This is a genomic window from Streptomyces sp. GbtcB6, from assembly GCF_019091475.1.
GTDB lineage: Bacteria > Actinomycetota > Actinomycetes > Streptomycetales > Streptomycetaceae > Streptomyces > Streptomyces hyaluromycini.
Genome location: NZ_JAGXJL010000015.1, coordinates 111,435 through 169,105, shown reverse-complemented (window position 1 = coordinate 169,105; position 57,671 = coordinate 111,435). Strand labels below are relative to the sequence as shown.

Sequence of the window (57,671 nt, the reverse complement as noted above, 5' to 3'; positions counted from 1 at the left end):
GCCGCCGCCGCCACGACGGCACGGCCGAACCGCCCGGCGTCCACGGCCGGGAGCCCACGCCCGGCGGCCCAGGCGCGGACCGCCTCCGGGGCGGGCAGCCGGGCCGCCGACTGCGGCGGCGGGGCCAGCGGCAGGGCGTCCAGCTCGCGCACCAGGACCGGCGGCTGCTCGTACACCCCGGTACCCGGGTGGGCGCGGCGGGCCGCGTCGACGACGGCCGGGCCCGCCGTCCGGGTGTCGTACGCGCACAGGGCGGTGGTGGCGAAGGGCGCGAACAGGAGGTTGGCGAGGGACTCGTAGCGGATCCACTCGGTGCTCTCCCGCGCCGAACGCCCCGCGCGCCCGGCCCAGTCGGGCTCCATGAGGAGGTGGACACAGCCGCCGGGCCCCGCGTTCGCCGCGAGGTAACCGGCGCCCTGGGCCACGGCGTTGGCGGCCGTGCCGGTGTACCAGTCGGCGTGGTCGATGAAGCCGACGTCCCGGGCGTCGGCGCCGAGCGCGTCGCGCAGGGCGGCCAGCAGGCCGGGGGCGGCGATGGCGACGGGCGGGGGCTCGTCCGGGGCGGCGAGGCCCTCGGCGAGGAAGGCCAGGGCGGCCGCGACGAACGCGTCGTCCGAGCCGAACACGGCCATCCGGTGGTCGAACTGCCCCTGGGCGGCGGCGGGGCGCGCGCCCGTACTGGTACTCATCGGGTCTCCTGTGCGTCAGCGCCGGGCGGTCACCCGGGCGGCGATCTGGCTGCGGTTGCTGAAGCCGGGCTCGCCGAGGATGCGTTCCACATGGCCCTCGGCGGTGCGGCGGGCGAGTTCGACCAGGTCCAGGCCGTGCAGGCTGCGGTGCCTGCCGGGTACGGGGCCACGGGCGACGGCGGTCTCGTGGTGGGCGCGGGCCTCGCGGGCGCGGCGCAGGCCCCGGGTGAGGTCGTCGGGGCTGCCGGCGAGCAGGGCGGAGCCCCGGAGGGCGCGGGCGCGGCCGGCGGCCGGCCCGGGGCCGGCTTCGAGGGCGCGGTCGAGCCAGAAGCGGCCCTCGCGCGGGTCCGCCTCGCCGGGGGTGGTGCACGTGACGAGGCGGGCCTTGGCCAACAGCTCGCGGCCCGCGGCCTGTTCGTCTCTCCGGTCGACGAAGTCGGTCGTCTCGACCGGCAGATGGCAGCCCCCGCGCGGCGCCGGTCCGCCCATGATCAGCCAGCCCTCCTCTTGGCCGTCCGACCACGGTCTCCCGGCGGACCGGGAGAACGCACACGGACGTCACGCGGGTGGGTGCACTTCGGCGGGGGCCGCTTGCGGCGGCGGGTACGCGCGTACACTGCGCGGCCGGTTCGCACGGCCGGCGAACTCGGGTGATGGGCACGGGTGATGTGCACGGGTGATGGGCGCGGGTGAACCTGTCCGGCCGACGTACGCGGCTGGTTTTACAGTCTTGACCTGTTCATGCCATTCCTTGGACGATGGGCGGCACCGCACAGCCCGCACAGTCCGCACACAGCACCCGCACAGGTACGTCGCACTGAACCACCCCCACCTCTCCCCCAGGAGACTTCATGCGACTTCGCACCCGCGGCACCCGCGGCACCGGTGCCCGCACCGGCAGACGGACCGCCGCGCTCGGCGCCCTGCTGGCCCTCGCCCTCACGGCCCCCGTGTCGGCGACGGCGACCCATGCGACCGCCGACAGCGCCCGCCCGGCCGCTCCGTCGGCCGACGACGTCCGGCAGTACGAGATCCACCAGAGCACCACCCCGGTGACCCGCGCGGCGATCCAGCAGGCCGGCGTCTCCGTGGACGAGGCCGACGAGGAGACGGTGGTCGTCTCCGGGCGGCCCGCGCAGATCGCCGCGCTGAAGCGCCTCGGCTACGACGTCACGCCTCTGGGCGCGGCCCCGGACCGGTCGTCCGCCGCCGACCAGCTGCGCCTGTTCGACTTCCCGACGGCCGACTCGAAGTACCACAACTACGCCGAGGCGAACGCCGAGATCGACCAGCGGCTCGCCGCCTACCCCTCGATCATGAGCAAGCAGGTGATCGGCAAGTCGTACCAGGGCCGGGACATCGTCGCGATCAAGGTCAGCGACAACGTGGCGACGGACGAGAACGAGCCCGAGGTCCTCCTCACCTTCCACCAGCACGCGCGCGAGCACCTCACGGTGGAGATGGCGCTGTACCTGCTGCGGGAACTGGGCGCGGGATACGGATCGGACTCCCGGGTCACGAACATCGTCAACAGCCGGGAGATCTGGATCGTCCCCGATCTCAACCCCGACGGCGGGGAGTACGACATCGCCACCGGCTCGTACCGCTCGTGGCGCAAGAACCGGCAGCCCAACTCCGGTTCGTCGTACGTCGGTACGGACCTGAACCGGAACTGGAACTACAAGTTCGGCTGCTGCGGCGGATCCTCGGGCTCCACGTCCTCGGAGACCTACCGGGGCGCGGCCGCCGAGTCGGCGCCGGAGGTGAAGGTGGTCGCCGACTTCGTGCGCAGCCGGGTCGTCGGCGGCAAGCAGCAGATCAAGGCGGGGATCGACTTCCACACGTACAGCGAGCTGGTGCTGTGGCCGTTCGGCTACACGACCGCCGACACGGCCACCGGGATGACCGCGGACGACGCCGCCGCGTTCAAGGCGGTCGGGCAGAAGATGGCGGCGAGCAACGGCTACACGCCGGAGCAGTCGAGCGACCTGTACATCACCGACGGCTCGATCGACGACTATCTGTGGGGCACCCAGAAGATCTTCGACTACACCTTTGAGATGTACCCGACGTCCAGTTCCGGGGGCGGCTTCTACCCGCCCGACGAGGTGATCGAGCGGGAGACCTCCCGGAACCGGGACGCGGTGTTCCAACTGCTGGAGAACGCGGACTGCATGTACCGGTCGATCGGGAAGGAAGCGCAGTACTGCGGCTAGCCGACCGGGACGCCGACGAGTGAGCCCCTCCGGCCGTGGGGCAGCCGCCAGGGCCGGAGCGGCAGGTCGTGGACGGGACGGGGCTACTCCTTGCGGAGGGCCTTGTCCTTGTCCTCGGCCTTGTCCTCGTCCTTCTCCTCGGCCTCGTCGACGGCCTTGTCCGCGGCTTCGGTTTCGGCTTCGTCCGCGGCCTTGTTCTCCGCCTCCGTCTCCGTCTCCGCCTCCAGGACGTCTTCCTCGTCCTCTTCCGCGCCTTCGTCGAAGTACGCGTCGAGGACCTCGTCCAGCTGCTCCTCCCACTCCTTGAAGCGGGAGCGGGACGTCGCCTCGATCTCGATCGGGTACCAGCGGCGGTCCGGGGTGTGGACGGTGATCGTGAATCGCTTGCCGAAGCGCGGGGCCTCGGTCTCGATCGCGCCGATCTCGTCCCAGCGGAACTCGCACTTCTCCTCGTCGAGGCTGAGGCGCACGCCCTGGTGGTCGGCCACTATCCGGGCGCGGCGGTCGGCGGCCTCGAAGGCGGGACCCTCGGGGGTCTCCTCGTCGTCCGCGTCGTCGTCGGCGTCCGTCGTGGCCTCGGCCACCGGTTCGGCCGCCGCCTTCACGTCCTCGGCCTTCACGTCCTCGGCCGCCGTGGCCTCCTCGACCTCCTCCGGCCGGGCGTCCTCCGGCTTCGCGTCGGCCGGCTCGGCGGGCGCGGGTGAGGTGAGCCCGGGGATGAAGGCCGGGTCGAATCCGGCGCCTTCCAGGGGCTGGCTGTTGGCTCCTATGCGCTGCTCCACAGCGGGCAGTATGGTCCAAGAACCTGTGCCGGACACAGCCAGCCCCGGACTTCGTTATCAGACGCCTACACGAAGACGCCGAGACCCCCTACACGAACACACTCAGCACACCCGCCACCCCGAACCCCACCACCGACAGCACCGTCTCCAGCACGGTCCAGGTCTTCAGGGTGTCGCGCTCGCTGATGCCGAAGTACTTGGCCACCATCCAGAATCCGCCGTCGTTGACGTGCGAGGCGAAGATCGAGCCTGCCGAGATGGCCATGATGACGAGGGCCACGAAGGCCTGGGAGTGGTGTCCCTCGGTGAGGAGGGGGGCGACGATGCCGGCCGTCGTCACGATCGCCACCGTCGCCGAGCCCTGGGCGACCCGCAGGACCACCGAGATGAGATACGACAGGACGATCACCGGGAGGCCGACGCTGTTGAAGGTGTCGGAGAGGGCCTGGGCGACCCCGCTGGCCTTCAGTACGGCGCCGAAGATCCCGCCCGCGCCGACCACCAGCAGGATGTTGCCGACCGGCTTGAGGGACGCCGTCGACACGGTCTCCAGGGACTTGCGGGACCAGCCGCGCCGGATGCCGAGCAGGTAGTAGGCGAGGACCAGGGCGATGGTGAGGGCGACCATCGGCGTGCCGAAGAACCCGAGCACCGAGCGGCCGGTGGAGGGGTCCAGGGCGATCGAGGAGAAGGTCGCGGCGAGGATGAGGACGAGGGGCGTGCCGATGATGGCCAGGACCGTCGCGAGGGGGACCGGCTTCTCCTGGGGTGCCACCCCGGCCGCCCGCTGCTCCGCCACCACCGCCTGCTTGGCCTCCTCGGCCGCCTCGACCATGTCCTGCGGTACGGCGACGAAGATCCGCTTCCCGATCCACGCCGAGAACGCCCACGCGGCCAGCACCGCCGGGATGCCGCAGACGACGCCCATGAGGATGACCCAGCCGAGCTGGACGTGCAGCAGCGCGGCGGCGGCCACCGGACCGGGGTGCGGCGGCAGGAAGGCGTGCGTCATGGAGAGACCGGCGAGGAGCGGGAGGCAGTACAGGAGGATCGACTTGCCGCCGCGCTTGGCCGCCGCGTAGACGAGGGGCGCCAGGACGAAGATGCCGACGTCGAAGAAGACGGGGATGCCGAAGATCAGGCCGGTGAGGCCCATCGCGAGCGGCGCCCGCTTCTCCCCGAAGAGGTTGAGGAGACGCGTCGCCAGCACCTCCGCGCCGCCGCTGACTTCGAGGATCGCGCCGAGCATGGTGCCGAGGCCGATGATGATCGCGACATGGCCGAGGATGCCGCCCATGCCGGACTCGACGGTGGAGACGGCGTCCGAGCGCTGGACGGTGCCGAAGAGTTCGGTGACCGAGAGCCCGGCCAGCAGGCCGACGGCTATGGAGACGGCGAGGAGGGCCACGAAGGGCTGGAGCCTCGCCTTGATGATGAGGAAGAGCAGCAGGGCGATGCCGATGGCGGCGACGGTGAGGAGTCCGGCGGTGCCGTCGAGGAGGAGGAGCAGGCCTCCGGTGTGGGGTGGGGTTGCGGGGGCGGGGGCGGACGCGGCGAGCGGTAGGGACATGTGGGGGTCCTCTGCGTAAGTACATGGTGCTTTCGGGCAGGGGGGATCGCGGCACGGCACCCGGGCGGGCGCCGCGCCGTGACAGACGTACGGTGTGCGGGAGTTGACGGGGTGGCGGCCTCAGCCGAGGACGGCGAGGGCGTCGATCTCGATGAGGAGGCCGGCGGGCAGACCGACGTACACGGTCGTGCGGGCGGCGGGCGGGGCGGTGAGGCCCTGCTCCTCGAAGTAGGTGTTGTAGATGCCGTTCATCTCGGCGAAGTGGTCCACGTCCGTCAGATAGACGCGGATCATCATGACGTCGTCCCAGGAGGCGCCGCCCTCTTCGAGGATGGCCTTGACGTTGGCGAGGGTCTGGAGGGTCTGTTCGCGCAGGGTGGGGCCGGCCGGGGTCGGGGGCCTGCCCTCCTCGGCGGGCAGGAAACCGACCTGGCCGGCGACCTGGAGGATGTTGCCCTTCCGGACGCCGTGCGAGAACTTGGCGGGCGGGGTGGTGTGGGTCGTGGGGGTGAGGGCGATCTTCTCGGTCATCGGTTGCCGGCTTCCTTGATCGGGGTTCTGCCTGAGTACTCGCCGCTGATCGCGTCCGCCGTGCGGCGCACCTGCGGGAGCAGGGTGAGGAGTTCGTCGGCGGTGACCACGACGTTGGGCGCGGAGACCGACATGGCGGCGACGACCCGCCCGTCGGCACCGCGGATCGGTGCGGCCACGCAGTTGATGGACTCCTCGTGGCCGCCGAGGTCGGTGGCCCAGCCCTGTTCGCGCACCTTGGCCAGTTCCCTGCGGAACGCCTCCGCGTTCGGCGTCGAACGGGCCGTGTACATGGGGTAGTCGAGCTTGTCGGCGAGGGCCCGCCGTTCGGGCTCGGGCAGGTCGGCGAGGAGCAGCTTGGCGACGGCGGCGACGGTGATGGCGACGGGCTTGCCGATCCGCGAGTACATGCGCACCGGGTAGCGGCTCTCGACCTTGTCGATGTAGAGGACCTCGCCCTCCTCGAACACGGCGAGGTGCACGGTGTGTCCGCAGGCCGCGTTGAGGCGGGCCAGGTGGGGGTGGGCGATCTCGCGGACGTCGAGGTTCTCCATCGCCTCCTGGGCGAGGGCGAAGAGGCGGGCGCCGAGGCGGTAGCGCTGGTCGGACTGGCGGTAGACGAGCCCGTGTTCGTGGAGAGTGCGCAGCAGCCGCAGCGCGGTCGACTTGTGCACGCCGAGGCGGTCGGCGACCTGGCCGAGGTCGGCGGGGCCCTCGGCGAGCAGGGGCAGGATGCTGAGCGCTCGGTCGACGGTCTGGCTCATGGGGTGCGTTCCTCCTCTTCGGCCGCGTCGGCTTGCGTCCAGCCGGGGCCGAGTCGAAGTCTCTCCCACCCGCTGTCGTCGAGGGCGGTCAGGCGGTCGGTGGTGTCGCGGTCGGGGGGCGGGGCGAGGTCGGCGGGGGTGGTGAGGGCGGCGGCGGCGAAGAGGTGGCCGAGCCTGAGCGTCTGCCTGACCGGCAGTCCGCGCAGGGCGCCGGAGAGAAAACCGGCGGCGAAGGCGTCACCGGCACCGACGGGGGCCACGACGTCGACGGCGGGGGCGGGTTCGAAGGCGGGCGGGGTGGGGGCCGGGGGCGGGGTTTCGCTCGCCCGCGCTTGCGGGGTGCCGCCCGCGCCCACCCTCCCCCACTCTCGGCTTCGCTCGAGCGGGGGGACCCCCATCGCCCCAGCGGCACGACTGCCCGCGGCTTGGGAGAAACGGTGACTGTGGCGCCCCTTCAGGGGCGCGGGGCTGTATTTGATTTGCGGCTGCCGCCGCGTGGGCGCGAGCAACCCCCACCCACCCGCACCCGACACGAATGCAGTCGCCCCCACCCCACCCTGCTTCACCACCAGCACCTCAGGCTCCGGCAGAAACTCGCGGACCGCCGACGGCCCTCCCGTCACCCCCCACGCCTCCTCCGCCTCGTCCTCCCCCACGAAGACGATGTCGGCCCGCCGTGCCAGCTCCAGCAGGACGTGCGAGCCGTCACCCGAACCCCACAGCCCCGCCCGGTAGTTGACGTCGAAGGACACCACCGGGCGCCCCTCGGCGGGAGCCGTCAGCTCGCGCAGCAGCCCCAGGCACCCCTCCGACAACGCCGCGGTGATCCCCGACAGATGCAGGACCCGGCCCGCGCGCACCGCGCCGACGTCCACGTTCGCCGCCGACATGGCGGAGGCCGCCGACCCCGCCCGGTAGTACGCCACCTCGTGTGCGTCCGTCGCCCGGTCCCCCGCCGTACGGAAGTACACCCCCGTCGGCCGCACCGCATCGCGGCCCACGCACGAGACGTCCACGCCGTACGACGCGACGGTCTCCACCAGGTGATCGCCGAACCCGTCCGCGCCGACCCGGCTGACCCACCGCACGGCGTGCCCGGCGGCGGCCAGCGCACAGGCCACGTTGGACTCCGCGCCGCCGATCGCGCGGTCGAAGGACGGTACGTCCGCAAGGCGCCCCGGCCGGGTGGGCAGGAACGTGACCATGGACTCGCCGAGCGCGACGACGTCCGGGGCGTCAACGACGTCAACGGCGTCCGTGGCCTTCACGATGGTGGTGGCTCCTCGTCGTCCGGGTTGCTGCGGGCTCCATTGACCCGGCGTTGGCGTGGATGTTAGACAGCGGTAAGCGATATACGCAATGGACGTTGCACATCATGCAACCGAACCGATCAGGGAGGCTCCGTGTCCCTCGACACCGGCTCCGAAGCGCTCGCCCGGCTCGCGGAGGAACGCGTCGACCACCGTTTCAAGGGCCTCCCGCCGGACGCCGAAGGCCTCACCGTCGGCGAGTTGGCCGCCCAGCGCCGCAACCTGTTCTCCGACGGCTTCGCGACCCCGGTACTGGCCCTCTCCGCCGAGCGCCTGGAGCACAACCTCGCGCTGATGGAGGCGTACACCGAACGGCACGGCCTCGCCTTCGCCCCGCACGGCAAGACCTCCATGGCCCCGCAGCTCTTCCGGCGGCAGACCGAGCGCGGGGCGTGGGGCATCACCCTCGCCGTGCCGCACCAGGTGCGGGTGGCGCGGGCGTTCGGCACCCGGCGGGTCTTCCTCGCGAACGAGCTCGTGGACGCGGCGGCGCTCCGCTGGACCGCCGCGGAGCTGGAGCGCGACCCGGACTTCCGTTTCATCTGTTACGTCGACTCCGTGCGCGGGGTCGAGCTGATGGACGCGGCGCTGAAGCCGACGGGGGCCTCGCGCCCCGTGGACGTCGTCGTCGAGCTCGCCGCCGGAGAGGGCGCCCGTACCGGCGTCCGAACGGAGGCGGAGTGCGCGGCGGTCGCGGACGCGGTGGCCGGGACGGAGACCCTGCGGCTGGTGGGGGTGGCCGGGTACGAGGGCGAGGTTCCGCAGGCGGACCCGGGCCGGGTGCACGCCTATCTGCGCCGGCTGGTCGCCCTCGCCGTCGAGTTCGACAAGGCGGGCCGGTTCGCGGACCTGACGGAGATCGTCGTGAGCGCGGGCGGCAGCGCCTGGTTCGACGCGGTCGCGGACGTCTTCGCCGGGATCCCCGAACTCTCGCTCCCCGTCCTGAAGTTGCTCCGCTCGGGCGCGTACGTCTCGCACGACGACGGCCGCTACCGCGAGGTCACCCCGTTCAACCGCGTCCCCGAGGAGGGCACCCTGGAGCCGGCCTTCCGGCTCTGGGCGCAGATCGTCTCCCGCCCCTCCCCCGAGCAGGCCTTCGCCAACGCGGGCAAGCGGGACGCGGCCTACGACCTCGACCTCCCCTTCGCCCAGGTGATCCGCCGGGCGGGCACCGAGCGCCCGGCGACCGGAGTCTCGGTCACCGGCCTGTCCGACCAGCACGCCTGGCTGCGCACGGATCCCGGGGCGGACCTGGAGGTCGGGGACTGGATCGGCCTCGGCCTGTCGCATCCGTGCACGTCGTTCGACAAGTGGCAGCTGATCCCGGTCGCCGAGGCGGACGGAACGGTCGTCGACTACATCCGCACCTACTTCTAGGGAGCGTGTCGTGGAGGATCTGGTCATCCGGGACGCCGACGTCGTGGACGGCAGCGGCGCGCCCTCCTACCGCGCGGACGTGGTCGTCGACGGCGGCCGGATCGTGTCGATCGTCAAGGAGGCCGCGGCGGCGGGCTGCCAGCGCCCGCGCGCGGTGCGCGAGCTGGACGCGGAGGGACTGGTCCTCTCCCCCGGCTTCATCGACATGCACGCCCACAGCGACCTGGCCCTGCTGCGCGACCCCGACCACAGCGCCAAGGCCGCGCAGGGGGTGACCCTGGAGGTGCTGGGCCAGGACGGGCTGTCGTACGCCCCGGTCGACGACCGCACGCTGACGGAGGTCCGCCGGGCGATCACCGGGTGGAACGGCTCCGGCGACGACGTCGACTTCGACTGGCGGTCGGTGGGCGAGTACCTGGACCGCCTCGACCGGGGCATCGCCGTCAACGCGGCCTATCTCATCCCCCAGGGCACGGTCCGCGCGCTCGCGGTCGGCTGGGAGGACCGCGAGGCGACCCCGGCCGAGCTGGACCACATGCGCCGGCTGGTGGCGGAGGGCCTGGAACAGGGCGCGGTCGGCCTGTCCTCCGGGCTCACCTACACCCCCGGCATGTACGCGCCGGACGCCGAACTGACCGAGCTGTGCCGGGTGGTGGCGGAGTACGGCGGCTACTACTGCCCGCACCACCGCTCCTACGGCGCGGGCGCCCTGGAGGCGTACGCGGAGATGGTGGCCCTGGCCCGGGAGGCGGGCTGCCCGCTGCACCTGGCCCACGCCACCATGAACTTCGGGGTGAACAAGGGCCGGGCGCCCGAGCTGCTGTCGTTGCTGGACGAGGCCCTCGCCGCCGGCGCGGACATCACCCTCGACACCTACCCCTACACCCCCGGCAGCACGACCCTCGCGGCGATGCTGCCGAGCTGGGCGAACGAGGGCGGCCCGGCGGCGGCCCTGGCCCGGCTGGCGGACGACGGGACGGCCGAACGCGTCCGCCACCACCTGGAGTCCGTCGGCTCCGACGGCTGCCACGGCGTCCCCGTCGAGTGGGACACGATCGAGATCTCGGGCGTGACCGACCCGGCCCTCACGGACCTCGTCGGCCGTACGGTCCAGGAGTCGGCGGACGCCCGCGGGGAGTCCCCCTGGACGACGGCCCGCCGCCTCCTGGTCGCCGACCGCCTGGGCACCACGATCCTCCAGCACGTGGGCCACGAGGAGAACGTGCGGACGATCATGCGGCACGCCGTCCACACCGGCGGCTCGGACGGCATCCTCCAGGGCACGAAACCCCACCCTCGCGCCTACGGCACGTTCCCGCACTACCTCGGCCACTACGTACGGGAGTTGGGGGTCCTCACCCTGGAGGAGTGTGTCGCCCACCTCACGTCCCGCCCCGCGGCCCGGCTGCGCCTGCCGGACCGCGGCCTCGTGCGCGAGGGCCACCGGGCCGACCTCGTCCTCTTCGACCCGCTAACGGTGGCGGCGGGCTCGACGTTCGAGCACCCGCGCACCCTCCCCACAGGCATCCCGCACGTCCTGGTCAACGGCCGCTTCGTGATCGAGAACGGCCGCAGAACGGATGAACTGGCGGGACGTTCGGTCCGACGCGAGCCGTAACGCGCCCCGAAGGGGCGCGGGGAACTGCGCGACCAGCCCCCACGCACCCGCAGACGAGAACGGCGCGCCCCTACGGCTTCGGCAGGGTGCAACCACTCGCACTCAGGCTCAGCACGTTCCCCGTCGTGAAGCACGCCGGAATGATGTACGTCTCCTCGGCGTAGTTGATCCCCTGCCGAACCGTCACGGTCCCGTTCTCGTCCACCTCGCACGGGTTGTCGACGGTGCACCGCTCCCCGTCCTCGTTGCCCGTGTTGTTGACGGCGACGACCTGGCCCGTGGTGGTGTCGATCACCGGCGACCCCGACGTCCCGCCGATCGTGTTGCACGCGGAGGTGTAGCGGACCGAGTCCTTCCAGGTCCAGTCGCCCTCATTCAGCCGGTACACGAACCCGTCGATGTTGCAGCTGTAGATCGTCTTCCAGTAGCCGGAGACGACCTTGATGGCGGTGCCGGCGACGGGGTGGCCGGCGCTGACGGTCAGCGGGCTGATGCCGTAGGAGCTCTTGATCGCCGCGTACGTCGTGGTGGTGCGGTAGATCGTGATGTCGGTGTCGGTCATCGTCGAGTAGACGACCTGGTTGGCGCGGAGCGTGGCGACCTTGGTGCCGGCGGAGTTCAGCAGGCCGAAGGTACGGCTGGAGGACTGGCCGGTGATGACCTCGCCGGGGTCCGGGAAGCCGGTCTCCAGGCAGTGGCCGTTGGTGAGGACCAGTGCGGGGTCGCTGTCCGCGGAGTTCGGGAAGCGGATGACGGAGCCGGAGCAGTTGCTGAGCGAGACGGTGCCCGCGAAGTTGACGGTCACCGCCGCGGCCTTTGCCGTCTGCGGCGCGGCGACCGCCGGAGCCGTGCCGATCCCGGTGATGGCCAGGGAGGCGAGCGCGGCGACGAGAGGCTTGTTCATGTGGGGGTCCCCTCTGTACGACGAGGTGACCGAAGATCTTCCGGCCACCCGCTTTTTTGTCATGCACATTCTCATCACAAGGGCCCACCCGGGCAAGGAGTTGTTTCAGGACCGGTGTTGGCGGATTTCCGCGCACGCTGCTCAGGCCGCGAGATCGGTGAACCCGGCCTCTCCGTCCGGGCGCCCGACAGGCCCTGAGCGGGTCCGGCGAAGTCCGCTGCGGTTCGGCAGCGCCCCCGAAGGGGCGCCGGGGGTACCCCCGGCCGAAGGCCGGGGGAGGAACTGCGCGACCAGCCACGACGGCGCCGCAGTCGGCAGACGGCACATCGCGGCACTTCCAGCGGAGCGCCTAGTGGGACCTGCCGCCGCCACCTCTTCCGTGCCCCCAGCCGTGCCCCCCGTCCGAGTAGGACGCCGTCGGCGTCGTACCGGCGGTGACGGTGGCGGTCGGCGACGGGGTCGCGCTCGTCCCACCGGTCGCGGTGGCGCTCGGGGAGGCGCTGGGTGCGGCGCTCGCCGACGCGTCGGACCGGGCGGACGGCGACGTCGTGGCCGGTACGGCCGGTGCGGCGGAGTTCGACGAGGAGGCGACGGACTCGGTGCGCGGACTCCGCTCGGGCGCCGCCGCGGCCGACGACTCGCCGGCCGCGTGCTTCGTACCGCCCTGCCCGCCCGGTGTGCCGTCGGTGGACGAGGACGAGGAGAAGGGAAGGCCCACGATCAGCGCGAGCGCGGACGCGGCGCCCACCGCTCCCACCGCGGCCACCACGTACGTGCCGCGCCGGCCGCGCACGCCACGCGCACCGCGGGCCGCCCGCCGCCGGTCGGCCCGGCCCGGTTCCGCCGCGGCGGGGGCGATCCGGGGCAGTTCACGCGTCTCGTCGTATGCGTTGAGCCAGCCGTGCGCGGTCGCCGGGTCCCGGTACTCCTCGTACACGGGGGTCGGTCCGCCCTCGGGTCGGTAGACGTTGGGCGCCCCGGTCTCGTCCTCGGCAGGTCTCGGCATGGACGCGGATTGTAGGGAGAGGAGGGGCCTTTGAGACAGCTACCGGCGATAACAGGCCAAAACGCCGAGCCCCGCCCCGGTCCCGGCTGTCCCCCACACGTGTCTCACGTGGTGGAAAACACGACCCGGTGGGCGTTACCGCCCCGTAAGCTCACCGACATGCAGGTGATCCAGTCGACCAAGCTCGCCAATGTCTGTTACGAGATCCGGGGTCCGGTTCTCGAGGAGGCGATGCGGCTCGAGGCGGCGGGGCACCGCATCCTCAAGCTCAACACCGGCAACCCGGCCGCCTTCGGCTTCGAGTGCCCGCCGGAGATCCTGGAGGACATCCTCCGCAACGTCTCCACGGCACACGGCTACGGCGACGCGAAGGGGCTGCTGGCCGCCCGCCGCGCGGTCGTCATGCACAACCAGACCATCGGCATCGAGACCGACGTCGAGCACGTCTTCATCGGCAACGGCGTCTCCGAGCTGATCGTGATGGCGATGCAGGGCCTGCTGGACGACGGCGACGAGGTCCTCGTCCCGGCCCCGGACTACCCGCTGTGGACCGCGGCCGTCTCCCTCTCCGGCGGCACGGCCGTGCACTACCGCTGCGACGAGCAGTCGGACTGGATGCCCGACCTCGCCGACATCGAGCGCAAGGTCTCCGACCGCACCAAGGCGATCGTCATCATCAACCCGAACAACCCGACGGGCGCGGTGTACGACGAGGCGATGCTGCGCGGGCTGACCGACATCGCCCGCCGCCACAACCTGCTCGTCTGCTCGGACGAGATCTACGACAAGATCCTCTACGACGGCGCCACGCACACGCCGACCGCCGCCATCGCCCCGGATCTGCTCACGCTCACCTTCAACGGGATGTCCAAGGCGTACCGGGTGGCCGGCTACCGGGTGGGCTGGATGGCCATCTCCGGGCCCCGGGCGCACGCCGACTCCTACATCGAGGGTCTGACGATCCTCGCGAACATGCGGCTGTGCGCGAACATGCCCGGTCAGCACGGGGTGGTGGCCGCGCTCAGCGGACGCCAGACGATCAACGACCTCGTCCTGCCGGGCGGGCGGCTCAAGGAGCAGGTGGATCTCGCCTACGACCTGCTCACCCAGATCCCGGGCGTGAGCTGCGTGCGCCCCAAGGGCGCGCTGTACCTCTTCCCGCGCCTCGACCCCCAGGTCTTCAAGATCAAGGACGACCGGCAGATGGTCCTGGACCTGCTGCGGCAGGAGAAGATCATGGTCGTCCAGGGCAGCGGCTTCAACTGGCCGGAGCCGGACCACTTCCGGGTGGTGACCCTGCCGACGGTGGGGGATCTGCGGGACGCGATCACGCGGATCGGGCGGTTCCTGGACGGGTACGGCCAGCCGTAGGTAGCCGTCGCACCACCGTCCGTGAACCAGGTCAACTTTAGACGGAATCTAAGCTAGGATGGCTTCCTGTCAGAGCACAGGAGGCCATCGCCATGTACGAACCGATCCGCACCAAGTCGGTCCACAGCACGATGGCCGGCACGCCCTCCGACTTCCCGCACCGGACGCGCGAGGAGGAGCTGGACATCCAGCTCGCGGGACACCTCGCGGCGCTGCTGGCCGTCACCGACGAGCTGCGCGCGCTCACGCCGTCCACCGACCTCGACGCCGCCGCGACCCGGCTGGCCGAGCAGGTGGCCCGGCTGCGGGACGGCCGTACGCCGGTCCGCGCGTCGCTGACGGCGGTCCAGGAGCCGGCCGCGCTGCACGAGCGCGCGCACGCACTCGCCGGCCGCGCGCTGGTGGTCGCGGCGTCCCGGGCGGACACCGCGGCGGCGATCCTCGCGGCGGAACGCATGGACGCACACGCGGCGGCCACCGCCCTCACGACGGCCGGCTGACCCCACCCCCAAACGGCCCCGGTCCGCGCGCTCCCGCAGCGACGCGCGGACCGGGTTGCCCTGTGTCCGCACACCGGGGTCGCCTGACGGCGCCCAGCGGAGCCCGGTGCTCCGGTTTCGTTCCGGGGCGCCCCCTTCACCCCTCGTTCACCCGTTCCACCCAGGAGTGAGGGATTCCGGGAGCACTCTCCCCTTCGTGAGACGTATCGCGGGAATCGTCCTCGCGGTACTGCTGATCGGTGGCGTGGTGGCTGCCGTCGTCGCAGGCCGGCAAGGGGACGACAAGGGCACGGCAACGAAGACCGTGCGTGGTGTGATCGGTTCGGAGAAGTCGGACTTCTTCGCCGATCCCGATGTGGTGAAGGCCCTCGCCGCCAAGGGCTACACCGTGAAGACGGAGGCGTCGGGTTCCTGGGCCATGGACGGCCTGGACCTGAAGGGCTATGACTTCGCCTTCCCGTCCAGCTCGGCGCCCGCCGACGCGCTGGCCGAGAAGTACCACGCCCGCCAGCCCATCCCCCGCCCCTTCTACTCGCCCCTCGTGGTGGTGGCCCACCGCAGCGCGGCCCAGGTGCTGGCCGCCAACGGGCTCGCCGTGCTCGACGGGAAGGGCAAGGGCACCCTGAAGATGGCTTCCTATCTGGACGCCGCCCGGCACGACCGGACCTGGCAGCAGCTCAAGGGGGCCAAGGCGTACGGGGAGTTGACCGGGACGTTGTACATCACCAGCACCGACCCGGAGACCTCCAACTCCGGCGCCCTCTACCTCGCCGCCGCCTCCTATGTCGCCAACGGGGGACGGGTGGTGGCGAGTGACGCCGCCGTCACGAGGACGGCGCCGCTGCTGCGCAAGCTCGTCAGCGTGCAGGGGGCTCAACAGCCCAGCAGCGACTCGGTGTTCCGGGACTTCATCAGCGGCGCCGGCAACCCGCTGGTGTGCCTGTACGAGTCACAGGTCGTGTCGCTGCTCGCGGAACAGCACGGCTCCGACGACCTCGTCGTCCTCTACCCGGACACCACCGTCAACAGCGACCACACCGTCGTGCCGCTCGACGACGCCGGCCGGGCACTCGGCGAACTCCTCAGCACCGACCCGACCCTGCGCAAGCTCGCCGTCAGGCACGGCTTCCGGCCCCAGGGCGACTCCGCCGAGTTCGTCAAGGCCACTGCCGACCGCGCCGCCTACCTCAACCAGACACTGACCGGCGTCCGGCAGGCGCCCGTGCCCACCTCCGCGGTGCTGCACGAGATGGCCCGCCGGGCGCGCGGCTGACGGGGGGACCCTGTGAGCAACTTCGACAAGATGGTGCCGAGCGGCGGTGAGCCCACGCCCACGCTCAGCGGTGACGACGTCTTCACGCTGACCCCGCCGGAGGCGGTCGCGCCCGTGCCCCGGGAGAAGGCCGGCGGACTCGTGCCCGTCGACGACGGTGTCCGTACGGACATGGCGAGGAAGGCCTCCGACTACGTCCGGGACCTCGCCGCCCTGGACGCCCGGTCACCGGAGTTCGCGAGCAAGGTCGGCGAGATCACCGGCCTCGGCGCCGGCGAGATGCGCACCGCCGCCTCGCAGTCCAACCGCATGCTGGAGCGGGCCGTCCGCAGCCTGCCCGACAAGAGCGGCGACGCCCAGGCCAAGGTGGCCGGCTCGCTGGTCGAACTGCGCCGGGTCGTCGAGGACCTGGACCCGCGCGACCTGCCCGCGGGCAAGGGCCGCAGGTTCCTCTCCCGGCTGCCCGGCGGCAACAAGCTCCGCGACCACGTCGCCAAGTACGCCTCCGCGCAGGGGACTCTCAACAAGATCGTGGGGGCGCTGCGCGGCGGGCAGGACGAACTGCGGCGGGACAACGCGGCGTTGCAGACCGAGCGGGTGCGGCTCTGGGAGACCATGGGCAAGCTCCAGGAGTACGTCGTGCTCACCCAGGCCCTGGACACCGCCGTCGAGCAGCACGTCGCCCGGCTCACGGACCCCCAGGAGGCCGACGCCGTACGGGCGGACGTGCTGTTCCCGGTCCGGCAGAAGCACCAGGACCTGCTCACCCAGCTCGCGGTGTCCGCGCAGGGCTACCTCGCGATGGACGTCGTACGGCGCAACAACGACGAGCTGGTCAAAGGTGTCGAACGCGCCGCCACCACCACGGTCTCGGCGCTGCGCATCTCGGTGATGCTGGCCTCGGCGCTGGACACCCAGAAGAAGGTGATCGAGCAGGTCAACGCGTTGCGCGGGACGACCGAGGACCTGATCCGGGGCAACGCCGAGATGCTCGCGAGCCAGAGCGGGGAGATCCAGCGGATCGCCGCCGACCCGGCCGTGGGCGCCGAGACGCTGCGGGCCGCGTTCCAGCAGATCTACCGGACCCTCGACGCCATCGACACCTACAAGGTGCAGGCGACCGAGGCGATGGCGGACACCGTGCAGTCCCTCACCGACGAACTCCAGCAGGCGAGCGCCTACCTGGAGCGCAGCCGTGCCAAGGGTGCGCTGGAGGGCGGCCTCGCATGAACAGACGCGCTCTCCCGGCCCTTCTCGCGGCGGCGGCCGTGGTCCTGGCCGGCTGCACCTCCGAGGACCACGGCGACGACTCCACGGCGCCGAAGCCCGGCACCCTCCGGGTCCTCGCCTCCTCCGAACTCAGCGACATGACGGCCGTCTTCGACCGTGTCCGCAAGGACACCGGGGTCACGATCCGTCCGACCTACATGGGCACCCTGGACGCCATCGACCTGCTGGCCAAGGGGAAGGCGGACGGGAGGTACGACGCGCTCTGGCTGTCCTCCGACGACTACCTGCGGCTGCGTCCGGAGGCGGCGAAGAAGGTCGTCTCCGAGACCTCGATCATGTCCAGCCCGGTCGCGATCGGCGTCAGGCCGGCCACCGTCAAGGCGCTCGGCTGGAAGCCGGCCGACGTCACCTGGTCCCAGATCGAGCAGGCCGTCGAATCCGGGAAGCTGACGTACGGCATGACCGACCCGGCCCGTTCCAACTCCGGCTTCTCCACCCTGGTCTCGGTGGCCTCCGCGCTCTCCGGCGCCCAGTCTGCGCTCACGGACGACGACGTGCTGAAGGCGACCCCGCGGCTGCGGAAGTTCTTCAAGGGCCAGAAGCTGACCTCGGGCTCCTCCGGCTGGCTGGCCTCCGCCTACCAGCGGCGCACCGACGTCGACGCCCTGCTCAACTACGAGTCCGTCCTCAAGGGCATCCCGGACCTCACCGTGATCCGCCCGAGCGACGGCGTGCTCACCGCCGACTACCCGTTCTCCTCCCTGGCCTCGGCCTCCTCCGCCACCCGTGAGGACGTCCGCAGGGTGACGGAGGACCTGCGCACCACGGCCGTGCAGAAGCTCATCACGGACACCACGCACCGCCGCCCGGTCGTGGCCTCCGTCGCCCCGGCCGCCGGCCTGGACACCAGCCGCCGCCGCGAACTCCCCTTCCCCGGCACCAGGTCGGTGGCCGACGGTCTCATCTCGGCCTACGAGAACGACCTGCGCCGGCCCTCCCGCACGGTCTACGTCCTGGACACCTCGGGCTCGATGAAGGGCGACCGGCTCTCCCGTCTGAAGGCCGCCCTCACCGACCTCACCAGCGATTTCCGCAACCGTGAGGAGATCACCCTGATGCCGTTCGGCTCGAACGTGAAGAGCGTCAGCACCCATGTGGTCGACGACAAGGCCGACCTCGCCGCTATCCGCAAGGACACCGACGCCCTGCACGCCGACGGCAACACGGCGATCTACACCTCCCTGGAGAAGGCGTACGCCCAGCTGAACCCCTCCCAGGACACCTTCACGTCGATCGTGCTGATGACCGACGGCGAGAACACCACGGGCGCCAAGGTCGGTGATTTCAACGACTTCTACAACAAGCTCTCCACCGACCGGCAGCAGATCCCGGTCTTCCCCATCCTCTTCGGCGACTCCTCGCGTACCGAACTCCAGCACATCGCCGACCTGACCGGCGGCCGTCTCTTCGACGCCCAGCGGGGCTCGCTGGACGGCGCCTTCGAGGAGATCCGTGGCTACCAGTAAGGCTCTCGCCTACCTCGAATCCCGTAAGAACCTCACCGGTTCGGCGGGCGGCCTGCTCGGCCTGGTCCTGACGTTCACGGGCGTGGCCGGCCCGTACTGGCCGGTGGTGGTGGCGGGTCTGTACGGCGCGGGCGCGCTGATCGCGCCGCCGGAACGCCCGCCGCTGCCGGACTTCCCGACGCCGTCGGCGCAACTGGAGGAGGTGCGGGCCGACTTCCGCAAACTGGAGACCTACCTGGCGGAGGTCGGACTGCCGGCCTCGACCGAAGCGCGGCTCGGCGAACTGACGGACCTGCTGACGGCGTTGCTGGATCCGGGCTGGGCGGCCGAGCTGCTGGCCCAGGACCCGGAGGGCGTCCACGTCCTGTCGCGGACGGTACGGCAGGACGTCCCGGAGGCGGTCGACAGCTTCGTACGCACCCGGTGGTGGACGCGTCTGGCACCCGGGCAGGAGCCTCCGGAGCGCCATCTGGAGCGCCAGCTGGCCCTCCTGAAGGAGGAGGCGGAGCGCCTGGCGGCCGACCTCAGGGACGCCGAGGCCCGGCGCCAGGAGACGCACACCCGGTATCTGGAGGACCGCAACAACTGAGGCCGGCCTCCCGCGTGTGGGAGGCCGGCGCGGGGGGTCAGGGACAGCTGATGCGGGTGTCGCCCGGGTCGGTGGTGCAGGTGTCGGTGCCGGGGCCGCCGTTGGCCGTGTCGTTGCCGGAGACACCGTCGGTGGTGATCAGCCGGTCGTCGCCCGCGGAACCGTTCACGGTGTCGTTGCCGGGGCCGCCGTACAGGGTGTCGTTGGCGTTGCCCCCGTCGAGGTTGTCGTTGCCGTAGTCGCCGTAGACGGTGTCGGTGCCGTCGTTGCCGCGGAGGGTGTCGTTGCCGCCCAGGCCGCAGATCACGTCGTTGCGGAAGGTGCCGTTGAGGGTGTCGGCCCCGCTGGTGCCGATGATCGTGCAGCCCCGGGAGTTGCTGACGGCACCGGTCGCCGTGGCGGTGTTGTTGCCGGTCGCCGGGTCGGCCGGGGTGGCCGTGACCGTGGCGGTGTTGCCGAGGGTGCCGGTGGCGCGGGGTTCGGCGACGACCGTGACCGTGGTGCTCGCGCCCGGGGCCAGCGTGCCGAGGGCGCAGGTGGCGCCGGTCGCGGTGGTGGTGCAGCCGCCCTGGGCGGGGGTGGCGGAGACCAGGGTCGCGCCCGCTCCGGAGAGCGTGTCGGTGAGGGTGACTCCGGTGGCGGCCGCGGTGGAGCCGGTCGCGTTGGTCACGCGGACGGTGTAGGTGGCCCGGTCGCCGAGGGTGACGGAGGACGGGCCGGTCTTGGTGACGGAGAGGTCCGCACTGGGCGGGGATGTGCTGCCGCCTCCGCCCAGGTAGCGGGCGAGCGCGAAGTCGTTGTTCGGTCCGCCCTGCCCTGCGACGACGATCCGGCCGTCGGACAGGAGCGCCACACCGTGGGCCGCGTCGGTGCCGCCGAAGCCCGTGGTCACCCGGCCGCCGGTGCCGAAGCCGCCGTCCAGGCTGCCGTCGGTGTTGTACCGCAGGATCGCGAAGCCACCGGCCCCGCTGCCGGCGACGACGATCCGCCCGTCGCTCTGCAGTTTCATGTCCTGGGCGCTTCCACCGGGGGTGACGGCCAGGCCGTTGCCGTCGAAGCTCGTGTCCAGAGCGCCGTTGGTGTTGTAGCGGGCCAGCGCGAACCCGCCGCCGCCCGCGCCGGCCGCGACGATCCTGCCGTCGGGCTGGACCGCGAGCGCCTCCGCGGTGTCGTAGTCACCGAAGTCCGTACGCTGGATGCCGCCGCTGCCGAACCCGGTATCGAGGCTGCCGTCCGCGTTGTAGCGGATGAGCGAGAAGTCGAAGCGGGTCGTCCCGACCTGGCCCGCGACCACGATCTTGCCGTCGGGCTGGAGGGCCAGGGCGCGCACGTCGCCGCCCTCCTCGGGAGACGGCGACGGATCGGTGGTCACCATGCCGTCACCGCCGAAGCTGGTGTCCAGGGTGCCGTCGGACTGGTAACGGGCCACCGCGGCCCGGCCACCGACGTAGCCCGCGGCGACGATCCTGCCGTCCGGCTGCACCGCGACGTCCATGGCCTCCTCGGGGGTGCCGAAGTCGGTGAACACCCGACCGTCACCATCGCCGAAACTCGTGTCCAGCGAGCCGTCCGTGTTGTACCGGGCCACCGTGAACCAGCAGCAGTTCTCGTACCCTCGCCAACTGCCGCCCGCCACGACGATCTTGCCGTCGGGCTGGAGCGCCACGGCGTGGGCCTCGCTCCACTGGAGTTCCTCGGGCGGGATCATGTTGTTGACGGGGGTCGTGACCCTGCCGTCGCCGTCGAAGCTCGTGTCGAGGCTGCCGTCGGCGTTGTGACGGGTCAGCGCGAAGTCGCTCTCCGGTACCGAGCCGTCGACGAAGGCGCCGACGGAGACGAGCTTGCCGTCCGGCTGCACGGCCACGTCGGCGGCTTGGTCGTCGCCGCCGAAGTCGGTGAGGATCGTGCCGTCGCCGGCGAAGGTGGTGTCCAGGTCGCCGGGGGCGGCGACCGCGGTGCCGGGCAGGGCCAGGAGCAGCGCCAGGAGGGTGGCTGCCACGGTTCCGGCCCGGATCGCGAGAGATCGAACACCAGGTGCGAACGATCGAACATGGGGTGTGAACATGGGCGACAGCGTTACGACGCCGGTCGACAAGTCAGCTCGCCACGAGCCGTCCTGCGCTCACCGGCCGCAGGAATCCACCCGCGTGGGTGAGGCCCCGCACACAGGCGAAGGCCTGCCGTCGCCCGTACCCGTCGGGGCGGACGGGAACAGGCGGCGGCAGGCCCAGGAGCCGCACACGCCGTTGTGCGCGGCCTCGCCGGTTCACACCGCGGCCGGTCGTGACGATCGCTGGTCAGGGCACACCCGTACCGGCCGCGGAGTCTTCAATCGGGAGCTCAGCCCAGCCGCTCCACCAGCGCCCGGTACTCGGCCCACAGCTCCTTCGGCGTGTGCTCGCCGAAGGTGTTCAGGTGGTCGGGAACGAGTGCCGCCTCCTCCCGCCAGACCTCCTTGTCGACGGTCAGCAGGAAGTCGAGGTCGCTGTCGGCGAGGTCGAGCCCGTTGGTGTCGAGGGCGTCCCGGGTCGGCAGCACACCGATCGGCGTCTCCACGCCCTCGGCCTTGCCGTCCAGCCGCTCCACGATCCACTTCAGGACGCGGGAGTTCTCGCCGAAGCCGGGCCAGACGAACTTGCCCTGGTCGTTCTTGCGGAACCAGTTGACGTAGTAGATCTTCGGCAGCTTGGACTGGTCCTTGTCCTTGGCCACGTCGATCCAGTGGGCCATGTAGTCGCCCATGTTGTAGCCGCAGAACGGCAGCATCGCGAACGGGTCGCGGCGCAGCTCGCCGACCTTGCCCTCGGCGGCGGCGGTCTTCTCGGAGGCCACGTTGGCACCCAGGAAGACGCCGTGGTTCCAGTCGAAGGACTCGGTGACCAGCGGTACGGCGCTGGCGCGGCGGCCGCCGAAGAGGATCGCCGAGATCGGCACGCCCTTCGGGTCCTCCCACTCCGGCGCGATGATCGGGCACTGGGCGGCGGGCACGGTGAAGCGGGCGTTGGGGTGGGCGGCCGGGGTGTCGGACGCCGGCGTCCAGTCGTTGCCCTTCCAGTCGGTGAGGTGGGCCGGAGTCTCCTCCGTCATGCCCTCCCACCAGATGTCGTCGTCGTCCGTGAGCGCCACGTTGGTGAAGACGGCGTTGCCCCACAGCGTCTTCATCGCGTTGGCGTTGGTGTGCTCACCGGTGCCGGGCGCGACGCCGAAGAAGCCGGCCTCGGGGTTGATGGCGTAGAGGCGGCCGTCCTCGCCGAACCGCATCCAGGCGATGTCGTCGCCGATCGTCTCGACGGTCCACCCGGAGACGGTGGGCTCCAGCATGGCGAGGTTCGTCTTGCCGCAGGCGCTCGGGAAGGCCGCGGCGACGTACTTGGACTCGCCCTGCGGAGGCGTGAGCTTGAGGATCAGCATGTGCTCGGCGAGCCAGCCCTCGTCGCGCGCCATGACGGACGCGATGCGCAGGGCGTAGCACTTCTTGCCGAGCAGGGCGTTGCCGCCGTAGCCGGAGCCGTAGGACCAGATCTCGCGCGACTCGGGGAAGTGCGAGATGTACTTGGTCCGGTTGCACGGCCAGGGGACGTCGGCCTCCCCTTCCGCGAGCGGGGCGCCGAGGGTGTGGACGGCCTTGACGAAGAAGCCGTCGGAGCCGAGTTCGTCGAGGACGGCCTGGCCCATGCGCGTCATCGTGCGCATCGAGACGGCGACGTACGCGGAGTCCGTGATCTCCACGCCGAGCGCGGACAGCGGCGAGCCGAGGGGGCCCATGCAGAACGGGACGACGTACATCGTCCGGCCCTTCATCGAGCCGCGGAACAGGCCCTTCTCGCCCGCGAAGATCTCCCGCATCTCGGCGGGGGCCTTCCAGTGGTTGGTCGGGCCGGCGTCCTGCTCCCGCTCGGAGCAGATGAAGGTGCGGTCCTCGACACGGGCGACGTCGGTCGGGTCGGAGGCCGCGTAGTAGGAGTGGGGGCGCTTGATCGGGTCGAGCTTCTTGAAGGTGCCCTTCGCCACGAGCTCTTCGCACAGTCGCTCGTACTCGGCCTCGGATCCGTCACACCAGACCACGCTGTCCGGTTGCGTCAGTTCGGCGATCTCGTTGACCCACGAGATCAGTTCCTGATGGTGGGTGGGGATGACGGTGGGAGCCGCGTTGTCGCGCGCCACGATTGCTCCTAAATGAGGGATTTTTGATCTTGTGGCCGTGTTTCAGGCCTTGTTGCCCCGTGGGGGCTGCGACCCGGATGCTTCGTAGCCGCTCATCCGGTGCCGACCGCACTCATTTGATCCTCCGACTCGATCACCCATCTGTCCAGAGGGAGTCACAGATGAGCGACGTGAGGAAGGCCACGGTTTCTGCGTCCACCTGCGTTTCTTTGCGTCCACATTGAGTTCGCCTCAAGGTCTTTTTGCAGGCCGATGTGAGCGCAATCGGGGCTCCGTGAGACGATGGCCACTCTCCGGCGGTCATCGAGCGAGACTGATCCGTAACTTACGGTTCCGTAGGTACGATGCCCCTCATGACTGCGCCCGTCCCCGACGCGCCCACGGACTCGCCGGCCGCCGGCCGTGGCCCCGCCGCGCTCTCCTCCCTGTCGCAACAGGTCAAGCCCAAGCTGCGCGGCTGGCTGCACCTGGGCATGTTCCCGGCCGTACTCGTCGCGGGCCTCGTTCTCACCGCACTCGCCGACTCGCCGCGCGGCCGCATCGCCTGCGGGATCTTCGCCCTGACGGCGTGTCTGCTGTTCGGCGTCAGCGCCCTGTACCACCGGGGCAACTGGAGCCCGCGCATGGACGGCATCCTGCGCAGACTCGACCACGCCAACATCTTCCTGATCATCGCGGGCACCTACACACCCCTGACCATGCTGCTGCTGCCCGGAGCCAAGGGGCAGTGGCTGCTGTGGGGCATCTGGGGCGCGGCGGCCGCGGGCATCGCCTTCCGGGTCTTCTGGGTCGGCGCACCACGCTGGCTGTACACGCCCTGCTACATAGCGATGGGCTGGGCGGCGGTCTTCTTCCTGCCCGACTTCATGCGCACCGGCGGAATCGCGGTCCTGGTCCTGGTGGTCGTCGGCGGTCTCCTCTACAGCGCGGGCGGCGTGATCTACGGCATCAAGCGCCCCAACCCGTCACCGCGCTACTTCGGGTTCCACGAGGTGTTCCACTCCCTCACGCTGGCCGCCTTCGTCGTCCACTACGTCGGCATCTCCCTGGTGGCGTACCAGCACGCATAGCTCCCGGCACCGCTCGTCCGAGTGGCCACGGCTTCCGAGCCGTGGCCACTTTTTTCATGCCCTCCTCCATGTTACGACACCGACTCGCCATTGACAGCTACTGGATTTTGAGAGCTACTCTCATTTCATGGCTACTGTCACTCGACTTGAAGAGACACATCAGAACCCCCGCCGCTGGTGGGCCCTCGGTGCCCTGGTCGCGAGCATGCTGGTGCTCGGCTTCGACACGACGATCCTCAACGTGGCGCTCCCGACGATGGCCGGGGAGCTCGGCGCCACCACCAGCCAGCAGCAGTGGATGGCGGACGCCTACGTCATCGTCTTCGCGTCGCTGATGCTCCCCGCCGGACTGCTCGGCGACCGCTTCGGCCGCCGCCGGATGCTCGTCGTCGGCCTCGTGGTCTTCCTGGCCGGCTCGGTGCTGGGCTCGCTGGCCGGCGACGTGAACTGGGTGATCGCCGCCCGCGCGGCCATGGGCGTCGGCGCGGCGCTGGTGATGCCGCTCGCGATGTCCGTGCTGCCCTCGCTGTTCGGACCGGGCGAGCGCACCAGGGCCGTCGGCATCGTCTCGGCCGCCTCGGCGCTCGGCCTGCCGCTCGGCCCGATCATCGGCGGCTTCCTGCTCAACCACTTCTGGTGGGGCTCGGTCTTCCTGATCAACGTGCCGATGGCCGCCATCGGCATCGCCGCCTGCGTCTTCCTACTCCCCGAGACCAGCGACCCCGCCTCCCCCAAGGTCGACATCCTCTCCACCGCGTTCACCGTGATCGGCCTCGGCGCCCTGGTCTACGCGATCATCGAGGCCCCTGACCGCGGCTGGGGCGACCCGCTGGTGCTGGCCCTGTTCGCGGTCGCCGTCGTCCTCGTCACGGCCCTGGTGCTGCGCGAACGCCGAGCCCACCGCCCCATGCTCGACATGGGGCTCCTCACCCACCGCGGCTTCCTGCTGAACACCCTCGCGGCGACGCTCGTGATGTTCGTGCTGTCCGGCCTGCTGTTCGTGCTGCCGCAGTACCTCCAGGCGGTCCTCGGCAACGACGCCTTCGGCACCGGCCTGCGGCTGCTGCCCATGATGGGCGGCCTGATCATCGCCGCGCGGGCCGCCCAGCCGGTCGTCGCCCGCTTCGGCGCCCGCGCCGTGGTCGCCGCCGGCCTGGTCGTGCTCGCCTTCGCCGCCCTGCTCGGCAGCCGCACCTCGGTGAGCGACGGCTACGGCTTCACCGCACTGTGGCTGTCCATCGCGGGCCTCGGCTTCGGCTTCTCGGTGGTCCCCTCCATGGACGGCGCCCTCGGCGCCCTGCCCGCGGACCGGGCCGGCAGCGGCTCCGGGCTGCTGATGACCACGCGCCAGGTCGGCGGCGCGATCGGCATCGCCCTGCTCGGCAGCCTGCTGGCCGGCGCCTTCCGCGACCGCCTGGACGTCACCGGCCTGCCCGCCCCGCTCGGCCACACCGCCGGTGAGTCGGTCGTCGCCGCCCACCTGGTCGCCGGGAAGACCGGCTCCACCCACCTCGTCGCCTCCGCGAACGCCTCGTACGTCCACGGCATGGGCCTGGTCCTGATGGTGTGCGGCATCGCCGCGCTCGCCACCGCCCTGCTGGCCGCCGCGCTCCTGCCCAACACACCGACCGGGCACCGCACCGAAGGGAACGAATCCCCGACCGTGGCCCCCGCCACCGCCGATGCCGGACAATGACCGGCATGACGGCACCGCACACCTCCTTCTCCCCCGCCGACAACCCCCGGCTCGGCCTGCGCGAACGCAAGAAGATCAAGACCCGCGAGGCGATCCGCACCGCGATGTACGCGCTGGTCGCGGAGCAGGGGTACGACGCGACGACGATCGAGCAGATCGCCGAGCGGGCCGAGGTGTCGCCGTCGACGGTCTACCGGTACTTCCCGACCAAGGAGGACATCGTCCTCACGGACGAGTACGACCCGCTCATCATGGCGGAGCTCCGGGCGCGGCCCGCCGACGAGCCGTGGCCGGTCTCCCTCCGCCATGTGATGCACCGGGCGATCAGGATGGGCATGAAGGAGGACCCCGTGGTCTCCCGGCTTCGCACCCGGCTGATGGTCGAGGTACCGGCGGTGCGCTCGCGGATGATGGAGAGCATGTCGAGCACCGGCCGCATGCTCCGCCAGGCCATCGGCGAGCGCACCGGCCTCGACCCGGACAGCCTGGAGGTACGGGTCTACGCGATGTCCATCGTCGGCGGCCTGCTGGAGACCTCGATGTACTGGGCGGAGCAGGAGCACGAGCCCGACTACGACGCCCTCATCGACCGTGCGCTGAACGTCATCGAGCACGGCCTGCCCCCGGAAAACCACTGAGGTCACGGCCGTCACCCGTGCCATCCTGAGCAGGTGAACACTGCCGAGATCCACGTCGAAGTCGCGCCCGGGCTGGCCCTGTTCGTCCCGCACGCCCGCCGCGTCGGCACCCACCCGCTCGCCGTCGACGGCGTCTCGACACTCGGCCACGTGATCGAGTCCCTCGGCGTCCCCCTGACCGAGGTGGGCGCCCTCGTGGTGGACGGCCGGGAGGTCCCCGTGACCCACATCCCGGCGCACGGCGAGCGGGTGACCGTACGCCCGGTGCAGCGCCCGCAGCAGGTCCCCGGCGCGCCGCTCCGCTTCCTCCTCGACGTCCACCTCGGCACCCTGGCCCGCCGCCTCCGCCTCCTCGGCGTGGACACGGCGTACGAGTCGACGGACATCGGCGACCCGGCCCTCGCGGCCCGCTCGGCGGCCGAGAAGCGCGTGATGCTCAGCCGCGACCGGGGCCTGCTGCGCCGCCGCGAACTCTGGGCGGGCGCCTACGTCTACAGCACCAGCCCCGACGACCAGCTCCACGACGTCCTCGACCGGTTCGCCCCCGGCCTGCGCCCCTGGACCCGCTGCACGGCCTGCAACGGCCTGCTGAAGGAGGCGACGAAGGACGAGGTGGCGGACCAGCTGAAGGGCGGGACGCAGAAGTCGTACGACGTCTTCGCGCAGTGCGCGGAGTGCGGCCGCGCGTACTGGAAGGGCGCGCACCACCAGCAGCTGGAGGCCATCGTGGCGCGCGCCCTCGCCGAGTTCGCCTGAACCTGAACCGGTGCCGGTCCGGGGTCAGTTGCGGCCCAGCGCCCGGTACTCCCAGCCGGCCGCGCGCCACTGGGCCGGGTCGAGGGCGTGCCGGCCGTCCACGACCCGGCGCCGGCTCACCACGGAACCCATGGCCTCCGGGTCGATCTCCCGGAACTGCGTCCACTCGGTGAGCAGGACCACGACATCGGCGCCCGCGGCGGTCTGCAGCGCGTCGGTCCCGTAGTCCAGTTCGGGGTGGACGCGGCGGGCGTTGTCCATCGCCACCGGGTCGTAGACCGTCACCCGGGCGCCGGCCCGGTGCAGCGTGGCGGCGACGTCCAGCGCCGGGGCGTCCCGGATGTCGTCGGAGTCGGGCTTGAAGGCCGCCCCCAGCGCGGCCACCTTCTTCCCGGCGAGATCACCGCCGACCAGCTCGCGGACCAGGTCCACGGTGCGGGCCCGGCGCCGCTGGTTGATCGCGTCCACCTCGCGCAGGAAGGCGACCGCCTGGGCGACGTCCAGTTCCTCGGCGCGGTGGATGAACGCCCTGATGTCCTTGGGCAGGCAGCCGCCGCCGAAGCCCAGCCCCGGCTTCAGGAACCGGCCCCCGATCCGGTCGTCGTAGGCCAGCGCCTCCGCCAGCCGGTGCACGTCGGCGCCGGTGGCCTCGCAGACCTCCGCCATGGCGTTGATGTACGAGATCTTCGTGGCGAGGAAGGAGTTGGCGGCGACCTTGACCAGTTCGGCGGTCGGCAGGTCGGCGACCACCACCGGGGTGCCCTGGGCGATGACGGGCGCGAACGCCGCGCGCAGCTGCTGCTCCGCCCACGCGGACTCGGTGCCGAACACCAGCCGGTCGGGGTGGAGGGTGTCGTCCACCGCGAAGCCCTCCCGCAGGAACTCCGGGTTCCAGGCCAGCTCCACGGCGTCCCCGGCCGGGGCGGTGCTCCGGACCAGCTCCGCGAGGCGGGCCGCGGTGCCCACCGGCACCGTCGACTTCCCGACCACCAGGGCCCGGCGGTGCAGATGCCGGGCCAGCTCGGTCACCGCGCCCTCCACGTAGCGCAGGTCCGCGGCGTAGGAACCGGGCTGCTGCGGGGTGCCCACGCAGATGAAGTGGATGTCGCCGAACTCCGCGGCCTCCGCGAGGCTGGTCGTGAAGTGCAGCCGGCCTGACTCCTGCGCCTTGACCAGGAGTTCGGGCAGCCCTGGCTCGAAGAACGGTACCTGCCCGGCTCTCAGCAGCTCGATCTTGCCGGGATCCACGTCGACGCCGAGCACCTCGTAGCCGAGCTCCGCCATGCACACGGCGTGCGTGGCGCCCAGATAGCCGGTGCCGATGACGGTCAGGCGGGGAGCGTCGGTGCCGACGGTGGCGGCAGTGCCGTCAGTGGCGGCGGGAAGAGTGTCCATGATGCCTCCGAGGGGATGTCCGAGCGGAAAGCGCGCATGCCGAAGACGCGCGTGGGTGAAGTGGGTGAAGGAGAGGGAAGAGGGAACTGCGGCCACGTGGGGCCCGGGTGCGGACCGGGCCCCTCGCCGTCAGGAGGAACAGGCGACGTTGGCGAGGCCCTTCGCCGCGTCGCTGACCTTGTTGTCGCAGGTGACCTTGTTGTTCTCGACGGGCGCGAAGTGGAAGCCGTAGCCGGGGCCGTCCACCTGCGCGGTGTTGGCCTGGAACACGTTTCCGGTGCCCCAGCCGTCGAGGATCCGGTGGGTCTGGAAGCCGTCCTCACGGGAGTGGCTGCCGACGTTGCCCTTGATCAGCCAGTTGTTGCCCTTGACGTCGACCCAGGAGTCGTTGTGACCTCCGCTGAGGTCGGCGCCGTCGAAGGTGTTGCCGAGAAGAGAGCCCCCTGTGGTGCCCTCCTTGATGTCGACGGACTCCGCGGTGGTGTCGCTGACGTGGTTGCCGCGGATCACGTTGTCGTCGCTCTTGTCGGGCTTGCAGCCGGTGACGGTGCACCAGTTGGACTCCGCGGACCCGACGTAGATGCCCTCGCCGAACGTCTCCTTGCGCTTGCCCGTGGCGCGGACGGTGTTGTCCTCGACCACGTTGCCGGAGCTGAAGTCGCGCAGGTGGATGCCCTCGTCGCCGATGTTCTCGACGGTCAGGCCCTGGATGACGGTGCCCTGGACCCCGTCGGCCATGACCCCCTTCTGGCCGTTGCGCACGGTGAAGCCGATCAGCCGCCAGTGGCTGGCGCCGTCCAGGTGGAAGGCGTAGCCGCCGTCGACGCCCCCCGCGTCGATCACCGCGCCGGGGCCGCCGCACAGGAAGATCGGACGGTCCGCCGTACCGGGGGTGGCGGCGGTGAAGCGGTCCGCGTAGACCCCGTCCTGCATCTTGATGACATCGCCGGGCCGGGCCTGGTCCAGCGCGTCCTTGAGGGACTTGGCATCGCTGACGGTGACGGTGGCGGCCGGGCACTTCACCGGTCCGGAGGCCACGGCCGCGGCCGAGCCGGTCGCGGTGGGCGTGGCCGGCTCGTCGGTGGCCGCCGTACCGCTCGGTGCCGGGTCGGAGGCCGTGGCACCTGAGCCGTCCGCGCCGTCGGTGTCGTCGGTCGGCTCGGCGACCGGGATGGTGGGACCGGTGGTGGGACCGGCGCCGTACACGACGGGCCGGTCGTCACCGGCGGAGACCCCCGCCACGATCAGCGCCACCACCGAGATCACCAGGGCGGCCGAGGCCACCCACAGCGGCGGTCCGCCGGAGAGCCAGATCCGGCGCAGCCGCTCCGCGACGGGCTCGCCCGCCGGACCACCACCGCCGTCGCCCGGCCCGCCGGCACCGGGTGCGCCGACACCGGGTGCGCCGTCACCGGGTACGCCGTCACCACCGGGCGCCGCCGGGATGCCGTCGCTCATTCGCTCATCACCGGCTCCCGTCGGCGGCCCGCCACGGCGATCTCGTCCGGCGGCGGGGCCGGCAGCGGCGCCTTGTCGGAGTACGGGTGGACGATGCCGGCGCCCCGCCCGCTCGCCCGACGCCTGCGCCGGCCCATGGCGGCCGAGAACAGGATGAGAAGCAGGATGCCCGTCCACAGCAGGGTCATCGGGCTCGCGTAGTGCTTGACCTTGACCCAGAAGGAGCTGGTGTCGTACCAGGCGAAGGTCTGGTTCTCCTTGATGGAGGCACCGCCGTGGGAGCGGCTGGAGTCCAGCGCGCTGGGGCCGACCCCGCCGATCACGTTGAACGAGACCGTCGTGCCGTCCACGCCGCCGACCAGGCTGACCCCGTGGTTGGTGGCGTCCTGGACGGTGTTGCCGCGTATCTCGGCGGCCGAGTCGCGCACGTACACCCCGGTCTCCGGCCCGTCGATGATGTTGCCGGTGACGGTGGCGTCGGTGACCCCGTCGCGTACCGAGATGCCCTGCCGGTTCTGGCCGGTCAGGCGGTTGCCGGTGATGGACACCTTGTCCGCGGCCAGGCGGGCCACGATGCCCATGTCACCGCCCTCGATGCGGTTGTTCTGCACCCCGACGTCGAAACCGCCCAGCACCTCGACGCCGTACCGGCCGTTGTCCTTGGCCACGCTGTTGGCGACCGAGTTGGAGCCGTAGCTGTCGACGGCCTGCCCGGAGGCGGAGGGGCCGTCCGCGAGGGGCTTGCCGCTGAGCGTGTAGCCGTTGCCGCCGTTGCCCTCGGCGGTGGAGCCGCTGATCCGCACCTGCTGGGTGGCCCGGGAGAGGATGAAGCCGTCGCCGCCGTTGTCCTTCGCGACCGTGCGCTGCACGAGCGAGCTGGAGACGAACCGGTGCAGCACCACCCCGTCCTCCAGACTGTCCGCCACGGTCGTGTCGCTGATCTCGATCCCCGTCGCGCTGGAGATGAAGATCCCGAAGGCGTTGCCGGTGATGGTCGAGTGCGTGATCGACCCGGAGACGTAGGAGAGACCGCCGGTCGAGAAGCGGGCGTCGGGAGTGGTCAGTGCACCCGAGGGCATGGCCGTGACGTCACCGCTGCTGGTGTTCTGGTCGTCCTGGTTGCCCTGCTGGTCGGCCCGCTCACGCGCGGTCTTGCCGTGCACCTGGCCCATGTCCTCAAGCGAGCCGGTGTTCGGCCGGTCGGTGCCGGTGAGGCTGAGCCCGCCGGTGCGGCCGCTCCAGAACCCCAGGTTCGCGAGTTTGGCGTGCGTCATCTCGAACTGGCCGCCGATGGTGCGGATGTAGGCGCGGCCGTCCCGGACGTCGCTGTCGGCCTTGTTGGCCTGCGGGTCCCAGCTGGTGATGGTCAGCGGCGCCTGGGAGGTGCCCTGGAGGGTCAGTTCGCCGCCGAAGGAGACGATGGAGACGAAGCCGGTGCGGTTGCTGGCCATCCGCAGGGTGAGGCCACCCGGGTTGGACAGCTTCAGCTTGGCGCCGACGTTGAGGTAGATGTTCTCGGTCAGCAGATACGAGCCGTCCTTGCGCCGCACGAAGGTCTGCGGGGCGAGTTTCAGCAGGTCGGCGATGGTGTAGGCGTTGCTGCGCTGGGTGAGTACCAGGGTGTACCCGTTGTCGGTGTCCAGCCGGTACGGCACGGTCCACTTGGTGCTCTGCAGGGGCGCCACCGAGGTGAACGCCCGTACCTGGTTGAGCCGGTGGTCCTCGTCGGCGACCAGCGCGGCCTGGGTCTCCGCGTCCTCGGCGGCCAGTTTCTGCTTCTTGTCGCCGTCCCCGTCGGCGTGGGCCGTGGCCGAGGTGCCCAGCAGCAGCGTCGCCGCCACCGCGAAGGCGCCCAGCGCGGCCGCCGTTCTGGCACCGGCCCGGCGCAGCCGGGTGCCGGGGCCGGGTCTTCTCTTCGTCAGGAGATTCGTCATGAGAGGGGTCGCCATGGCGTCAGATCACCTCGGGCTGGAGGGCGGAGTGGCTCTGGCCGCCGCCGGCGGATCCGGTGAGCGTGGCCGCGCTCTGGCCCTCGCCCCCGATGCTGGTGCTGCTGCGGGTGAGCCAGCCCTGCTTGTTCATGGTGACGAAGGCGTACAGCTTGATCGGCAGCGAGATCATGATGACCACGAGGGCGGTCAGCGGCAGCAGGAAGATCTCCTGCGGGTGCCTGCGCAGGTGCGAGTAGCCGCGGACGGCACGGCCCAGCAGCAGCCAGATCAGGGTCAGGACGATGCCGCGGCCGCTGAAGTCCAGCCGGCTCAGCAGCAGATAGCCGAGGGCCATGCCCATGGTCACCGGGGTCAGCAGGATCTGCAGCACGGTGATCTTGGTGACCAGCGGGACCCGCCACAGCCAGCCCTTGTACAGCGCGGTCAGGTAGCACCGGTAGGAGTTGCGGCTCCACCGGACGCGCTGCTTCACGAAGGCCCGGAAGGACGACGGGAACATGGAGACCGCCCGCGCGGAGGACTGGTGCACGGTCTTGTAGCCCGAGGCGAGGACCAGCCAGGTCAGCCTGCCGTCGTCGCCCGCCACACAACGGCGGCCGAGGAAGAACTCGTTCTCCAGGTTCTCCAGCACGGGCAGGACGGCCGCGCGGCGGTAGGCCGCGGTACGGCCGGACAGACAGGCCACGGCTCCGGCCCGGCCCATGGCCGGAACGTAGTCGTAGTAACGGAGGTTGACCAGCCAGTCGGCGATACGGCGCCAGACGCTGGTGGTGCGTTGGTAGACGTTCTGCTGGGTGCCCACCCCGCCGACCGTGGGGTCGGCGAACGGCATCTGCACGGCGTCCAGCAGCCCCGGCTCCCAGCGGGTGTCGGAGTCCACCAGGACGAGGAGCTCGCTCGTGGCGGCCCGTATGCCGACCCCCAGGGCGGAACGTTTCCCCCTGTGTTCGAAGGCGAGCACCCGGACCCGGGGGTCCTCCACCAGCGACAGCCGGTGCAGTACCTCGTGGTCCTCGACGTCGGGGACGATGATGATCTCGGCGGGATCCTGGGCGAGCCAGGTCTCCAGGCACTCCAGCAGGATCTCCGGGTCTTCCCTATAGGCCGGGACCACCACGGACACGCTGGTACGGAAGTTGTTGACGACTGGCTTGGCGAACCGGGAGAGCACCGCTCGGTACAGCCAGAGCGCCCAGACGAACAGTCCGGCAAGCCCCAGCGGCATCAGCTCTCGCCACGAAGTTTCCCCCACAGCCTCGACGATCCACGACCAGACCTGGTCGAAGAACTCGGACAAAGTTGCGCTCTCCCCCCACATAACACGACTGCCACGGCCCGAAATAAGACAGAACCGGGCACTGCTCCAGCGATGCTAGGGGCTCATGGGTGAACAGCGATCACACAAAGCTCGAACTTCACTTACAGAGTCTTCACACCCATCCCACCCCAACCGTGACGGCGGGTCACACCCGTCACGGCGATGGGGGGATCCTATGAGGGTGATGTGAAGAGCGTGAACTCGGCTGATAAATGGCATGTTTCGGCCCAACGACCGGAAAGCGCGCTCTGGTGCCCCGTAAGGGGTGCTGGGGGTACCCCCGGCCGAAGGCTGGGGGAGGAACTGCGCGACCAGCTCCCACTCACCGGCAGCCGACGATGCACCCACAGACTTCGGCGGACCTCAGCGCCCGAGTGCCGCCCTCAGCCGCTCCGGGTCGACGGTCGGCGCGTCACACGTGAAGTTGCGGCACACGTACGCGGCCGCCTCCCCGCCGACGAGCGGCCGCCCCGCGAGCAACGGGAACTCATCGCTCTCCGGAGTCCCCACGGCCACGACCGCGCCGGGCGCGGTGCCCAGAAGTGCCGTGCGGTGCAGGTCGGCCGTGCGGGGATCCGCCGCGTCCGGCCCCACGATCGCCACCTCGCGCGGACCGTCCAGCAGCGCCTCGGCGACGGCGAGCCCCCACCCGATGAAGCGCGGCACACGCGGTCCGAGCGTGCCCACGATCCCCAACGCCCTTTCCGCGGCGGTGCGATGAGGTTCGGCACCGGTGTGGGCCGCATAGCCGAGCAGGGCGCCGGCGGCGGCGGTCCACCCGGAGGGCGTGGCGTTGTCGGTCGGGTCCTGCGGGCGCCGGATCAGCTGCTCGGCGTCGGCGGCCGTGTCGTAGAGGGCGCCGGTCTCCGGGTTCTCCTGGTCGGTGAAGCGGACCAGGACATGGTCGAGGAGGAGCCCGGCGAACTCCAGCCAGACGCCCTCGCCGGTCACAGACGCGAGCGCGAGGAAGCCCTCGGCGACATCGCCGTAGTCCTCCAGCACGCCCGCGTTGGCGCCGACCCTGCCGTCCCGACTGGTGCGGGCGAGCCGCGCGTGGTCGTCGAGATGGAGCCGGACGAGGAGATCCGCTGCGCCGACGGCGGCCTCGACCAGGTCGGGGCGGTCGAAGTAGGCGCCGGTCTCGGCGAGAGCGGCGACGGCGAGGCCGTTCCAGGCGGCGACGACCTTGTCGTCACGGCCCGGGGCGGGGCGCTCCGCGCGGGCGGCCAGCAGCCGCCGCTTGACGGACTCGATCCGCGCGGCATCGAACACGCCCTCCTGCTGCGGGAGTTGCAGGACCGACTGCCCGTGCTCGAAGGTGCCCTCCTCGGTGACGCCGAAGTACTGGGCGGCGAGGTCGGCGTCGTCGCCGAGGACCTCGCGGAGCTGGGCGGGCGTCCACGCGTAGTACGCGCCCTCGACGTGCCGTCCGCTCCCGTCGTCACTGTCGGCGTCCAGCGCCGAGGCGAACCCGCCCTCGGCGGTGCGCAGTTCGCGGACCATGAAGTCGGCGGTCTCCAGGGCGACCCGGCGGGCCAGCTCGGACCCGGTGGCCCGCCACAGGTGGGCGTACACCCGGCACAGCAGGGCGTTGTCGTACAGCATCTTCTCGAAGTGCGGCACGACCCAGTCGCGGTCGACGGAGTAACGGGCGAAGCCGCCGCCGAGCTGGTCGTAGAGGCCGCCGCGGGCCATCCGCTCACAGGTGTCCGCGGCCATCTGCAGCGCGCCCTCGGAACCGGTCCGGGCGTGGTGCCGAAGCAGGAACTCGATCACCATGGACGGCGGGAACTTGGGGGCACCGCCGAACCCGCCGCGCTGCGGGTCGTACTCGCGGGTGAGCCCGAGCAGCGCCTGGGAGAGCTCCTGCTCACCGGGCGGGCGGCCGCCCTGGTGGGCCAGCTCCCGCTGGGCGAGGTCACGGACGATCTTCCCGGCGACCTCGGCGACCTCGTCCCGCCGGTCGGCCCAGGCACCCCGGACCCCCTCCAGCACCTGCCGGAAGGAGGGCATGCCGTGGCGTGGGGCGGGCGGGAAGTACGTGCCGAAGTAGAAGGGTTCGGCGTCCGGAGTGAGAAACACGGTCATGGGCCAGCCGCCCTGCCCCGTGGCGGCCTGCACGGCCTCCATGTAGACGGCGTCGACGTCCGGCCGCTCCTCACGGTCGACCTTGACGCTGACGAAGTGCTCGTTCATAAAGGCTGCCGTCGCCTCGTCCTCGAAGCTCTCATGTGCGAGAACGTGACACCAGTGGCAACTCGAATAGCCGACGCTGAGCAGCACCGGAACCCCTCGCCGTCGCGCCTCCTGGAACGCCTCCCCCGACCAGGGCCACCAGTCGACGGGGTTGTCGGCATGCTGAAGGAGATAGGGGGACGTCTCGTGAGCCAGTCGGTTCGGCATACCCCCATCCTCCCCCACGGGCTCCCCCCACGGACTTCCGCTCGCCCCGCGCCGGACCGTCTCTCAACCGGCCGCCGCCTCCGCTTGAGCCGCGCAACGCCATACAGGCTGCACTCGGGTGTGATCCCAGGAGGGATCCCCCTTCACCCCCGGACGGACGACGCAGCAGTCCAGAACAGACCGGATGATGCCACGCTTCTCATCCAGACCCATTTCGCCGGCCGTCCAGCGTCGACGCACAGAGTTCGACGGCGACGCGTGCACCGGCGCATCGGAAAGCAGGAGCCGCTCCAGGGCTTCGTCCGCCAGCGGCCCGCTGATACTGCATCTCCCGCACGCACGGCACGTGTAGACGTAGGGACTCCGCTTGCTCCGTCCCTTCTGCGTACACATGGCACCGCGACACTCCGTACCATCGGGCCGCTCCGTCCCGCACCGCAGAAGGCCAGAACCGAGACTGCGCGGCTTCGGCTTCCCCTCGGTGAGCCTCGGAGTCCCACTTCCCCTGTGCAGATACAGGCTGCCCGGGGAGAACGTCGCGCACACGGCCCGCCACTGCTCGGGCGTCACGATCGGCTTCCACTGCCCCGATACCGGCTCCCTCGTCTCAGGAACCAACAGCAGCAGGCCTCTGTTTGCTCTGTAGCCACACACCCTCGGTGCCGTCATGATCTGTGTGACGGTCTGCGCATTGGGCCTGCCCCCTCGGGTCCCGGTGACACCGAGGTCACACCAGTCCCGGGCGATGGCCCGGGCCGCCTTGCCGCCGATGCGGTCACTGATCGCCTGTTGGACAAGCGCCGCCTCGTAGGGGTGCAGCGTGATCCTGTCTTCCTGCCACCCGAATGGCCGCGGTCCGCTGTGGGGCACACCTTCCACTGCTCGGGCCCAGTGCCAGTTCACAATCCTCTGGCTCCGGACCTGTGTTTCCGTGACAGCAGCTTCCAGTGCCCGCACGGCCTGCAGAAGCCCGTCCTTCGAATAGGGGTCGCGAGCGCCTCGCGGGTCAAGATAGACGCGTCCCTCTTGTGCGGTAAGCGCAGCGTAGAACCGGGCGAGGTCCTCCGGACGGCGGTACAAACGGTCGTCCGCGACACAGACCACCCCGCGGATCTCCTGGCCGACGGCTGTGCACCCACGCGCCAGGTCTGCGATCAGGCGGTCGAATCCGGGTCTCGTCACTCCCGGCCGGGTGGCACTGCGACCGTTGTCGGTATATGTGGCGACGACTCGGCATCCCCGCTGCTGTGCGGTCCGCTCGTTGATCCGCAACTGGTGGCGTACTCCATGCCCGTCCCGCTGGCGGAAGTCCTCGGACGTACGGGCGTACGACGCCACCGGAACAAGCCCGGTCTGTTGAAACGCGACAAGGTCGCTCACTGGCCCCCCATTCGACATCCAGCTCGACATTCACAAAAACGATCGAGCAGTCTGCAGGTCACCGTGAACGCGACACGTCACCGTTCCCCTCGTCCCCCGTGTCCGGCGCCGCATAGAAGCGCAGATTCACCCGGCGTGCCCCCTCGGGGACGGCGTCGTCGGGGTGGCTGTAGCGGTCGAGCAGTTCCTTGTAGGCGCGTACGAAGTCGTGGAGGTCGGCCTTCGTCATCCAGGTGCCGGTGCGCTGGACCTGGGCCCAGCCCTGCGGGCCGCGGTACTCCTCGTGGGCGCGGCGGAAGAGCCTGGTGTCGACCTCGATCTTGAGGAGGGCGAGGTGCTCGGCCGCCGCGTACTCCTCGGTCGTCATCGTGGCCGGGTCGGGTGTGGTGTGGCTGAAGGGCAGGTTCCGCCACCAGCGCTCCCGGCCGCCCGACTTCTCCGGGATCTCCTCGATGAGCTTCTGCTCGGCGAGTTTGCGCAGGTGGTAGCTGGTGGTGCCGGAGCTCTCCCCCAGCTCCCTGGCGAGCACGGTGGAGTTCGCCTCGCCGTGCCGGCCGAGGTAGTCGAGGATCCGGCGGCGCAGGGGGTTGCCGAGCGACTTGTAGAGGGCGGTGCGCTCCAGGCTGGTCATCTCGGTGTCTGCGGCGGGCATCTCGGCGTGTGCGGCGGGCTCGGGTACTCCGGCCGTCCGGGGCGTGCCGTCGGTCATGCGGCCACGGTAACCCCGGCCCCGCGAACCCTGAGACATCCCTGACCCTTCCCCGGATCCCTCCCCGATGTCTGCCGAGTTTTCTTTGCAGAATTTTCTCTGCGGTCTAGCGTGGGGGCATGGCGGAGGTGCCGGGCGATTCACAGGTTCCACAGCCACGGATCCGGAACAAGACGAGGGGGATCAGGTGTTGGACGGGTTGACGGCGATGCGGACCCGAAGGACGAAGCGGATGAGGCGGCTGAAGCGGTGGGCACTGATCCTTCTCGGATCGTCCGCTGTGCTGCTCGTCCCGTGGATGGTGGTGCTGGCGCAGACGCTGCCCACCAGGACCGAGGTGCACAACTGGTCGCTGGCCTGGATCGGGCTGGACGTCCTGATGGCGGCGGGCTGCGCGGCCACGGCGGTGCTGGGCCTGCGCGGCGATGCCCGGGCCCGCCTCACCGCGTCGGCGACGGCATCGGTCGCGGTCCTGGACGCGTGGTTCGACATAACGACGTCGCCCATGGGCACGGCGCTGCTGGAGGCGCTGGCGAGCGCCGTGGCGGAGGCGGGGCTGGCGGCGGCCTGCGTGTACCTGGCCCTGTCGAAGGGGTGGGGCCGGATGGTTCCCCAGCCCGGCCGGGCCGCCCGGTAGCCGGGACCACCACCGAACCCTCACCGATCGCCTGATCGTCGCCCCCTCGCCATCGCGACCCTTCGCAAGGACACTTGTAGACAAAGGAGTTGCCGCTGGAGGGGGACGGGACATGCGGGACGCCCATCAGGCGGAAGCCGATCGGCTGCTGGTGCGGGCCGTCGAGGAGGAGGTCCGCCGTTCGGGCGGCCGTGTCGACGGACAGGTGCTGCTGTCCCGTGCGCGCGGCGGGCTGGAGGAGATGGAGCGGACGGCCGCCGAGGAGTACGCGGCGTACACCCTCGCCCTCGACGAGACGGAGGCGGGCCGGCCGAGCTTCGGCCGGCGCTACGCCAAGGAGGGCTCCGGAACTCCCCTGCTGGTCGCGGCCGTCGCGGCGGTCGCCGCCACCGTCGCCGACCTCTCCCTGGGCACCGGGGCGGCCACGGCCCTCGGCGCGGGCGTGGCCGCGGGGGTGATCGGCGCGGCCGCCACGGTCGTCAAGGTCGCCGGTTCCCATCTGCCCGCCGCGCATCACCACGCCGGCGCGGCCGGTCAGCCCGGCGGTCCCGAGCAGCTGCGGCTGCAGTGGCTGACCGCGCTGGAGGTGCGGGGCATCCGGCCGTTCCTCGATCAGCAGCGGGTGCTCAGCGCCTCCACCGGGCCGAAGAAGCAGGGTCCCGGGCTGCGCGGCGCGGACAAGAGCGCGGCGGCCCGCAGGCGTACGGTGCTGCAGCAGTCGTTCGGTCAACTGCCCACTCCGGACGGCCCGTTCGCCGGCCGGCAGCAGGAGCTGGCGCGGATCCGGCAGTGGGCGCAGGCGGCCCGGGCGGCCACCGAGACCCGTCCGACGGTCGTGGTCCTGCACGGGGAGCCCGGGTCCGGCCGTACCGCGCTCGCGGTCCGGGCCACCCACGAGCTGCGGGACCTCTTCCGGGGTGCGGTCGTCGTGGATCTGCGCGGCGACAGCCAGGAGGAGCCGCCGCTGCCCACCCGGGACGCCCTGCTGCATCTGCTCAACCGGCTGGGCGCCCCGCGTGAGCAGTTGCTGTTCCGTGAGCGTTCCTCCGCCGACCAGCAGGTCAAGCGGCTGAGCGAGCTGTACCACCAGCACCTGACGGGTCTTGCGGTGACGATCGTGCTGGACGACGCCTCGGACCCCGAGCAGGTGCGCACCCTGGTGCCGGAGCGTTCCGACAGCCTGGTCCTGGTCACCGCCCGGAACCAGCTCGACCTGCCCGCCGACCTGCCGGCCTGGGTGCACCGGCTGCCGGTCACGGCGCTGGACGCGGCCGGCGCGGAGGAGCTGCTGGACGCGGCGGCCCAGGAGGCGTCGGGGCCGTACGACGCGCAGTCCGCGGACCGGATCCGGGAGTTGTGCGGCGGGCTGCCGCTGGCGCTGCGGGTGGCGGGTTCGTCGCTGGGTCCGCGTTCGCCGCTCCAACTCGCCACGGACCTGGGCGCGTACGGTCCGGTCGGGCCGGTGGAGCGGGTGCTGTGGCTGCGGTACACCGACCAGTCGGAGCCCGGTCGCCGGCTGCTGAGAAGGCTGGCGCTGGCGGGCCGGGCCTCGATGGGCGCGGCGGCCGCGGCCGCCCTGCTGGGCGCCGACGAGGTCGAGGCGACCCGTCATCTGGTCACGCTCGCCCAGGCCGGTCTGATCGACCATGTCCGCGGCAGCCGCTACCGCCTGCACGACCTGGTCCGCTCCTTCGCCCAGTCCCGTCTCCTGGACGAGGAGACCCCGGCCGACCGCACGGCGGCACAGGAGCGGCTGATCGTGAACTACGCGGAGCTCGCCGACTCGGTGCTGCGCCTGGTCGACGGGAACATGTCGACCCGCTCGGACCGGTTCAGCCCGCACGGTTTCACCTCGCTCGACGAGGCACTGCGCTGGCTGGACGACGAGTCGAGCTTCATCACGGCGGCCCTGCGGCACGCGGAGGGCGTCGACCAGGCGGCCGTGCAGAACCTGCTGGGCGCGCTGTGCGACTACTGCCTGCTGCGCGGCGACCTCTACCGGCTCGGTGAGATCAGCGAGCTGGCCCAGGCGGTGGACCAGGGCCTGCTGGTGCGCTCGGTGCAGTGGCGTACCGGTATCGCGGCCCGTCAGCTGGGCGAGCTGGACAAGGCCCGCACCACCCTCACCTCCGTCGTCGACCTCTACCTGGAGGCGCATCACGACGCCGGTGCGGCCCGCGCGCTGTGTTCGCTCGGGATCACCCTGCACCACCAGGGCAACCTCACCGAGGCGGCGGCCAAGCTGCAGGAGGCTCTGGATCTCCAGGCTCCCCCCGAGCTGGCCACCGACCGGGCGTGGACGATGCACGCCCTGGCCGCGGTGCAGCGCGACCGCGCACGGCTGTCGGAGGCCCTCGACCTGCTCACCCGCTCGCTCGTACTGCACCGGGAGGGCGGTTCGGTGCACGGCGAGGCCTGGGCGCACTTCCAGCTGGGCCAGCTGGCGCTGCGCATGGGCGACGTACCGCGGGCGGAGCGGGAGCTGCGGGCGGCGCTGGACCGCTACGGCCGTACTCGCGACGCCCGTGGCGAGGCCTGGGCGCTGACCCAGCTGGCCCGGGCCCGGCTGGTGGACGGCGATGCTTCCCCGGCCGTCGACGGACTGCGCCGGGCGGCGGCCCGCCACCGGGAGAACGAGGACGCGCGCGGCGAGGCGTGGACGGTGTACTACCTGGGCCAGGCCCTGGAGGAGACCGGCACCCTGGACCAGGCGGTCCGTGAGCTGGAGCGCTCGCGCACGATGTTCTCCCGGATGCGGGACGTCTACGGCCTGGCCTGCGCCCGCCACCACTCGGCCCGTGTCACCCGCGACCAGCGGGCGGCCCAGACCGGCTCGTTGCGCAACTCGGGCTTCGCCCGCCAGCTCCTCGTCGACGCCCGCGCCGACTTCCAGCGCATCGGCGTGGTCCACGGCGAGGCCTGGACCTGCCTGGAGCTGGCCGTCGTCGACGCCGGCAACACCCGCACCCAGCAGGCCCTCGCCCTGTGCGACGAGGCGGTCGCCCTGTTCACGTCGTACGGCGACCGGCGAGGCGAGGACTGGGCCCGCTTCCTGCGCTGCACCCTGCTCCCCTACGCCGCGCCCGGCGGCGTGGAGGTGGGCACCGCCGTCGCCCAGGAGGACCTGGCCCAGCTGGCCCGCACCGCCCATCCGCTGCGCGACGAGAAGCTGACCGAGTACGTCACGGCGTACGGCGTGCTTCTGGAGCGCGGGGTGCACCTGGAGTCGGGCTGGCAGGCCTGGCGGCTGGGCATGGTGCCCAGCCGCCACGCCCGCGAGGTGATGGGCGTGCCGGTACCGGCCGGGGCGTGACGCCGGTCAGCTCTTGGGTTCGGCCGCCGGCGCCTTGGAGTCCGCCCCGGTCTGGGCGGGCTCCTTGAAGTCGACCTTCTGCATGTGCTTGTTCATGGACTTCATCAGGCCCCAGACCGCCACGGCCATCACCGCGAAGACGATGAAGCCGAGGACTCCGGGGGTGACCTTGTTCTCGTCGACCTCCTTGGCGAGGGGGACGAGGTGCGTCAGTGCCAGGCTTGCGCTCATGTCAGGCATTGTCGCGGATGCCCGCAAAGAGATCGTCCTCGGGGAGGGAGGTATCGACGAGGGACTTCGCGAGCTCGTACTCCTCGGTCGGCCAGACCTCCTTCTGGAGGTCCATGGGCACCTTGAACCAGCCGCCGTCCGGGTCGATCTGCGTGGCGTGCGCGATCAGCGCCTTGTCACGGATCTCGAAGAAGTCCGCGCACGGGATGTGCGTGGTCAGGGTGCGCTCGGTGCGCTCGAACTCGCTCCACCGCTTCAGCCAGTCCCCGTACGGCGACTCCAGGCCGCGGTCCAGCATGGCGTTGTGCAGCGCCTCGGTGCGCGGGCGGTTGAAGCCCTGGTTGTAGTAGAGCTTCTGCGGCTGGAAGACCGGCCCGAACTCGGCCTCGGGGTACTTCTCGGCGTCCGCCGCGCCCTCGAAGGCCACCATCGAGATCTTGTGGGTCATGATGTGGTCGGGGTGCGGGTAGCCGCCGTTCTCGTCGTAGGTGGTGATCACCTGCGGGCGGAACGCGCGGATCTTGCGCACCAGCTCGCCGGCCGCCTTGTCGACGTCCTCCAGGGCGAAGCAGCCCTCGGGCAGCGGCGGCAGCGGGTCGCCCTCGGGCAGGCCGGAGTCGACGAAGCCGAGCCACTCCTGCTTGACGCCGAGGATCTCGCGGGCCTCGTCCATCTCCTTCTTGCGTACCTCGTGGATGTGCTCCTCGATGTACTTGTCGCCCTGCAGCTTGGGATTGAGGATGGAGCCGCGCTCCCCGCCCGTGCAGGTCACGACCAGCACGTCCACCCCCTCGGACACGTACTTCGCCATGGTGGCCGCGCCCTTGCTCGACTCGTCGTCGGGGTGGGCGTGGACGGCCATCAGTCGCAGCTGGTCAGTCAAGACTCAATCCTTGGTAAGTCGGCGCCCCGGTAGCTCGGGGGCGATCGGCGGCTTCTATAGTGACCGAATCGGGGGGCGAATAATTCCGGGGGCCGGAGGACGATCATGAGTACCGCGAGCACGCGCCTGCCCGAGGGCCGTTACGGCAGCTCCTCGGACGAGCGCGCCGACCGCAAACTCAAGATCGCCGGTGCGGTCCTCGGCGCGCTGCTGCTCGTGCTGGTCGGCTACTGGGCCTACCACTACGTCGTACAGAACAAGATCAGCGCCCAGGTCGTCACCTTCGACGCCTCGGCCAGCGCGGTCGAGGTGCATCTGGAGGTCCACAAGGACTCCGGCGCCTCCGGCTACTGCACGCTGCGCTCCCAGGCGGCGGACGGCTCCGAGGTGGGCCGGGCGGACTTCCACTTCACCGGTTCCGCGACCGAGATCGACAGGGTGGTCACGCTCCGTACGACGGCGCGGGGCACCACGGCGGAGCTGCTCGGCTGCCACGCCGACTGACGTCAGCCACAATACGTAGGCGCTGACCTGCGTTGACGTAATTCTGATGGCTTATGTCCTCCCCCTTCCGCCGTTGAATTGTTAGGCTCGTGGTTTCGCCCTTCCATGAAGGAACATGCTTCTGGGTAGGGCGATGCTTTGTATTCCCAGTACCGACGAGGAGCACCTGTGACCCAGACCAGCGAGAACGTCACCTGGCTGACCCAGGAGGCGTACAACCAGCTCAAGGCCGAGCTGGAGTACCTGTCTGGTCCCGCGCGCGCTGAGGTCGTCGCCAAGATCGCGGCCGCGCGCGAGGAGGGCGACCTGCGCGAGAACGGCGGGTACCACGCGGCCAAGGAGGAGCAGGGCAAGCAGGAGCTTCGTGTGCGCCAGCTGACCCAGCTTCTGGAGACCGCCAAGGTCGGCGAGGCCCCGGCGTCCGCGGACGGCGCCGTCGCGCCCGGCATGGTGGTGACCATCGCCTTCGACGGTGACGAGGACGACACCATGACCTTCCTCCTCGCCTCCCGCGAGTACGCCAGCGCCGACATCGAGACCTACTCCCCGCAGTCGCCCCTGGGCACCGGGGTGATCGGCCACAAGGTGGGCGAGAACGCGGAGTACGAGCTGCCGAACGGCAAGAAGGCCTCGGTGAAGATCCTCAAGGCCGAGCCCTACTCGGGCTGACGCGAGCAGACACCTGCCCCCGGCGTCCGCGGGACGCCGGGGGCTTTGCCGTGCCGTGCGTCAGGCGGTGGCGGAGCGGTACTTGCGGACCGCCAGCGTCCGGAATATCGCGATGATCAGGACCGAGTAGATCAGCGACGCCCACACCGGGTGCTGCATCGGCCAGGCGCCCGACAGGGACTGGCCGGGGTTGCCGAAGAGCACCCGGGCGGCCTGCACGGTGGCGCTGAACGGGTTCCACTCGGCTATGTGCCGCAGCCACGGGGTCATGTGGCTGGTGTCCACGAACGCGTTCGAGATGAAGGTGACCGGGAACAGCCAGATCAGTCCGCTGGAGGTGGCCGCCTCGGGGGTGCGGACGGACATGCCGATCAGGGCGCCGATCCAGGTGAACGCGTAGCCGAGCAGGAGCAGCAGGGCGAAGGCGGCGAGGACCTTGCCGGCGTTGGTGTCGCCGTCGGTTCCGACGCGCCAGCCGACGATCAGGGCGACCACGGCGAGGACCACCAGGGTCAGTGCCGTCTGCACCAGGTCGGCGAGCGTACGCCCGGTCAGCACCGCACCGCGCGCCATGGGCAGGGAGCGGAAGCGGTCGATGAGGCCCTTGTGCATGTCGTCGGCGATGCCGGCTCCGGAGCTGGCCGTCGCGAAGGTGACGGTCTGCGCGAAGATGCCGGCCATCAGGAAGTTCTTGTAGTCGGTGGCGCTGGTGCTGCCGCCGATCTGCATGGAACCGCCGAAGACGTAGGTGAACAGCACCACGAACATGATCGGCTGGATCAGCCCGTAGATGATCATCTCGGGGATCCGGGACATCCGGATCAGGTTGCGTTTCGCGACCACCATCGAGTCGCGGAACGACTGGGTCACGGCGTTGGCGGGGGCCGGGACCCGCGCGGTGTCGCTGACGGCACTCACTTCACGGCCTCCTTGCGGGTGTTCTTCTTGTGTCCCTGCTCGCCATTGCCCTCGGGTTTCTCCTCGGCCACGTGTCCGGTCAGGGAAAGGAAGACGTCGTCGAGGGTGGGGCGGCGCAGGGCGATGTCGTCGATCTCGATGCCCCGGGAGTCCAGCTCGCGGATGACCTCGGCGAGCAGCTTGGCGCCGCCGGTGACGGGCACGGTGAGCCTGCGGGTGTGCTCCTCGACGGTGGTGTCGCCCTTGCCGAAGCCGCCCAGCACCTCGGCGGCGGTCCGGATGTGCTCGCGCTCGTGCACCACGACCTCGACGCGCTCGCCGCCGGTGCGGGCCTTGAGCTCGTCGGAGGTGCCCCGGGCGATGACCTTGCCGTGGTCGACGACCGCTATGTCGTGGGCGAGGTGGTCCGCTTCCTCCAGGTACTGGGTGGTGAGCAGCAGGGTCGTGCCGCCGGAGACCAGTCGCTGGATGACCTCCCACAGCTGCTGGCGGTTGCGGGGGTCGAGGCCGGTGGTCGGCTCGTCCATGAACATGACCGGCGGGGAGACGACGAGCGCGGCGGCGAGGTCGAGGCGGCGGCGCATGCCGCCGGAGTAGGTCTTGGTGGTGCGGTCGGCGGCGTCGGTGAGGTTGAACTGCTCCAGCAGTTCGACCGCGCGGGCCTTCGCCTGCTTGGCCCGCATCTGGTAGAGCTGGCCGACCATCTGCAGGTTCTCGCGGCCGGTGAGGTACTCGTCGACCGCCGCGAACTGTCCGGACAGGCCGATGGAGCGGCGTACGGCGTCCGGTTGCTTGAGCACGTCTATGCCCGCGACGACGGCCCTGCCGCTGTCGGGGCGGAGCAGGGTCGTCAGGCAGCGGACGGCCGTCGTCTTGCCCGCGCCGTTCGGCCCGAGCAGTCCGAGGACCGTGCCTTCGGGGACGTCGAGGTCGACGCCGTCCAAAGCCCTTACGTCACCGAAGGTCTTGACCAGGCCTTCGGCATAGATGGCGCCTGGCATATGGGTCTCCACGTCGTCGGGGATTCTGCGAAGAAGGGTAGATATGCGGCCCTCGGCCCGCCTATGGTTTTCCGCCGGCGCGACGGCGGGCGGGGGCGGGCAGCCGTGACCACGCGACACACCATAACGCGATGTATCGCGTCCGTCGACAGGTTTTCACAGGTTTTCCCGAACGAGTGAATGAATGGCGGCTGACCTGTACGTTCACCGCCGCGAGCGGAAGCCGGTGGCACCGCCGGCGGTACGACCGCCGCTGCCGCCCCTCAGTCGATGACCGTGTAACCGGCCTCGCGCAGAGCCTGCTGGACCTCGACGCAGTGCTCCGGGCCCTTGGTCTCCAGGAGCAGCTCCACCTCCGCCTCGGTGAGCCCGAGCCGGGGGTCGGTCCTGACGTGGCCCACGTCGAGGACGTTGGCGTCCGCCACCGACAGCACCCCGAGGAGCGTGGCGAGAGCGCCGGGGCGGTCGGTCAGCCGCAGCCGTACGGCCAGGTAGCGGCCCTGCGCGGCCATGCCGTGCCGCAGCACCCGCTGCAGCAGCACCGGGTCGACGTTGCCGCCGGACAGCACGGCGACGACGGGTCCGGGGAAGGCACCGGGCTCGCCCAGCAGCGCCGCGACCGGGCTGGCCCCGGCCGGTTCCACGACCATCTTGGCCCGCTCCAGGCACAGCAGCAGTGCGGCGGACAGCTGGTCCTCGCTGACCGTGCGGACCTCGTCGACCAGTTCCTCGACGATCGCGAACGGCACGTCACCCGGCCGTCCGACCTTGATGCCGTCGGCCATCGTCACCGGGTTCGCCACCGGGACCGGGCGCCCGGCCGCCAGCGAGGGCGGATACGCGGCCGCGCCCTCCGCCTGGACACCGACGATCCGCACGTCCGGCCTGACCGCCTTCACGGCGACCGCGATCCCCGCCGCGAGACCACCGCCGCCGATACCGACGACGATCGTGCCGACCTCGGGGCACTGGTCCAGGATCTCCAGCCCGACCGTGCCCTGACCGGCGATGATGTCCGGGTGGTCGAAGGGGTGGATGAACACCGCACCCGTCTCGGCCGCGTACTCCTGGGCGGCGGCCAGGGTCTCGTCGACCACCTGACCGTGCAGCCGCACCTCCGCGCCGTAGTCCCGGGTGGCGCTGATCTTGGGCAGCGGGGCGCCCTTGGGCATGAACACCGTCGCGTGCACACCGAGCAGCGACGAGGCCAGCGCCACGCCCTGCGCGTGGTTCCCGGCGCTCGCGGCCACGACTCCGGCGGCGCGCTCCTCGGGCAGCAGCCCGGCGATCCGGACGTAGGCGCCGCGCAGCTTGAAGGAACCGGTCCGCTGGAGGTTCTCGCACTTGAGGTGCACCGGCGAGCCGACCAGCTGGGACAGATGCCTGCTGCTCTCCATCGCGGTCACCCGCGCCACGCCCGTGAGCATCTTCTGGGCGCCGCGTACGTCGTCGAGGGTGACGGGGCGCAAGGAGTCAGCCGTGCTGTAGCTCATGACTCAAGTCTCGCAGTTCACAGGCCGAAGGCGCGGGTGTGACCAAGCTCCGAGACCGGTTTGCGCAGCGCCGGTACGGCTCGCCCCCCGTCCGCGTACTCTGTCCCCCACATCAGCACTCCTTTCATGAAGTGAGCCCCCGGCCATGCCCACAACACCTGAAATGTCGATGGACATGACGACCGTCGGTGACAGCGGTCTTCTCGACACGCTGCAGCACGAGGTGGCGGTGTTCGCCCGCCGTGCCGAACAGACCCGGCTAGGCGGCGTCGGGCAGGTGCGCAACTCCATGGACCGCGCCGCGTATCTGCTGCTCAACCGCCTCGACAAGGAAGGCCCCATGGGGGTCAAGGCGCTCGCCGCGAGCATGGGGATCGACTCGTCGACGGTCACCCGGCAGGTGGCTCCGCTCGTCGACACCGGGCTCGTCAAGCGCACCTCGCACCCCGAGGACGGCCGGGCCGTGGTGCTCCAGCTGTCCCCGCGCGGGCTGTCGCGGCTGGAGGAAGTGCGTTCGTCCCGGCGCCAGTTGATGGCGGAGTTGACGCAGGACTGGGAGCCGGAGGAGCGCGAGACGTTCTGCGCGCTGCTCACCCGCTTCAACAGCGCGCTGTCCGCGCGGATGGCCGTGCCGCCGGGCGCGGACGCCTCGCAGGCCTCCTGATCGTCCGCATCGGCCACGCGCGCGTGGCGCGCGGCTCTTGACCGTGGGCCCGCCCCTGGCCTCATATGAGACCGGGCCCCGTCGTACCCGTGTCCGGGGTCCCGCAGTCGGGGAGGCACGGTGCACGATCGGCAGGTGTCGCAGGACGCCCGCCGGGCCCGGGAGTTCGAGGCGTTCGTCGCGGGCGCGGCAGGACGGCTGCTGCATGCCGCCACCCTGCTGACCGCCGAGGCGCCGGACGCCAACCCCCGCGCGCGACGTCTGCTGACCCTCGCGCTCGCGCACACGTACGCGTGCTGGGACCGGCTGCGAGGCGAGGATCCGTACGACCGAGCCCGTCAGTACCTCGCCCTGCGCTTCGCGAACTCCGCGTGGCACCAGTACGGCGGCCCGCTCAGCCGCACCCGTCCGCACCCCCGCAGCGCCCTCGCCGTGCTCACGCCCCGGGAACGCCTGGTCCTGGTGCTGCGGCTGTACGAGGGGGTCGCCGAGGAGCAGACGGCGGCGCTGCTCGGCCTGCCGACGGAGCGCGTGCACGTCCTCTGCGACCGGGCGACGGCCACCCTGCTGCATCCGCCGCGCAAGGCGGCGCCCGCGGTGCCGGTGGCGAAGGTGGCACCGTCGTGAACCGCGTCGAACGCGAGGCCGCGGCCCGGCAGATCATGGAGCAGGCACCGCCCCCGGTACCGCCCGACCTCTACGGCGAGGTCCTGCGCCGGGGCGGCCGGATGCTGCGGCGCCGGCGCCGGGCCCGCCGCCTGCTGTGGCTGCTGCTCGGCGCGGCGGCGGTGGCGTTCACGGTCTGGGCGGCGACGGTGCATCCGTGGGCGGAGCCGCCGTCCACGACGACTCCGCCCATCGTCGGCTGGTGAACCGCTCAGCCGAGCGCCTGCTGGAGGTCTTCCAGCAGGTCGTCGACGTTCTCGATGCCCACGGACAGGCGCACCAGGTCGGCGGGCACCTCCAGGGCGGAACCGGCCGCCGAGGCGTGCGTCATCCGCCCCGGGTGCTCGATCAGGGACTCGACGCCGCCCAGGGACTCGCCGAGGGTGAACACCTTCGCGCGGTTGCAGACCTCGACGGCCGCTTCCTCGCCGCCCGTGACCTGGAAGGACACCATGCCGCCGAACGCCTTCATCTGCTTGGCGGCGGTCTCGTGCCCCGGGTGCTCGGGCAGGCCCGGGTACAGGACCCGCGTCACGCGCGCGTGCCGGCTCAGCATGTCGGCGACCCTGGTGGCGTTCTCGCTGTGCCGGTCCATGCGCACCGCGAGCGTCTTGGTACCGCGCAGCACCAGCCACGAGTCGAACGGCCCGGCGACCGCGCCCATCGCGTTCTGGTGGTACGCCAGCTCCTCGCCGAGCGTCTGGTCCGACACGATCAGCGCGCCGCCGACCACGTCCGAGTGACCGCCCATGTACTTCGTCAGCGAGTGCACGACGACGTCCGCGCCGAGCGAGAGCGGCTGCTGGAGGTAGGGCGTGGCGAAGGTGTTGTCGACGACGAGCCGGGCGCCCGCGTCGTGGGCGACCTGGGCGACGGCGGCGATGTCGGTGATGCCGAGCAGCGGGTTGGAGGGGGTCTCCACCCAGACCGCCTTGGTCTGCGGGGTGATCGCGGCACGCACGGCGGACGGGTCGCTGGTGTCGGCGACGGACCACTCCACGCCCCACCGGGAGACGACCTTCGCGAACAGCCGGAACGTGCCGCCGTAGGCGTCGTTCGGGATGACCACGTGGTCACCGGGGCTGAGCAGCGTGCGCAGCAGGGCGTCCTCGGCCGCCAGCCCGGACGCGAACGCGAGGCCGCGCCGGCCGCCTTCCAGGGCGGCGAGGTTCTCCTCCAGCGCGGTCCTGGTGGGGTTGGCGCTACGGCTGTACTCGTAGCCGCCGCGCAGGCCGCCGACGCCGTCCTGCTTGTAGGTCGAGACCTGGTAGATCGGCGGTACGACCGCACCGGTGAGGGGGTCCGCCGTGTTGCCCGCGTGGATGGCGAGCGTCTCGAAGTGCTGACTGATGTGGTGCCTGTCGCTCATGGTTGACGAGCCTAGTGCTCCGACGGCCCCCGTGCGTCGTCCACAGGCCGGGGCAGCGGTTGTCCACAGGTCAGGGCACCGGTTGGCCAATTGTCGGCGCCGTCTGGTTCGCTTGACGCATGGCGATTCTCTGGGCCCTGATGGCGGCGCTCCTGCTGAGCTTCGCGCTGCTCCCCGTCCTGCGGCGGCGGCGCGGCATGATCGAGCGGGTCCACCCGGGCCACCCGGACGCCGCCGACCCGGCGGACTACGGCTTCGTGCGCGAGGAGGACCTGGACGTCCGCATGCCGGGCCCCGACCAGGACCTGCTGGACGTCCTCGACGTCGTGCAGCGCACCCAGGACTACCACGCGGCCGCACAGCTGCTCGCGGGCACGGAGATCGCGGGCGAGCTGCGCTGGCAGCGCGTGCAGGCCTTCGCCGGCGCGGCGGCGCTGGAGCTCCAGCAGCGGCCGGGCGGGGTAAGTGAGACGCCGGGCGGGCAGTGGCTGCGGGTCTGGCGGGCCGAGCAGCCCAAGGACGCCGGCGGTGCCGCCGTACACGCGGAGTTCCTGGTCCAGCAGGCGTGGCGGACGTCGACGCCGGGCACCGACGACTTCCGGATCATCATGGAGGAGGCCAGGGACGCCTGCGGGCAGGCGGCGCTGCTCTCCCCCGGGGACCCGGTGCCGTACGTCATCGAGCTGTCGGTGGCGCGCGGGCTGAACTACTCGCAGTCCGAGTTCGAGCAGTTGTGGCTGAAGATCCTGGATCGCGCGCCCGCGCACATGGGGGCGCATCTGGCGGCGCTGCACTACTGGTGCGAGAAGTGGCACGGCTCGCGCGAGCTGGCGTACTCCTTCGCCGAGGCCGCCGCCGCCCGCGCCCCGCAGGGCTCGCTGCTGGCCGCGATGCCGTTGTTCGCGGTCTTCGAGCACCTGCCCGAGGTGAATCTGGTGGCGAGCTTCTACCAGAGCGAGGTCGTCACCAAGGCCGTCCACGGCGCGCTGCACGCGGTGCACTCGGCCCGCCAGGACGATCCGATGCTCGCGCACGTCCGTCATCTGCTGGTCTTCTTCCTGGTGCGCTCGGAGCGCTGGGCGGAGGCCATGGGCGAGCTGATACGCGTGGACGGGCATGTGGGGGCTCTGCCGTGGACGCTGTCCGCGGACCCGGCCGCCGAGTTCGCCCTCTACCGTGCGCTGGCGGTGGCGGGTTACGAGGCGAACGGCGGGAGCCCGGCGACGCTGCACAGCTGAGGGGGCCGACAAAAAGACACGTCGTGTGTCGGCTGCGGGTGAGTGGGGGCTGATCGCGCCCACGCGGCGGTAGCCGCATATGGGATGCAGCCCCGCGCCCCTACGGGGCGCTTGAGTCCCGTTCGTTTTCCGTAAGTGGGGGGATCTGCCCGATGGGCGCAACTCTGCGGGCGCTGCGCGCCCTTGTTCTGCTCTGTGGTTTCTATCTGCTGAGCCTCGTCCTGCTGGCGGTGGCGGCCGTCGTCGACGTGGCGGCGGTGACGTGGGCGCCCGACGCCTTCGCCGGGAAGATCGTGATCGTCTCCCTGCTGCTGGCGATCCCGGTCGTGAGGGGCATGTCCATGCTCCGGACGCCCAGGGGTGAGGACCCGCCCGGTCTCCCGGTCACGGAGGCCGACGAGCCCCGGCTGTGGGCGCTGGTGCGGGAGCTCGCGGCGGCCACGGGCACGCGCGCGCCGGACGCGGTCGTGCTCACCGGTGACGTCAACGCGGCGGTCAGCGAGGAACCCCGGCTGCTCGGCCTCCGTCCCGGACCCCGCCGCCTCTACCTGGGCGTGCCGCTGCTGACCGGGCTGACCGAGGCCGGGCTGAAGGCCGTACTCGCCCATGAGTACGGCCACTTCACCGGCGGTGACACCCGGCTGTCGGCGCTCGTCGTGCGCGGCCGGGTGCAGATCGGGCGGACGGTCGGGCACTTCCACGCGCGGGCCGACAGCAAGGAGGCGGCCGAGCGTGCCCGGCAGGAGAAGGCCGCCGCCAAGCGGACCGCGAAGGGCAAGCGGGTCAAGGAGATCGACACCGCCGGGGCCGGGATCACGTACCGGCTGATGGCGGCGGTCTACACGGCGTACGCGAAGCTCTACATGCGGGCCACGCTGTCGACGGCCCGCGCGCAGGAGTACGCCGCCGACCTGGCCGCCGCGCGGATCGCCGGCCGGGACGCGACGGCGTCGGCGCTCCGCGAGATCCCCGTCCTGTCCGCCGCCCACGACTTCTACCTCGACTCGTACGCGACGCTCGGCCTGCCCGCCCGGCAACTGCCGCCGCGCGGGCAGTTCTTCGGCGGCTTCGGCCGGATGCTCACGGCACGCGAGACGGAGCTGGCGGGGCTGCGGGAGGAGCTGCCCGCGGAGCCGAGATCGCCGTACGACTCGCATCCGCCGATCGCCGACCGGGTGCGGCGGATCGAGGCGCTGCCCGCCGACGGGCGCGGCGCGGAGGACGGCGGACCGGCCCTCGCGCTGCTCGCCGACCCGGCCCGGACGCTGGCCGCGCTGGAGGACGCGGTACTGACCGACGAGGTAGGGCAGTACGAGCGCGCCGCGGAGTGGGGGCAGCTGCTGATCTCGTCGATGGCCGTGGGGCTGGCCTCGCTCGACACCCCGTTGCACCGGGCGCTCGCCTGCTACACGGAGGGCCGGCCGACACTGCCCGCGCTGCTCACGGTGATCGACGAGGGCCGGCTGTGGCAGCTGGCCCGGCGGCTGCCGCTGCCGGACCGGGCGACGGCCGGGCGGGACCGGGAGTTCCGGGAGGCCGTCCGGCCGGTGCTGCGGGACGCGCTGCAGAGCATGGTGCTGGCCGAGTTCAGCGCGCGGTCGCTGCTGCACTGGGAGTTCTCCTGGTCACGGCCGGCGGCGGTACGGCTGCCCGGTTCCGCCTCCGACCTCGACGGCGAGGCGGGCACGGAGGCCGCGCTGCACGCCGCGGTGACGGCCGCTCTGGCCGACCGCCCCGACACCGGCCCGCTGCGGGCACTGCTGCCGCCGACCCCGCAGCCGGCCTGACCCGGACGCCGGCGCGCCGAGGCTCCGGGCCGGGGGAACGGGAGAGTCGCGGTCGGAGAGCGCGGGGTGGAACCTGGAAGGCACGGAGGCAAGCAAGGTGGTGGCTATGGGGACGCCGTCGACGCATTTCAGCGAGAGTCCCGAGGATCCGTTCGCCCTCGGGCGTGCGGCCTCGGCTGTGCTCGACGATCGCGGCACCGTGGTCGGCTGGAGCGCACGTGCGCAGGAGTTGTTGGGCTATCCGGCCGGGAAGGTGCTCGGCCGGGCGTGGCAGGACCTCCTGGTGGACGCCGGTGACCTGCCCGTCGTGCGGTCCGTCGTCGTGGCCGCCGTGAAGGCGGGGGGCTGGTTCGGTGTCCTGCCTGTCCGGCACCGTGACGGACACCGTGTGGAGATGGGTTTCCGGGCCCGTGCGATCGCCCGGGAGGGGGGCGGTCGGGAGTGGTTCCTGGTCGGTGCTCCGGCCTCGGAGGTCATCGCCTGGCAGCGGGACCGTGCGCTGCTGGACGGCCTGTACCGCCGCTCCCCGATCGGTCTCGTCACGTACGGCCCGGACCGGGCGGTGATCCGGGTCAACCGGGCGGTCGAGAAGGCGAGCGGTGTCCCGGCCGAGGCACCGGTGGGCCGTCGCCCCCGCGAATTCATGGTCGACGAGGACGCCGGCCCGGCCGATGAGCGGGTACGGCACGTGCTGGAGACCGGCGAGCCGCTGATCTTCACCGAGCAGTCCGCCCGGTCGCGCCACGATCCGGGCCGGGAACGGATCGTGTCCGTCTCGGCGTTCCGGATGGAAGACCCCTCGGGCCGGGTTCTCGGCGTGGCGGAGACGATCGAGGACGTGACCGACCGGCACCGGGCGCAGCGCAGGCTCGCCCTGCTGAACGAGGCGAGCGCCCTGATCGGAACCTCGCTGGACGTGACGCAGACCGCCCGGGAACTGGCCGGGGTGGCCGTTCAGGGCCTCGCCGACTACTGCTCGGTGGACCTCCTCGAACCGGTGATGCTCGGTGACGAGCCGGTTTCCGGTACGGCAGGTCCGCTGCTCCGGGCCGCCCTCGCGCCACCGGAGCGGCGGGTCCCGTTCCAGGAGGGCGATGTGGTCCCGCTGCTTCCGGAATCCCCGCAGGCGCGGTGCCTGGCCGAGCGTCGTCCGATCCTCGAAGCGCTGCTGTCCCTGCGCCCCGAGTGGTACGCCATGGACCGGCGGCGGATCGAGATCGCCACGGGTCTCGGCGTTCATTCGCTGATCGCGGTGCCCCTGGTCGCGCGCGGGCTCGTGCTGGGCGTGGTGAGCCTGTGGCGGTCGCGCAATTCGGAGCCCTTCGAGGACGGCGATGCCGCGGTGGCCCAGGAGCTCTCCTCGCGGGCGGCCGTCTCGATCGACAACGCGCGCCGCTTCACCCAGCAGCAGAACGCCGCTCTGACTCTTCAGCGCAGTCTGCTGCCGAGCGTGGCGTCCGACCTGCCGGCCGTGGAGGTGGCCTGCCGGTACCTTCCCGCCAGCGGTGAACCGGGCATCGGCGGCGACTGGTTCGACGTGATCCCGTTGTCAGGGGCCCGGGTCGCCCTCGTGGTGGGAGACGTGGTCGGCCACGGGATCCACGCCGCGGCCTCGATGGGCCGTCTGCGGGCCTCCGCGCGCACCCTGGCCAGCCTCGACCTGGAACCGGACGAGGTGGTGGCGCGGCTGGACGATCTGGTCAGCCTGCTGGCCACCGAGCTGGAGGCGAACGCCGAAGGCAACCACTCGGCGATCGAGCAGGTGCTCGGGGCCACCTGCCTCTACGCGGTCTACGACCCGGTCTCCCAGCACTGCTCCCTGGCCCGCGCCGGCCACCCGGCGCCGTTGGTGTCCACCCCGGACGGCGAGGTGACCGTGCTCGACCTGCCCGCGGGCCCGCCGCTGGGCCTGGGCGGGCTGCCGTTCGAGACGTTCGATCTCGACCTCCCCGAGGGCAGCCTGCTCACGCTCTACACCAACGGTCTGCTGGAGGCGCGCAACGGCGACATCGACGCCGCGCTGAGGGACCTGCACACCTGTCTGGCCTACGTCACCGACCCCCTGGAGCACACCTGCAACACCGTGGTCGAAGCGCTGCTGCCCAAGGACCACCGCCCCATCGACGACATCGCGCTGCTCATCGCCCGTACCCGGGTGCTACGGCCGCAGAACGTCGCCTCCTGGCAGCTGCCCCTGGAAGCCACCGCCGCTGCCCGTGCCAGGGAGCTGACCACGGCGAAGTTGACCGAATGGGGGCTGTCCGAACTGGCCTTCACCACCGAGCTGGTCGCCAGCGAGCTCGTCACCAACGCCTACCGGTACGCGACCGGCCCCGCCACCCTGCGCCTCATCCGTACGCACTGCCTGATCTGCGAGGTGTCCGACACCAGCCACACGTCCCCCCACCTCCGGCGGGCCCTCAGCACGGACGAGGGCGGCCGTGGGCTCTTCCTGGTCGCGCAGCTCACGGAGCGGTGGGGCACGCGCTACGCCCACGACGGCAAGACCGTCTGGACGGAGCAGCCTCTGTCGCCCGCATGACCGCGGGCCTCCACGGTCGCAGCCGGCCGCGGCCGCGACCACGGCTTTCCTCGCCAGGGGCGGTGCCGGCGGCGCTACGCTGCTGTGCCATGCAGGGGACGCGCCTCGACACTGCTCGTATCCGGGCGGCTCGCCGGGTGATCGACCCGGTTTTCCGCGACACTCCGCTGTACCGCTGCGAGGCCCTGGAACCCGGCCTCGGGTGTGCGGTGAGCATCAAGCTCGAAACGGCGAACCCGGTCCGCAGCTTCAAGGCCCGCGGCACCGAGGTGGTCGCGAGCCTGCTCGCCGGGCATGGGTCGCCGGCCGTGGTGTGCGCGAGCTCGGGCAACCTCGGCCAGGCCCTCGCCTGGTCCGGTCGCGGCCGGGGGCTCGACGTGACCGTCGTGGCCTCCCGCTTCGCGACTGCGGCCAAGCTCGATCGGATCCGCGCGTTGGGCGCCAGGCTGGAGCTGGTGGACGGCGACCACGAGATGGCTCGCGAGCGGGCGGCGGCCCTCGCACGGGACGACGGCATCCGGCTGGTCGAGGACAGCCTGGACATCGAGACCTGCGAGGGCGCGGCGACCATCGGCCTGGAGCTGGTGGACACCGCGCCGTCGTTCGACACCGTCCTGATCGCTCTCGGTGGCGGGGCACTGGCCACCGGCGTGGGTCATGTGATGAAGGCGCTGGCACCCGAGGTCGAGGTGATCTGCGTCCAGCCGCTGGGCGCACCGGCGATGACGTACTCGTGGCGTCGGCGGCGCGTCGTCACCACCGACTCGGCCGACACCATCGCCGACGGCGTCGCCGGCCGGCATCCCATTCCGGCCGTCCTGGACGACCTTCTCCTGGTCGCCGACGATGTCGTCCTGGTCCGGGAGGCGTCGATCGTCGCCGGGATGCGGATGCTCCTCGACCACGCCGGCCTCGTCGTGGAGCCGTCGGCGGCGCTCGGCATCGCGGCGATCCTCGAGGACCGCGACCGCTTCGCAGGCCGGCACGTGGTCACCGTCGTGTGCGGCAGCAACGTGGACGTGGACACCTATCACCGCTGGGTGGGCCCGGCTCCCGTCCGCAAGTCCTGAAGCCCTGACACCTGGGGAACGGGCACACCAGGCCGAGGCAGACACCTCGATGACGGCAGCACACCCAACGAGACCGCCTCCGCGACCGGGACACGGACCGGCTCCCCGCCGGTCCGACCGGCCTGCGGCACCCGCGGTGCCCCGGCCGGTCGGCCGGTCGGTCTCGGTCGGCCCGCCGTAGGCCGTCCTGGTCAGCCCTGCGCGCGGGCGGGCAGCTTCCAGCCGGGGCGGGGGAAGTGGCAGGTGTAGCCGTCCGGGTAGCGCTCCAGGTAGTCCTGGTGCTCGGGCTCGGCCTCCCAGAAGGGGCCGACCGGCTCCACCTCGGTGACCACCTTGTCCGGCCACAGGCCGGAGGCGTCCACGTCCGCGATCGTGTCCTCGGCTGTCCGCTTCTGCTCGTCGTCCACGTAGTAGATCGCCGAGCGGTAGCTGAGGCCGATGTCGTTGCCCTGGCGGTTCCTGGTGCTCGGGTCGTGGATCTGGAAGAAGAA

Annotated in this window: 49 protein-coding genes (2 of these 49 cut by a window edge); 24 read left to right on the top strand and 25 right to left on the bottom strand. The window is 71.3% G+C overall.

Translation table 11 applies throughout. From position 1 onward, the window contains the following. On the bottom strand, positions 1-689 hold the 5' portion of the coding sequence (locus tag KVT45_RS25690) for an MEDS domain-containing protein (protein WP_217551296.1). It extends 232 nt beyond the left edge of the window; only the first 689 of its 921 coding nucleotides appear in the window; it begins with the start codon at positions 687-689; the stop codon falls past the left edge of the window. 15 nt (positions 690-704) lie between these two features. Further along, positions 705-1,178, bottom strand: coding sequence for a hypothetical protein (locus KVT45_RS25685; RefSeq protein ID WP_217551294.1), 474 nt, complete (start codon positions 1,176-1,178; stop codon positions 705-707). 362 nt (positions 1,179-1,540) lie between these two features. Here KVT45_RS25685 and KVT45_RS25680 point away from each other — a divergent pair, with 362 nt between their 5' ends. Further along, on the top strand, positions 1,541-2,905 hold the full coding sequence (locus KVT45_RS25680; RefSeq protein ID WP_217551293.1) for a M14 family metallopeptidase: 1,365 nt from the start codon (positions 1,541-1,543) through the stop codon (positions 2,903-2,905). 83 nt (positions 2,906-2,988) lie between these two features. Here KVT45_RS25680 and KVT45_RS25675 read toward each other — a convergent pair whose 3' ends face one another. The 5 genes from KVT45_RS25675 to KVT45_RS25655 all read right to left on the bottom strand — a co-directional run bounded on the left by KVT45_RS25675 (position 2,989) and on the right by KVT45_RS25655 (position 7,757). Then, entirely contained in the window at positions 2,989-3,687 is a 699-nt protein-coding gene (locus KVT45_RS25675) for a hypothetical protein (RefSeq protein ID WP_217551291.1), read from the bottom strand. Positions 3,688-3,775: 88 nt separating this feature from the next. Then, on the bottom strand, positions 3,776-5,257 hold the full coding sequence (locus KVT45_RS25670; RefSeq protein ID WP_217551289.1) for a GntP family permease: 1,482 nt from the start codon (positions 5,255-5,257) through the stop codon (positions 3,776-3,778). Between the two features lie 120 nt (positions 5,258-5,377). After that, positions 5,378-5,788, bottom strand: coding sequence for a RidA family protein (locus KVT45_RS25665; protein WP_217551287.1), 411 nt, complete (start codon positions 5,786-5,788; stop codon positions 5,378-5,380). Next, complete coding sequence (locus tag KVT45_RS25660; RefSeq protein WP_217551285.1) at positions 5,785-6,552, bottom strand: IclR family transcriptional regulator; 768 nt, start codon at positions 6,550-6,552, stop codon at positions 5,785-5,787. Before KVT45_RS25660 ends, KVT45_RS25665 begins: the two co-directional genes overlap by 4 nt. Further along, positions 6,549-7,757: a sugar kinase gene (locus tag KVT45_RS25655; protein ID WP_217551446.1), complete on the bottom strand. Its 1,209-nt coding sequence runs from the start codon at positions 7,755-7,757 to the stop codon at positions 6,549-6,551. The genes KVT45_RS25660 and KVT45_RS25655 overlap by 4 nt, the downstream gene beginning before the upstream one ends. Before the next feature lie 198 nt (positions 7,758-7,955). On the opposite strand from KVT45_RS25655, the gene KVT45_RS25650 reads away from it, so the two are divergent. Continuing rightward, positions 7,956-9,239 (top strand): amino acid deaminase, encoded by a 1,284-nt coding sequence (locus KVT45_RS25650; RefSeq protein WP_217551283.1) that lies wholly within the window; start codon positions 7,956-7,958, stop codon positions 9,237-9,239. Between the two features lie 10 nt (positions 9,240-9,249). After that, positions 9,250-10,857: an amidohydrolase family protein gene (locus tag KVT45_RS25645; protein ID WP_217551281.1), complete on the top strand. Its 1,608-nt coding sequence runs from the start codon at positions 9,250-9,252 to the stop codon at positions 10,855-10,857. A 70-nt stretch (positions 10,858-10,927) separates the two neighbouring features. On the opposite strand, the gene KVT45_RS25640 is transcribed toward KVT45_RS25645, so the two are convergent. Together KVT45_RS25640 and KVT45_RS57740 are read right to left on the bottom strand one after the other, a co-directional pair. After that, positions 10,928-11,761, bottom strand: a complete 834-nt coding sequence (locus KVT45_RS25640; protein ID WP_217551279.1) for a trypsin-like peptidase domain-containing protein — start codon at positions 11,759-11,761, stop codon at positions 10,928-10,930. A gap of 349 nt (positions 11,762-12,110) precedes the next feature. Next, the gene (locus tag KVT45_RS57740) at positions 12,111-12,767 is read right to left on the bottom strand and encodes a hypothetical protein (RefSeq protein WP_217551277.1); all 657 of its coding nucleotides are present in this window, start codon (positions 12,765-12,767) and stop codon (positions 12,111-12,113) included. A 159-nt stretch (positions 12,768-12,926) separates the two neighbouring features. Between KVT45_RS57740 and KVT45_RS25630 the strand changes: the two genes are divergently transcribed. From KVT45_RS25630 to KVT45_RS25605, 6 genes are all read left to right on the top strand, one after another. Next, positions 12,927-14,138, top strand: a complete 1,212-nt coding sequence (locus KVT45_RS25630; protein ID WP_217551275.1) for a pyridoxal phosphate-dependent aminotransferase — start codon at positions 12,927-12,929, stop codon at positions 14,136-14,138. 92 nt (positions 14,139-14,230) lie between these two features. Next, positions 14,231-14,638 carry a hypothetical protein gene (locus KVT45_RS25625; protein ID WP_217551273.1) on the top strand — a complete coding sequence of 136 codons (408 nt, stop codon included), beginning with the start codon at positions 14,231-14,233 and terminating at the stop codon, positions 14,636-14,638. 196 nt (positions 14,639-14,834) lie between these two features. Then, positions 14,835-15,911 (top strand): substrate-binding domain-containing protein, encoded by a 1,077-nt coding sequence (locus KVT45_RS25620; protein WP_217551271.1) that lies wholly within the window; start codon positions 14,835-14,837, stop codon positions 15,909-15,911. A gap of 30 nt (positions 15,912-15,941) precedes the next feature. Beyond that, complete coding sequence (locus tag KVT45_RS25615; RefSeq protein WP_217551444.1) at positions 15,942-17,141, top strand: toxic anion resistance protein; 1,200 nt, start codon at positions 15,942-15,944, stop codon at positions 17,139-17,141. Continuing rightward, positions 17,138-18,667, top strand: coding sequence for a VWA domain-containing protein (locus tag KVT45_RS25610; RefSeq protein WP_217551269.1), 1,530 nt, complete (start codon positions 17,138-17,140; stop codon positions 18,665-18,667). Before KVT45_RS25615 ends, KVT45_RS25610 begins: the two co-directional genes overlap by 4 nt. Continuing rightward, on the top strand, positions 18,654-19,256 hold the full coding sequence (locus KVT45_RS25605) for a hypothetical protein (RefSeq protein WP_217551267.1): 603 nt from the start codon (positions 18,654-18,656) through the stop codon (positions 19,254-19,256). Before KVT45_RS25610 ends, KVT45_RS25605 begins: the two co-directional genes overlap by 14 nt. Positions 19,257-19,293: 37 nt before the next feature. Here the strand turns inward: KVT45_RS25605 and KVT45_RS25600 are convergent, their stop codons facing one another. After that, on the bottom strand, positions 19,294-21,255 hold the full coding sequence (locus KVT45_RS25600; RefSeq protein WP_308310862.1) for a calcium-binding protein: 1,962 nt from the start codon (positions 21,253-21,255) through the stop codon (positions 19,294-19,296). A 341-nt stretch (positions 21,256-21,596) separates the two neighbouring features. Beyond that, positions 21,597-23,420: a phosphoenolpyruvate carboxykinase (GTP) gene (locus KVT45_RS25595; protein WP_217551263.1), complete on the bottom strand. Its 1,824-nt coding sequence runs from the start codon at positions 23,418-23,420 to the stop codon at positions 21,597-21,599. Between the two features lie 353 nt (positions 23,421-23,773). On the opposite strand from KVT45_RS25595, the gene KVT45_RS25590 reads away from it, so the two are divergent. The 4 genes from KVT45_RS25590 to KVT45_RS25575 all read left to right on the top strand — a co-directional run bounded on the left by KVT45_RS25590 (position 23,774) and on the right by KVT45_RS25575 (position 27,580). Continuing rightward, a complete protein-coding gene (locus KVT45_RS25590; RefSeq protein WP_089099124.1) occupies positions 23,774-24,490 on the top strand; it encodes a hemolysin III family protein in 717 nt (238 codons plus the stop codon). Positions 24,491-24,617: 127 nt separating this feature from the next. After that, positions 24,618-26,186, top strand: coding sequence for an MFS transporter (locus tag KVT45_RS25585; protein ID WP_217551261.1), 1,569 nt, complete (start codon positions 24,618-24,620; stop codon positions 26,184-26,186). Then, positions 26,183-26,824 (top strand): TetR/AcrR family transcriptional regulator, encoded by a 642-nt coding sequence (locus KVT45_RS25580; RefSeq protein ID WP_089099126.1) that lies wholly within the window; start codon positions 26,183-26,185, stop codon positions 26,822-26,824. Before KVT45_RS25585 ends, KVT45_RS25580 begins: the two co-directional genes overlap by 4 nt. 33 nt (positions 26,825-26,857) lie before the next feature. Next, on the top strand, positions 26,858-27,580 hold the full coding sequence (locus tag KVT45_RS25575; protein ID WP_217551259.1) for a Mut7-C ubiquitin/RNAse domain-containing protein: 723 nt from the start codon (positions 26,858-26,860) through the stop codon (positions 27,578-27,580). A gap of 24 nt (positions 27,581-27,604) precedes the next feature. Here KVT45_RS25575 and KVT45_RS25570 read toward each other — a convergent pair whose 3' ends face one another. From KVT45_RS25570 to KVT45_RS25540, 7 genes are all read right to left on the bottom strand, one after another. Then, positions 27,605-28,975: a UDP-glucose/GDP-mannose dehydrogenase family protein gene (locus tag KVT45_RS25570; RefSeq protein WP_217551257.1), complete on the bottom strand. Its 1,371-nt coding sequence runs from the start codon at positions 28,973-28,975 to the stop codon at positions 27,605-27,607. Positions 28,976-29,104: 129 nt separating this feature from the next. Continuing rightward, the gene (locus tag KVT45_RS25565; RefSeq protein ID WP_217551256.1) at positions 29,105-30,433 is read right to left on the bottom strand and encodes a nitrous oxide reductase family maturation protein NosD; all 1,329 of its coding nucleotides are present in this window, start codon (positions 30,431-30,433) and stop codon (positions 29,105-29,107) included. Continuing rightward, positions 30,430-32,382, bottom strand: coding sequence for a right-handed parallel beta-helix repeat-containing protein (locus KVT45_RS25560; protein ID WP_254647333.1), 1,953 nt, complete (start codon positions 32,380-32,382; stop codon positions 30,430-30,432). Before KVT45_RS25560 ends, KVT45_RS25565 begins: the two co-directional genes overlap by 4 nt. A gap of 4 nt (positions 32,383-32,386) precedes the next feature. Beyond that, a complete protein-coding gene (locus KVT45_RS25555; protein WP_254647332.1) occupies positions 32,387-33,682 on the bottom strand; it encodes a glycosyltransferase family 2 protein in 1,296 nt (431 codons plus the stop codon). Between the two features lie 384 nt (positions 33,683-34,066). Then, positions 34,067-36,106: a thioredoxin domain-containing protein gene (locus KVT45_RS25550; RefSeq protein ID WP_217551252.1), complete on the bottom strand. Its 2,040-nt coding sequence runs from the start codon at positions 36,104-36,106 to the stop codon at positions 34,067-34,069. 63 nt (positions 36,107-36,169) lie between these two features. After that, positions 36,170-37,504 (bottom strand): recombinase family protein, encoded by a 1,335-nt coding sequence (locus tag KVT45_RS58465; RefSeq protein WP_368857557.1) that lies wholly within the window; start codon positions 37,502-37,504, stop codon positions 36,170-36,172. 40 nt (positions 37,505-37,544) lie between these two features. Next, the gene (locus KVT45_RS25540) at positions 37,545-38,195 is read right to left on the bottom strand and encodes a helix-turn-helix transcriptional regulator (protein ID WP_217551249.1); all 651 of its coding nucleotides are present in this window, start codon (positions 38,193-38,195) and stop codon (positions 37,545-37,547) included. A 232-nt stretch (positions 38,196-38,427) separates the two neighbouring features. On the opposite strand from KVT45_RS25540, the gene KVT45_RS25535 reads away from it, so the two are divergent. Both KVT45_RS25535 and KVT45_RS25530 read left to right on the top strand, forming a co-directional pair. Further along, positions 38,428-38,832, top strand: a complete 405-nt coding sequence (locus KVT45_RS25535) for a hypothetical protein (RefSeq protein ID WP_217551247.1) — start codon at positions 38,428-38,430, stop codon at positions 38,830-38,832. Positions 38,833-38,944: 112 nt separating this feature from the next. After that, positions 38,945-42,145: a tetratricopeptide repeat protein gene (locus KVT45_RS25530; RefSeq protein WP_217551245.1), complete on the top strand. Its 3,201-nt coding sequence runs from the start codon at positions 38,945-38,947 to the stop codon at positions 42,143-42,145. Between the two features lie 6 nt (positions 42,146-42,151). Here the strand turns inward: KVT45_RS25530 and KVT45_RS25525 are convergent, their stop codons facing one another. Both KVT45_RS25525 and mca read right to left on the bottom strand, forming a co-directional pair. Next, on the bottom strand, positions 42,152-42,385 hold the full coding sequence (locus KVT45_RS25525) for a hypothetical protein (protein ID WP_217551243.1): 234 nt from the start codon (positions 42,383-42,385) through the stop codon (positions 42,152-42,154). Then, entirely contained in the window at positions 42,378-43,259 is an 882-nt protein-coding gene (mca, locus tag KVT45_RS25520) for a mycothiol conjugate amidase Mca (protein ID WP_217551241.1), read from the bottom strand. Before mca ends, KVT45_RS25525 begins: the two co-directional genes overlap by 8 nt. 105 nt (positions 43,260-43,364) lie before the next feature. On the opposite strand from mca, the gene KVT45_RS25515 reads away from it, so the two are divergent. Together KVT45_RS25515 and greA are read left to right on the top strand one after the other, a co-directional pair. Next, positions 43,365-43,763 carry a DUF4307 domain-containing protein gene (locus KVT45_RS25515; RefSeq protein WP_217551239.1) on the top strand — a complete coding sequence of 133 codons (399 nt, stop codon included), beginning with the start codon at positions 43,365-43,367 and terminating at the stop codon, positions 43,761-43,763. 168 nt (positions 43,764-43,931) lie between these two features. Continuing rightward, positions 43,932-44,432 (top strand): transcription elongation factor GreA, encoded by a 501-nt coding sequence (greA, locus tag KVT45_RS25510; RefSeq protein WP_089099139.1) that lies wholly within the window; start codon positions 43,932-43,934, stop codon positions 44,430-44,432. Between the two features lie 60 nt (positions 44,433-44,492). Here the strand turns inward: greA and KVT45_RS25505 are convergent, their stop codons facing one another. The 3 genes from KVT45_RS25505 to ilvA all read right to left on the bottom strand — a co-directional run bounded on the left by KVT45_RS25505 (position 44,493) and on the right by ilvA (position 47,844). Further along, positions 44,493-45,350: an ABC transporter permease gene (locus KVT45_RS25505; RefSeq protein ID WP_217551237.1), complete on the bottom strand. Its 858-nt coding sequence runs from the start codon at positions 45,348-45,350 to the stop codon at positions 44,493-44,495. After that, a complete protein-coding gene (locus KVT45_RS25500; RefSeq protein ID WP_217551235.1) occupies positions 45,347-46,351 on the bottom strand; it encodes an ATP-binding cassette domain-containing protein in 1,005 nt (334 codons plus the stop codon). Before KVT45_RS25500 ends, KVT45_RS25505 begins: the two co-directional genes overlap by 4 nt. Before the next feature lie 263 nt (positions 46,352-46,614). Continuing rightward, positions 46,615-47,844, bottom strand: a complete 1,230-nt coding sequence (ilvA, locus tag KVT45_RS25495) for a threonine ammonia-lyase (RefSeq protein WP_217551233.1) — start codon at positions 47,842-47,844, stop codon at positions 46,615-46,617. A 163-nt stretch (positions 47,845-48,007) separates the two neighbouring features. Between ilvA and KVT45_RS25490 the strand changes: the two genes are divergently transcribed. The 3 genes from KVT45_RS25490 (at position 48,008) to KVT45_RS25480 (ending at position 49,380) form a co-directional block, all read left to right on the top strand. After that, positions 48,008-48,508 (top strand): MarR family winged helix-turn-helix transcriptional regulator, encoded by a 501-nt coding sequence (locus KVT45_RS25490; protein WP_217551231.1) that lies wholly within the window; start codon positions 48,008-48,010, stop codon positions 48,506-48,508. 120 nt (positions 48,509-48,628) lie between these two features. Next, on the top strand, positions 48,629-49,135 hold the full coding sequence (locus KVT45_RS25485) for a sigma factor-like helix-turn-helix DNA-binding protein (RefSeq protein WP_217551229.1): 507 nt from the start codon (positions 48,629-48,631) through the stop codon (positions 49,133-49,135). Beyond that, positions 49,132-49,380 (top strand): hypothetical protein, encoded by a 249-nt coding sequence (locus KVT45_RS25480; RefSeq protein WP_217551227.1) that lies wholly within the window; start codon positions 49,132-49,134, stop codon positions 49,378-49,380. The genes KVT45_RS25485 and KVT45_RS25480 overlap by 4 nt, the downstream gene beginning before the upstream one ends. A gap of 5 nt (positions 49,381-49,385) precedes the next feature. Here the strand turns inward: KVT45_RS25480 and KVT45_RS25475 are convergent, their stop codons facing one another. Further along, positions 49,386-50,543 (bottom strand): cystathionine gamma-synthase, encoded by a 1,158-nt coding sequence (locus tag KVT45_RS25475; RefSeq protein WP_217551225.1) that lies wholly within the window; start codon positions 50,541-50,543, stop codon positions 49,386-49,388. Between the two features lie 119 nt (positions 50,544-50,662). Here KVT45_RS25475 and KVT45_RS25470 point away from each other — a divergent pair, with 119 nt between their 5' ends. The 4 genes from KVT45_RS25470 to KVT45_RS25455 all read left to right on the top strand — a co-directional run bounded on the left by KVT45_RS25470 (position 50,663) and on the right by KVT45_RS25455 (position 57,180). Continuing rightward, entirely contained in the window at positions 50,663-51,781 is a 1,119-nt protein-coding gene (locus tag KVT45_RS25470) for a hypothetical protein (protein ID WP_217551224.1), read from the top strand. 152 nt (positions 51,782-51,933) lie between these two features. Next, positions 51,934-53,568: a M48 family metalloprotease gene (locus KVT45_RS25465; protein WP_217551222.1), complete on the top strand. Its 1,635-nt coding sequence runs from the start codon at positions 51,934-51,936 to the stop codon at positions 53,566-53,568. Positions 53,569-53,674: 106 nt separating this feature from the next. After that, positions 53,675-56,110 (top strand): SpoIIE family protein phosphatase, encoded by a 2,436-nt coding sequence (locus tag KVT45_RS25460; RefSeq protein ID WP_217551220.1) that lies wholly within the window; start codon positions 53,675-53,677, stop codon positions 56,108-56,110. A gap of 89 nt (positions 56,111-56,199) precedes the next feature. After that, positions 56,200-57,180 (top strand): threonine/serine dehydratase, encoded by a 981-nt coding sequence (locus KVT45_RS25455; RefSeq protein WP_217551218.1) that lies wholly within the window; start codon positions 56,200-56,202, stop codon positions 57,178-57,180. Positions 57,181-57,371: 191 nt separating this feature from the next. Here the strand turns inward: KVT45_RS25455 and msrA are convergent, their stop codons facing one another. Further along, a protein-coding gene (gene msrA / locus KVT45_RS25450; RefSeq protein WP_217551216.1) for a peptide-methionine (S)-S-oxide reductase MsrA crosses the window boundary here: on the bottom strand, positions 57,372-57,671 show its 3' portion. The gene runs 213 nt beyond the window's last position; 300 of the gene's 513 nt are visible here — the last part of the coding sequence; its start codon lies off the right edge, out of view; its stop codon occupies positions 57,372-57,374.

Coding starts and splice junctions, on each gene's coding strand:
- KVT45_RS25685 (WP_217551294.1), bottom strand. CDS start 1,178: ATGGGCGGACCGGCGCCGCGCGGGGGCTGCCATCTGCCGGTCGAGACG.
- KVT45_RS25680 (WP_217551293.1), top strand. CDS start 1,541: ATGCGACTTCGCACCCGCGGCACCCGCGGCACCGGTGCCCGCACCGGC.
- KVT45_RS25670 (WP_217551289.1), bottom strand. CDS start 5,257: ATGTCCCTACCGCTCGCCGCGTCCGCCCCCGCCCCCGCAACCCCACCC.
- KVT45_RS25665 (WP_217551287.1), bottom strand. CDS start 5,788: ATGACCGAGAAGATCGCCCTCACCCCCACGACCCACACCACCCCGCCC.
- KVT45_RS25660 (WP_217551285.1), bottom strand. CDS start 6,552: ATGAGCCAGACCGTCGACCGAGCGCTCAGCATCCTGCCCCTGCTCGCC.
- KVT45_RS25655 (WP_217551446.1), bottom strand. CDS start 7,757: ATGGTCACGTTCCTGCCCACCCGGCCGGGGCGCCTTGCGGACGTACCG.
- KVT45_RS25640 (WP_217551279.1), bottom strand. CDS start 11,761: ATGAACAAGCCTCTCGTCGCCGCGCTCGCCTCCCTGGCCATCACCGGG.
- KVT45_RS57740 (WP_217551277.1), bottom strand. CDS start 12,767: ATGCCGAGACCTGCCGAGGACGAGACCGGGGCGCCCAACGTCTACCGA.
- KVT45_RS25630 (WP_217551275.1), top strand. CDS start 12,927: ATGCAGGTGATCCAGTCGACCAAGCTCGCCAATGTCTGTTACGAGATC.
- KVT45_RS25625 (WP_217551273.1), top strand. CDS start 14,231: ATGTACGAACCGATCCGCACCAAGTCGGTCCACAGCACGATGGCCGGC.
- KVT45_RS25615 (WP_217551444.1), top strand. CDS start 15,942: ATGGTGCCGAGCGGCGGTGAGCCCACGCCCACGCTCAGCGGTGACGAC.
- KVT45_RS25610 (WP_217551269.1), top strand. CDS start 17,138: ATGAACAGACGCGCTCTCCCGGCCCTTCTCGCGGCGGCGGCCGTGGTC.
- KVT45_RS25590 (WP_089099124.1), top strand. CDS start 23,774: ATGACTGCGCCCGTCCCCGACGCGCCCACGGACTCGCCGGCCGCCGGC.
- KVT45_RS25585 (WP_217551261.1), top strand. CDS start 24,618: ATGGCTACTGTCACTCGACTTGAAGAGACACATCAGAACCCCCGCCGC.
- KVT45_RS25580 (WP_089099126.1), top strand. CDS start 26,183: ATGACCGGCATGACGGCACCGCACACCTCCTTCTCCCCCGCCGACAAC.
- KVT45_RS25570 (WP_217551257.1), bottom strand. CDS start 28,975: ATGGACACTCTTCCCGCCGCCACTGACGGCACTGCCGCCACCGTCGGC.
- KVT45_RS25565 (WP_217551256.1), bottom strand. CDS start 30,433: ATGAGCGACGGCATCCCGGCGGCGCCCGGTGGTGACGGCGTACCCGGT.
- KVT45_RS25560 (WP_254647333.1), bottom strand. CDS start 32,382: ATGGCGACCCCTCTCATGACGAATCTCCTGACGAAGAGAAGACCCGGC.
- KVT45_RS25550 (WP_217551252.1), bottom strand. CDS start 36,106: ATGCCGAACCGACTGGCTCACGAGACGTCCCCCTATCTCCTTCAGCAT.
- KVT45_RS58465 (WP_368857557.1), bottom strand. CDS start 37,504: ATGTCGAATGGGGGGCCAGTGAGCGACCTTGTCGCGTTTCAACAGACC.
- KVT45_RS25540 (WP_217551249.1), bottom strand. CDS start 38,195: ATGACCGACGGCACGCCCCGGACGGCCGGAGTACCCGAGCCCGCCGCA.
- KVT45_RS25535 (WP_217551247.1), top strand. CDS start 38,428: ATGAGGCGGCTGAAGCGGTGGGCACTGATCCTTCTCGGATCGTCCGCT.
- KVT45_RS25530 (WP_217551245.1), top strand. CDS start 38,945: ATGCGGGACGCCCATCAGGCGGAAGCCGATCGGCTGCTGGTGCGGGCC.
- KVT45_RS25525 (WP_217551243.1), bottom strand. CDS start 42,385: ATGCCTGACATGAGCGCAAGCCTGGCACTGACGCACCTCGTCCCCCTC.
- KVT45_RS25515 (WP_217551239.1), top strand. CDS start 43,365: ATGAGTACCGCGAGCACGCGCCTGCCCGAGGGCCGTTACGGCAGCTCC.
- KVT45_RS25500 (WP_217551235.1), bottom strand. CDS start 46,351: ATGCCAGGCGCCATCTATGCCGAAGGCCTGGTCAAGACCTTCGGTGAC.
- ilvA (WP_217551233.1), bottom strand. CDS start 47,844: ATGAGCTACAGCACGGCTGACTCCTTGCGCCCCGTCACCCTCGACGAC.
- KVT45_RS25490 (WP_217551231.1), top strand. CDS start 48,008: ATGTCGATGGACATGACGACCGTCGGTGACAGCGGTCTTCTCGACACG.
- KVT45_RS25475 (WP_217551225.1), bottom strand. CDS start 50,543: ATGAGCGACAGGCACCACATCAGTCAGCACTTCGAGACGCTCGCCATC.
- KVT45_RS25470 (WP_217551224.1), top strand. CDS start 50,663: ATGGCGATTCTCTGGGCCCTGATGGCGGCGCTCCTGCTGAGCTTCGCG.
- KVT45_RS25465 (WP_217551222.1), top strand. CDS start 51,934: ATGGGCGCAACTCTGCGGGCGCTGCGCGCCCTTGTTCTGCTCTGTGGT.
- KVT45_RS25460 (WP_217551220.1), top strand. CDS start 53,675: ATGGGGACGCCGTCGACGCATTTCAGCGAGAGTCCCGAGGATCCGTTC.
- KVT45_RS25455 (WP_217551218.1), top strand. CDS start 56,200: ATGCAGGGGACGCGCCTCGACACTGCTCGTATCCGGGCGGCTCGCCGG.